This is a genomic window from Bacillus sp. C1 (assembly GCF_054570475.1).
On sequence record NZ_JBTMZT010000009.1, the window covers coordinates 1 to 57,671 of the forward strand.

Below are 57,671 nucleotides of genomic sequence, written 5' to 3' on the forward strand. Positions count from 1 at the left end.
TTGCATGTATTAGGCACGCCGCCAGCGTTCATCCTGAGCCAGGATCAAACTCTCCAATAAAGTTAGTTTGTCTAGCATCTAAAATAAAAATTGACGTTTCACGTTGTTTGTTTCGTTTAGTTTTCAAAGTTCAACATCGCGTTTCAGCGACTTTCATAATATATCATAGTATATTATTTTCGTCAACAAGTTTTTTTGATAACTTGTATCGCTCATTTGCTGACTCTGCCTATTATATAAGCTTTTCTATTACTATGCAAGTATTATTCTAAAAAAAATAAGAGAGGAAGACTTCCCCTCTCTTATTCTTCAGAAGAAGCCACTTCGCTTTCTTCATCTTCGTCATCTTTTTGTGCTTTTGCTACTGTCGCTACCTCTTGTTCATTTTCTAATCGAATTAGACGAACACCTTGTGTATTACGTCCCATTTGAGATATTTGATCAACCGGCATACGAATAATAACACCCGCTGCTGTAATTAACATAATGTCTTCTTCACCTGTTACAGACTTAACAGCTACTAACTTACCGTTTTTATCTGTAATGTTACATGTTTTCAGACCTTTACCTCCACGGCTTTGCAAGCGGTATTCATCAATTGGTGTACGCTTTCCGTAACCATTTTTCGTTACAATTAAAACATTTACATCCTCTTCGACAATTTCCATACCTACAACTTGATCTTCATCACCTAATGTAATAGCTTTTACACCCGCCGCATTACGTCCCATAGAACGTACATCTTGTTCATTGAATCGAATTAACATACCATTGCTCGTTCCGACGATAATATCCTTATCACCAGATGTTAAGCGTACAGAGATTACTTCGTCCTCTTCACGAAGAGAAATTGCAATTAAACCGTTCGTACGTATATTTGCAAACGATGAAAGAGGAGTTCTCTTAGAGATACCTTGTTTCGTTGTGAAGAATAAGAATTGATCGTCACCAAATTCACGAATTGGAATAATGGCGTTGATCCATTCACCTTTATCTACCCCTAATAGGTTAATAATCGGTATACCTTTTGCTGTACGACTATACTCTGGAATTTCGTATCCTTTCGTACGGTATACTTTACCCTTGTTTGTGAAGAATAAAATATGATCATGAGTAGACGTTGTTAATAAATGTTCAACAAAGTCATCATCATTCGTACCCATTCCTTGTACACCACGTCCCCCACGGTTCTGTGTTTTGTACGTAGAAGCTGGTAACCTTTTAATGTAACCATTATGAGTAAGTGTAATAGCGATATTTTGCTCTGGAATTAAATCCTCATCCTCAATAGATTCCATACCGCCAATTGTAATTTCTGTACGTCTCTTATCATTGAAACGTTCTTTTACTTCAGCTAGTTCTTCACGAATAATTTCAAGGACTTTTTCTTCGTCTGCTAAAATCGCTTTTAATTCCGCAATTAGCTTCATTAAGTCTTGATATTCCTGTTCGATTTTTTCACGTTCTAATCCGGTTAGACGTTGCAAACGCATATCTAAAATCGCTTGCGCTTGTTTCTCGCTTAAACCGAAACGTTCCATTAAGCCTTGTTTTGCAATATCAGCCGTTTTTGAACTACGAATTAAGGTAATAACTTCATCAAGATGATCTAAAGCAATGCGTAATCCTTCTAAAATATGAGCACGCGCTTCCGCCTTCTCTAATTCATAAGCGGTACGTCTACGAATTACTACCTTTTGATGTTCTAAATAATGATATAAATTTTGTTTTAAGTTTAGTACTTGTGGCTCTCCATTTACAAGAGACAACATATTAATACCGAAACTTGTTTGAAGTGCTGTATGTTTATATAGATTATTTAATAGTACATTGGCATTGGCATCACGACGTACTTCCATAACAATACGCATACCATTTCGATCCGATTCATCACGTAAATCTGTAATACCTTCAATTTTCTTATCACGAACTAATTCTGCAATTTTTTCAATTAATCGCGCCTTATTAACTTGATAAGGTAGTTCAGTTACAATAATAGATTGTTTACCATTAGCTCTCTCTTCAATTTCAACTTTAGCACGAAGTATAATAGAACCGCGTCCTGTTTCGTAAGCTCTTCGAATCCCACTTCGTCCCAAGATTAAACCTGCCGTTGGGAAGTCCGGTCCTGGAATACATTCCATTAATTCCGCAATAGTAATGTCAGGATTATGACTTAATGCCAATACACCATCAATTACTTCTCCAAGTTGATGTGGCGGAATGTTTGTTGCCATACCAACTGCAATACCCGTCGTACCGTTTACTAATAAATTAGGGAAACGCGCTGGTAATACAATTGGCTCCCTTTCAGAACCATCGTAGTTATCTTGATAATCAATTGTATTCTTTGTAATATCACGAATTAATTCCATAGAAATCTTAGACATTCTTGCTTCTGTATAACGCATTGCTGCCGCTGAATCCCCATCAACAGAACCGAAATTACCATGTCCGTCAACAAGCATGTAACGTTGACTAAAATCTTGCGCCATACGTACCATTGTTTCATAAACAGCTGAGTCACCATGCGGGTGATACTTACCAATTACTTCGCCGACAATACGCGCCGATTTCTTATATGCTTTATCAGCGGTAATTCCTAAATCATTCATTGCATATAAAACCCTGCGATGTACAGGTTTTAATCCATCACGAACATCTGGTAGTGCACGAGATACGATAACACTCATTGCGTAATCTAAAAATGAGGTACGCATTTCGTGACTAATATTAATCTCTCGAATTCGTGCTTGTTGTTGATTATCTGACATCAACGAGCACCTCCTCTTACATTTCCGTTACACATACATTGATTTATATGTAGAAGACAGGAACGCTCACATTCCTGTCATTACTTAAATATCAAGGTTTTTCACGTATTTTGCATTTTCTTGGATAAAATTACGACGTGGTTCTACTTTATCACCCATTAAAATTTCAAACGTTTCATCCGCTTCAATTGCATCTTGAAGGGAAACTTGAAGTAACGAACGTACTTCTGGGTCCATTGTTGTTTCCCATAGCTGAGTTGGATTCATTTCTCCAAGACCTTTATAACGCTGAATTCCTGGTTTCGGCTGAGCTGGTAGCTCCGCTAATATCTTTTCAAGCTCTTTATCGTTGTAAGCATATTGAATTTTTTTACCTTGTTGTATTTTAAACAACGGTGGCTGTGCAATATATATATAACCATACTCAATTATTTGACGCATATAACGATAGAAGAACGTCAATAATAGGGTACGAATATGCGCGCCATCAACATCAGCATCGGTCATAATAATAACTTTATGATAACGAGCTTTTTCAATATCAAAGTCTCCACCGATATTTGTCCCGATTGCTGTAATAATTGTACGAACCTCGTCATTAGATAAAATTTTATCTAATCGTGCTTTCTCGACGTTAATAATTTTACCTTTAAGCGGTAAAATTGCCTGAAAATGACGATCGCGCCCTTGTTTAGCCGAACCACCTGCAGAGTCACCCTCTACGATATAAATTTCGCTGATTGCTGGATCTTTTGAAGAACAATCCGCCAATTTACCTGGTAGACTCGAAACTTCTAACGCACTCTTTCTACGCGTCAATTCACGAGCCTTTTTAGCAGCTACACGTGCGCGTGCTGCCATCGTCCCTTTATCTACAATTTTACGTGCAACATTCGGATTTTCTAGCAAGAACTTTTCAAACGCCTCTGAGAATACAGACTCTGTAATCGTTCTCGCTTCACTATTTCCGAGTTTCGTCTTTGTTTGGCCTTCAAATTGTGGATTTGGATGTTTAATTGATACGATTGCTGTTAAACCTTCACGAACATCTTCACCGGTTAAATTACTATCCGCATCTTTTAAAATGTTATTTTTACGGCCATAATCGTTGATTACACGTGTTAGGGCAGTTTTAAACCCTACCTCATGCGTACCACCTTCATACGTATGAATATTATTTGTAAATGAGTAGATATGATTTGTATATCCTTCGTTATATTGAAGAGAAACTTCAACCTGAATTCCATCTTTTGAACCTTCAACATATACAGGCTCTTCATGGATTGGTTGTTTTGAACGATTTAAATGCTCAACATAAGATTTAATTCCACCTTCGTAATGGAACTCTTTCTTTTGCTTATGTTCACGCTTATCTTCAATTGTTAATTTAATATTACGATTTAAAAACGCCAACTCACGCATACGAGTTGCTAACGTATCAAATTCGTATTCTGTAGTCTCTTTAAAAATCTCTGGATCTGGCTTGAAGCGAGTTATCGTTCCTGTTTGATCTGTATCACCGATAACTTTTAAATCCGCGACTGGAATACCTCTTTCGTATTTTTGGTAATGGATTTTACCATCACGATGTACAAATACTTCTAGTTCTGTTGATAAGGCATTTACAACCGATGCCCCAACACCATGTAAACCACCAGAAACTTTATAACCGCCACCGCCAAATTTACCACCAGCGTGAAGGACAGTCATAATAACCTCTACCGCAGGACGTCCCATTTTTTCTTGTATACCAACTGGAATACCACGTCCATTATCCGTTACACGAATACTATTATCTTCTTCGATACTAACGTTAATTTCATCACAATATCCTGCTAACGCCTCATCGATACTATTATCGACAATTTCCCATACAAGGTGGTGAAGTCCTTTTCCACTCGTAGACCCGATGTACATACCCGGACGTTTTCGAACTGCCTCTAATCCTTCAAGGACCTGTATTTGACTTTCATCATATGAATTTTCCTGCATTTGCTTTTGTTCCATTGACACCAAGATCACCTACTTTTCCATTTAAACAGAATTATGTTCTGTCTATTTCACAATCTACCGTGCCGCTTTTCACATGAATTGTTTTCGCTTGCTTCAATGTTTCGTGTTCAATTCCGTCGACACTCGTCGTTGTCACAAATGTTTGCACTTTTCCTTGAATTGTATTTAACAGATGTGATTGACGATAATCATCTAACTCTGATAATACATCGTCTAATAAGAGGATTGGATATTCCTTCACCTCTGAATAAATCAATTCAATTTCAGCTAACTTTAGGGAAAGTGCGGTTGTTCGTTGTTGTCCTTGTGAACCAAAGACTTGAACATTTTTACCGTTAACGAAGAATTGTAAATCGTCACGATGAGGACCGATTAAAGTTGTACCACGGAAAATTTCACGTTGTCTCACAGATTGAAAACTTTCATAGTATACTTCTTTTATTTTCGACAAATCCATTGATTCTGATACATCTACGCTCGGTTTATAGACTATTTCTAACTCCTCTAATCCTCTACTAATACCACGATGGATTGGAGCAGCCCATTCTTGTAGTAAATTCAAAAACTCAAAACGCTTCTGCAATATTTTTGTACCGTGTTCAATGATTTGCATTGTAAATACATCCAGCATCGTGTCCTCATTTTTACTATTCCCTTGCATTTTTTTTAGCAAGTGATTTCGTTGTGTGAGCACTTTTTGATATTGACTTAGTTCATACAAATAAATAGGTGCTATTTGTCCGAGTTCCATATCCAAAAAGCGTCTTCGTACTTGAGGGCTTCCTTTTACAAGATTTAAATCTTCTGGGGCAAACATAACAACATTCATTTCACCAATGTATTGGCTTAACTTTTGTTGTTCTAGTTGATTTAATTTTGCCTTTTTACCTTTTTTAGAAATATTGAGTTCTAAAGACAAGGAACTGTTTCTTTTTTGTAATCTACCTTTTATTTTACCATACTCCTCATCCCACCGGATAAGTTCACGATCATTCGAAGTTCGATGAGATTTGGCCATCGCTAATACATAAATAGCTTCCATCAAATTCGTTTTTCCTTGAGCATTTTCACCAATAATTACATTTACTTTATCCTCAAAGGAAAGATCTAGATATTCATAATTGCGATAATTTTTTAATTGTAATTCTGTAATATACAAAGGGCTCCCCCTTTATGCTTGAACTTGAAATGTTCCGTTCCCCGGAATTTCAACAATATCATTTGCATATAACTTTCGGCCTCTTCTATTTTCAAGTTCTTGATTGACGTATACTTCATACTCTTGTAAGAACCATTTAACAGCACCGCCTGTATCAATTACATCAGCTAACTTCAAAAATTGTCCTAGTGTAATGTACTCTGTTGAAATCTTAATACGTTTCATAAAATCTCTCACTTTCTGAAAGTGTTCATTCTTTCATTGTACTAAATAAACCACCATTAGGAAAGTCATACCCTTAAAAGTACATGTTCAAAAAGGAAGATGAAGATGGTTAAGCAGTTCGAGGTGCGGAAATTAGAAGGATGTATGGTGTAGATGAAATTACATAAGGACCGAACTGGCAACGAAGGTTAAGAAATCCGATAGCTATTTCCACCTGACTTTTTAAACATCCTTCATAACCAAACAAGGGCCACTAGCATATTTAAACTAGCAGCCCTCACCCTCATCTAGTAAGTACGAACCGGTAAAATTAATTGGATAATAGAATTATCATTTACTGTACGAATTAAGAATGGTCTCATCGCTCCAGTAAAACTAATTTTAATTTCTGTACTATCTAACGCTTTTAATGCGTCCATCATATATTTTGCACTAAAGGAGATTTTTAATTCTTCCCCTTCTACCATTTCACATTGAACTTCCTCAACAACTTTCCCGATTTCTGGAGAATTCGAAGAAAGTTCTAACATTTTTTCTTCTAACGTCGATAATTTCACAACATTATTACGACCATCTCTGGCAAGCAACGAAGCACGATCAATCGCCTGTAAAAATTCTTTTGTATTTACAAATATATCTGTTTTACTCTCCGCTGGAATTAAACGTGTTGTATCTGGATAATTTCCTTCTAACAATCTTGAGAAGAATAATAAATGTTTCGTTCGGAATAATACTTGATATTCTGTAATAACGATATCTACCATTTCTTCAGACTCATCTAAAATTTTACTTAATTCATTCAAACTTTTCCCAGGGATAACAACATTCGCTTGGAATTCATCAGAAATTGTATGTCCTTCAATTTTTGCTTTGCGAAGTGCTAGTCTGTGACTATCTGTTGCAATACAAGTTAACTCGCTGTTATATACCTTCCAGTTTACACCTGTCAAGATCGGACGGGTTTCTGAAGTTGAAACAGCAAATACCGTTTGACGAATCATATGTTTTAATAAATCTGTTGGAAGCTTAAATACGTGATGTTCTTCAATTTGCGGTAATAATGGATATTCTGCAGAATCTAAACCGTTTAAATTAAACTCTGATTTTCCAGATTTTATTTTTGTCATAAAATGATTTTCTACAGAAATTTCTACTGTGTCTTTTGGTAATTTTTTAACGATTTCGCTAAAATATTTTGCTTGTAAAACAATACTTCCTGATTGTGCTATTTCAACAATTTCTTTTCCGTTTTCTTCAACTGGGATAAAGGATTCAATTGAAATATCAGCATCGCTTCCTGTTAACGTAACACCTTCTTCAGTTGCTACAACTTTAATTCCTGTAAGAATTGGAATTGTTGTACGAGAGGAAACTGCCTTCATTACATCTTGTACACTTCTTACAAGATAGTCTTTTTGAATTGTAAAACGCATAATGAAAACCTCCGGCAAATATAAGATTTTATTTATTAAATTAAGATAAAAAAATAGTAGTAATAGTAATAGGGCTTGTGGATATGTGGATAACTCAGTTTAGAGACGGAAAAACAGTCTATCTACATGTGGATAGACTGTGTGTAAAACAGGGAAAGTTATTCACACTATTCAGCTACTACTTTAAAATATCGTTGATTTCTTCAACTTGTTTTTGTAATTGTGTATCGGTTTTTAATAGCTTTGAAATTTTTTCATGAGCATGGATAACGGTTGTATGATCGCGTCCACCGAATTCTTCGCCGATTTTAGGTAAGGATGAATCTGTTAGCTCACGTGATAAATACATTGCAATTTGACGAGGAAATGCAACCGATTTTGTACGTTTTTTTGCTTTAAAGTCCTCTAATTTGACTTGAAAAACATCTCCTACCGCTTTTTGAATATCATAAATAGAAATAATTTTTGGCTTAGAATTTGGAATAATATCTTTAAGGGCTTCAGCAGCTAAATCGGCATTAATATCTTTATTAATTAAAGATGAATAAGCAACAACTCGAATAAGTGCGCCTTCTAATTCACGAATGTTTGAATCAATTTGATTTGCGATATAGAGCATAACTTCGTTTGGGATATCAAGGCCTTCTGCTTTCGCCTTTTTTCGTAAAATCGCAATTCGTGTCTCTAAATCTGGAGGTGTAATATCTGTAATAAGCCCCCATTCAAAACGGGAACGAAGACGATCTTCTAATGTCGGAATCTCCTTTGGCGGTCTGTCACTTGAGATTACAATTTGTTTACTCTCCTCGTGTAGTGCATTAAATGTGTGGAAGAACTCTTCTTGCGTCTGTTCTTTTCCAGCAAGGAATTGAATATCATCTATAAGTAAGACATCAACATTACGATATTTATTACGAAAATCGACTGCTTTATTATCACGAATTGAGTTAATGAATTCGTTTGTGAATTTTTCAGATGATAAATAAACGACTTTGGCATTCGGATTATGTTCAATGACATAATGGCCGATTGCATGCATTAAATGCGTTTTTCCAAGCCCAACTCCCCCGTAAATAAATAGAGGGTTATAGGCTTTTGCTGGTGCCTCAGCAACTGCTAATGAAGCTGCATGAGCAAAGCGATTCCCAGAGCCAATAACAAATGTATCAAATGTATATTTTGGATTTAACATGCTCTGTGGTAAGTGATTGGACTCATCGTTCATTCTTGCCTTTTTAACAGGAGGATAGTCAATCTCCTCTTCAGTTTGACTTTGGGGAATAATAAAACGAATGTCTAATTTTGCTCCTGTTAAATCATAAATTGTTTCTGAAATCAGCTCTGAATAATGAGATTCTAACCAGTCACGAGCAAATTCATTTGGAGCTGTAATCGTTAATATATTTTTTTTCAAAGCATGCGCTTTGGTGGACTTTAGCCATGTTTCATAACTTGGTTTACTAACCTTTTTTTCTAGTTCTTTCAAAGCGCTATTCCATAAATCAGAGATATTTTCCAAAGGTGTCCCTCCTTTACAAAGATGGTAAAAGAATAAGGTTGCGCAACGATTGTACAACCTCAAAATAAGAAAATGTATATTTATACGAAACGTATTTTAAAACTAAAAAACGTCGTTTGTATACGAGATAGAGTTTTCGACAAAAAATACAATTGTGGACAAGTACTTACGCACATGTGATTATAACTGTCCACATGTTATACACAATTTGTGGATAAATCAAAGTTGTGGAAAACTTATTCCAAGGTGAAAACACAACTATAATATCAAAAAAAGATAGCGATAGCAATGGAATTAGGAAAGTTATCCACAAAATCAATACCTTGTGGAATAAACTTGTCCACAATACGATATACTGTGTAAAAGTGAAAAAATAATTTGTGGATATAAAATTATAAAAAATACATTATCCACAAGGAGATAAAACAACTGTGAAAAAAGATGTGAATAGGTCCAAAATGAATATTTGATGAAAATTTGGAGAACCATTGACATTTTCCTAGTTGATTAACTATAATTTATAAGACTGTCTTTAACAGATATTCCTCAGGGAGGTGTCATATAATGAAAAGAACTTACCAACCAAATAAACGTAAGCGCAGCAAAGTACATGGTTTCCGCAGCCGTATGAGCACAGCGAACGGACGTAAAGTGCTAGCAGCTCGTCGTCGTAAAGGAAGAAAAGTATTATCTGCGTAGACCACTGATCGTTCAGTGGTCTTTTTTTCTAGTAATAATGAATTTCCACTGATGAAATACAGGAGTGTCAATTGATATGAAGAAAAAGAATCGCATAAAGAAAAATGATGAATTTCAGGCTGTTTTTCAAAATGGAAAATCAAATGCAAATCGTCAGTTTGTGATATATCAGCTTGAGAGAGCTGAGCAACCATACTTTCGTATTGGTCTTTCCGTTAGCAAAAAATTGGGCAATGCAGTAGTACGTAATCGAATTAAGCGTATGATTCGCCAATCGATTGCAGAATTAAAAGATGAGATAGATTCTGGAAAAGATTTTGTTATAATAGCAAGAAAGCCTTGCGCTGATATGACGTATGAAGAATTGAAGAAAAGCTTAATTCATGCTTTTAAACGCTCAGGTATAAAAATAACAAACAAGTAGCGTAGAAAAAGGTAAATGAATTACACTATATACATACCGAAACAAGGAGGAGCAGGCTGTGAAAAAGAAGATAGGCTTACTAGCCATGGTTATTGCTTTAATGGCGATCACTGCGGGTTGTAGTGAAACGAATCAGCCGATTACACCGAAAAGCACAGGTATTTGGAATGAATATTTCGTATACCCGCTTTCTCAGTTAATCACGTATTTTGCAAACTTATTTGGTAGTAATTATGGTTTAGCGATTGTTGTTACGACTCTTATTATTCGTTTTGCGCTATTACCATTAATGATTAAACAAACGAAGAGTACGAAAGCGATGCAAGCGTTACAACCAGAAATGGCCAAATTAAAAGAGAAATATGCTTCTAAGGATCAAGCGACGCAACAAAAACTGCAACAAGAAATGATGCAGTTATATCAAAAGAATGGTGTAAACCCACTAGCGGGCTGTTTACCTATATTTATTCAAATGCCAATCTTATTCGCATTTTACCATGCGATTATGAGAACAGCAGAGATTAAGCAACATAGCTTCTTATGGTTTGATTTAGGACATGCAGATCCGTACTATATCCTTCCAGTGGTTGCGGCAATCACAACATTTATTCAGCAAAAACTTGCAATGGCAGGTACTGCTGGACAAAATCCACAAATGGCAATGATGATTTGGCTTATGCCAATTATGATTTTAATCTTCGCGATTAACTTCCCAGCAGCATTATCACTATACTGGGTAGTTGGTAACATCTTTGGTATTGCTCAAATGTATATGATCAAAGGGCCTGATATTAAGGCTAGTAAGGCTGGAGGATCAAGCAAGTGAGTATAATTACTGCTAAAGGACAAACAGTCGAGCTGGCAGTACAGAATGCTTTAAGACAATTAAAAGTTTCAAAAGATCAAGTAGATGTGAATGTTGTTGATGAAGGTAAGAGAGGATTCCTTGGCTTTATAGGGAATCGTCCAGCTATCGTAGAAGTTGTAGTGAAGAAAGATCCGATCCAAGAAGCTGAGCAGTACTTAAAAAGTGTTGTTCAACAAATGGGTGTGGAAGTGATGATTGCGAAAAGTGTAAAAGGTCGAGAAATCAAATTTACACTTTCTGGGAAAGATGTAGGGATATTGATCGGTAAAAGAGGTTATACGTTAAATTCTTTACAATATTTAACAAAACTTGTTGCGAATCGTAGTACGAAACAATATATAGGTATCACAATTGATGCTGAAAACTATCGTAGTAAGAGAAAAGAAACGTTAGAATCACTTTCTTATCGATTAGCGAAGCAAGTAATGGTAACGAAAAAAAATGTTGTGCTAGAACCAATGCCTTCTTTTGAGAGAAAAATTATTCATCAAGCGTTATCCAATCATCCAAATGTAATTACAACTTCTGAAGGTAAAGAACCACACAGGCATGTTGTAATATCTTCCAAATAACCGGTTGCTCATTTGAGTACCGGTTTTTTTGTGGCTATACAGAAAGTGTGGATAACTAAAAACACTAAACTTATCCACTGTGAATAAGTTTAGTGTTTTTTATATGAGGACATAATAAAATGAGTTATTATTCTTTTGTAGATAGGTTCGTTATGGTATCCTAATAGTTTAGTGAGAGAAAAAAATCATGTTGAAATAGAGAGAAATAAGTAAGCGAGGTGAAGGGACATGGATTTTGATACAATTGCTGCGATTTCCACAGCACTTGGGGAAGGAGCAATTGCCATTGTTCGAGTAAGTGGAGACGATGCGATTGAAAAGGTCAATCGCATTTTTAAAGGGAAAGATTTAACGAAGACTTCTTCCCATACAATTCACTACGGTCATATTATTGATTTAGATACAAATCAGGTGATCGAAGAGGTAATGGTTTCAATTATGCGAGCGCCGAAGACATTTACGCGTGAAAATATTGTGGAAATCAATTGTCATGGTGGTCTCGTTTCTGTAAATAAAGTATTACAACTTATTTTGGCTCAAGGAGTACGTTTAGCAGAGCCAGGTGAATTTACAAAGCGTGCATTTTTAAATGGGCGTATTGATTTATCGCAAGCGGAAGCTGTAATGGATTTGATTCGTGCGAAAACAGATCGAGCGATGAATGTAGCAATTAATCAAATGGAAGGACGATTATCCAAATTAATCGGCCGCCTTCGTCAAGAAATTTTAGAAACATTAGCTCATGTAGAAGTGAATATAGATTATCCAGAATACGATGATGTAGAAGAAATGACACACAATATTTTAATTGAAAAAGCCACATATGTTCGCGGTGAAATAAAAAAAATATTGGAAACATCTAAGCAAGGGAAAATTTTACGAGAAGGAATTGCAACGGCAATTATCGGAAGACCTAATGTTGGGAAATCCTCGTTATTAAATAGTCTTGTTCAAGAAAAAAAGGCGATTGTGACCGATATAGCAGGAACAACGCGCGATGTAATTGAAGAGTATGTCAATGTACGTGGTGTACCACTTAAACTGATAGATACAGCAGGAATTCGTGAAACTGAAGATGTTGTTGAACGAATTGGTGTAGAGCGCTCAAAAGAAATGATGGGGCAGGCTGATTTAGTTTTAATTGTAGTAAACTTTAGTGAAGCATTAACGAATGAAGATGAAGAACTATTCCATGCCGTGCAAGGAAAAGACTTTATTGTTATTGTAAATAAAACTGACTTACCAAAGCAAATTGATATGGAACGTGTTACACAATTAGCAGGTGAAAATCGTATAATTACAACATCGTTAATTGAAGAAAAAGGTGTAGATGAGCTTGAAAAAGCAATAGCGGACCTATTCTTTGAAGGAACAATTGAGTCAGCAGATATGACGTATGTTTCTAATGCAAGACATATTGGTTTATTAACACAAGCAGAAAAGACAATTGGAGATGCTATTGAGGCAATAGAAAACGGTGTTCCAATAGATATGGTTCAAATTGATCTAACAAGAACATGGGAAATACTTGGCGAAATTACTGGTGATACTATCCATGAAAGTTTAATCGACCAATTGTTCTCTCAATTTTGTTTAGGAAAATAACATAAAGGTGTTTTAGCAGGATAGATGATCTTAGGAGGAATAAATAATGGGATACAATGCCGGTTCTTACGATGTCATAGTAATCGGTGCAGGTCATGCAGGATGTGAAGCTGGTCTTGCAGCAGCACGAATGGGCTCAAAAACATTGATGTTAACAATTAACTTAGATATGGTTGCTTTTATGCCATGTAACCCTTCTGTTGGTGGACCAGCAAAAGGGATTGTTGTACGTGAAATTGATGCATTAGGTGGTGAGATGGGGCGTAATATTGATAAAACTCATATCCAAATGCGCATGTTGAACACTGGGAAAGGTCCAGCTGTACGTGCTCTTCGTGCACAAGCGGATAAATTTTCATATCAGCATGAATTAAAGAAAACAATTGAAGAAACACCGAACTTAACATTATGTCAAGGAATGGTAGAGCGTCTAATTGTTGAAGATGATGTATGTAAAGGTGTAATTACACAATCAGGTGCTGAATATACAGCGAAAACGGTTGTAATTACAACGGGTACATTTTTACGCGGTGAGATTATCATGGGCGATTTAAAATATTCAAGTGGTCCAAATAATCAACAACCATCTATTACATTATCTGAGCATTTGGAGGAGCTTGGTTTGGATCTTGTTAGATTTAAAACAGGTACACCTCCTCGTGTGAATAGCAATACAATTGATTATAGTAAAACGGAAATTCAACCTGGTGATGAAAAACCACGTGCATTTTCATTTGAGACGACAAAATTTATTATGGATCAAATTCCATGTTGGTTAACATATACGAGTGAAGAAACACATCGTCTAATTGATAGGAATTTACATCGTTCAGCTATGTATTCTGGTATGATTAAAGGAACGGGTCCTCGTTATTGTCCATCAATTGAGGATAAGGTAGTACGATTCAATGATAAACCGCGTCATCAAATTTTCTTAGAACCAGAAGGGCGTAATACGCAGGAAGTGTACGTACAAGGTTTATCAACAAGCCTACCAGAAGACGTACAACGTGACATGCTTAAAACAATTCCAGGTTTAGAGAATGTTGAAATGATGCGCACAGGTTATGCAATTGAATATGATGCAATTGTGCCAACGCAGTTATGGCCAACACTTGAGACGAAAAAAATTAAAAATTTATATACAGCAGGTCAGATTAATGGTACGTCTGGTTATGAAGAAGCAGCTGGCCAAGGAATTATGGCAGGGATTAATGCAGCATGCCGTTCTTTAGGGAAAAAAGAAGTTATTTTAGGTCGTTCAGATGCGTATATCGGTGTTTTAATCGATGATCTTGTGACAAAGGGTACAAATGAACCGTATCGTTTATTAACTTCACGTGCTGAATATCGTCTATTATTACGTCATGATAATGCAGACCTTCGATTAACAGAGATCGGTCATGAGATCGGTTTAATTCCTGATGAACGATATGAACGTTTCACGGCGAAAAAAGGAAAAATCGAGCAAGAGAAGGCACGTTTAGAAGGTCTTATTATTAAACCGCGTCCAGAAGTGCAAGAATTGATTCGTAGTATTGGTGGTAGTGAATTAAAAGATGGAATACGAGCAAGCGATTTACTACGTCGTACAGAAGTGACATATGAACATATTCGTCTTCTCGTGCCAAGTGAGATTGAAATTAACGATGAAATCGCTGAACAAGTAGAAATTCAGATTAAGTATGAAGGATATATTGAAAAATCCTTACAACAAGTAGAACGTATGAAGAAAATGGAAAACAAAAAAATTCCGGTCAACATTGATTATGATGCAATTTCTGGAATCGCTTCTGAAGCGAGACAAAAATTAAAAGATGTTCGTCCTCTGTCTATGGGGCAAGCATCCCGTATTTCCGGGGTAAACCCAGCTGATATTTCCATTTTACTTGTGTATATTGAACAAGGAAAAATTGCGCGAGTATCGAACCAATAAATAAGTAAGGGGATATGGCAAGATGAACATAGAACAATTTCAATCTATGCTAGGAGAAAGAGGAATTACCCTTTCTCCTAGACAATTAGAGCAATTTAAAATCTACTTTGAAACATTAGTGGAATGGAATGAAAAAATGAATTTAACAGCTATTACGGAGAAAGAGGAAGTGTATTTAAAACACTTTTTTGACTCGATTACAGCTGCTTTTTATTGTGATTTTTCAAAACCATTTTCCATTTGTGATGTAGGAGCGGGCGCAGGATTCCCAAGTATTCCATTGAAAATTTGTTTCCCACATTTAAAAATCACAATCGTAGATTCTTTACAAAAGCGTATCAATTTTTTAAATCATTTAGCACAAAAGTTAGAGTTAAGTGATGTTGCGTTCTGCCACGATCGTGCTGAAACATTCGGGAAAAAAGAAGGTGTTCGTGAATCATTTGATATCGTAATGGCTCGTGCGGTAGCACGTCTTTCTGTACTGAGTGAGTTGTGTTTACCACTTGTAAAAGTAGGCGGGACGTTTATAGCAATGAAAGGTGCAGCTGCTAATGAAGAAATTGAAAAAGGCAAGTATGCTTTAGAGGCGCTTGGCGGTGAACTAAAGGAAATTTCTACTTTCCAATTGCCATTCGAAGAAAGTGAACGTAACATTTTATCCATTACGAAAAAACGAAAGACACCAAAGAAATATCCGCGTAAGCCAGGAACACCCAATAAATTACCTATTGAAAAATAAATCTTATTAGACGTAAGATTAAATTATATAAATAAAAACGTAAATGTTTCATAGGAAACATTTCTGTGTAGGACATTCAATAGGCCCAAAGGTGGTGGAATATGTATGAAAAATACGTTTTCTCGTTTATTTGGCTTTGGAGATAAAGAGAGCGAATTCGAATTACAAGACGAAAGCCATGACGAAATAGATAAAAAGATATATGAGGAAATACAAGAAATTCCGATAGTAAATATCATTCCTAATCGTTATCAACCACGTACAGTTTTTGATGATGCACGTATTGAGGAACTTGCTTTGACTATTCGTACACATGGACTCATCCAACCAATTGTTGTAAGGCAATACGAAGAAGATAAGTATGAAATTATTGCCGGGGAAAGACGTTTTCGTGCTGCAACGAAATTAGGATGGGAAAAGGTTCCTGCAATTATAAAAAACTTAAATGATACAGAAACAGCTTCTGTTGCCCTTATTGAGAACTTGCAACGTGAAGAGTTAACAGCAATTGAAGAGGCTGTCGCTTACCAAAAGCTAATTGAGTTACATAATTTAACACAAGAGGCATTGGCACAGAGGCTTGGTAAAGGGCAATCAACAATTGCAAATAAGTTGCGACTATTAAAGTTGCCTGAAGAAATTAAACGAGCATTGCTAGAAAAGAGTATTACAGAACGTCATGCTCGTGCTCTTATTCCTTTAAAGAATGAAGAATTACAGTTGAAAGTTTTACAAGAAATTGTAGAAAAACAATTGAATGTAAAACAGGCTGAGGAGCGCATTGCTAAGCTATTAGAAGAAGTAAAACCAAAGCGTAAGGCAAAGCAGAAAGCAGTAAGTCGCGATATGCGAATTGCGATGAATACAATTAGACAATCATTACAAATGGTTGCAAATAGTGGACTGAATGTAAATTCTGAAGAAGAAGAATTTGATGAGTACTATCAGATTACAATTAAGATTCCTAAGAAAAAATAATTCATATGTAATAGAGATCTCGCTCTTTTTTGAGGTCTCTTTTCTTATATTTTTCTTCTTAAATGAAGAAGGAGTTTTAGAATAAATTTTGAAGTTTAATAAGGATGCAAAAGAAAAATTTTTATTTCATGTTACAATAAACATAATTATTTTTAGAATAAGACAGAAAGGTTGAAAGTAGGTGACATCATGGGAAAAATCATTGCTATTGCTAATCAAAAAGGCGGTGTGGGAAAAACAACAACGTCTGTTAACTTAGGAGCTGGATTGGCACAGGTAGGAAAAAAAGTATTGCTTATTGACATTGATGCTCAGGGGAACGCAACGACAGGTGTAGGAATTGAAAAGTCGGAGTTGGATCAATGTATTTATAATGTTCTTGTCGAAGATGCAGAAGTTCAAGGGGTTATACAAAAAACCGCAACTGAAAACTTAGATGTGTTGCCTGCTACGATTCAATTGGCAGGCGCTGAAATTGAATTGGTACCAACCATTTCCCGGGAAGTTCGTTTACAGAGGGCTTTGCAACCAATTCGTGATGAATATGATTATATTATTATTGATTGTCCCCCATCTTTAGGCTTATTAACAATTAATGCACTAACGGCAGCAGATTCCGTGATTATTCCCGTTCAGTGTGAATACTATGCATTGGAAGGCTTGAGTCAATTACTGAATACGGTTCGACTTGTACAAAAACATTTAAATAAAAATTTAGCAATTCAAGGTGTACTATTAACGATGCTAGATGCACGTACAAACTTAGGAATTCAAGTTATAGATGAAGTGAAGAAGTATTTCCGAGATAAAGTATATCGTTCTATTATCCCACGCAATGTTCGGTTAAGCGAGGCACCCAGCCATGGGAAACCAATTATGCAATATGATGCTAAATCAAGGGGTGCGGAAGTATATATAGATTTAGCAGAGGAAGTGATTGCTGGTGGCTAAAGGATTAGGAAGAGGAATTAATGCGTTCTTTCCAGATTTAGATGTGAAAGAGGAAGAGAAAATTCAAGAAATTGCAGTAAATGAATTAAGGCCGAATCCATACCAACCGCGTAAAAATTTTCAAAAAGAGGCGATTCAAGAATTGGCAGCCTCGATTAAAGAACATGGTATTTTACAACCTTTGATTGTAAGGAAAAGCATTAAAGGTTACGAGATTGTTGCTGGTGAACGAAGGTATCGGGCTGCAAAAGAAGCACAACTTGAAAAGGTTCCGGCTGTTGTCCGGGAATTAAATGAGCAGCAAATGATGGAATTGGCTTTGTTGGAAAACTTACAGCGTGAAGATTTAAATCCGATGGAGGAAGCTGTAGCATATCAAATGCTAATGGATGAACTGAATGTGACTCAAGAGCAATTAGCAAAGCGTCTTGGAAAAAGCAGGCCATATATTGCTAACTATGTTCGATTACTTACACTCCCTTCATTTGTTCAGGAAATGATTGCGAATGGAAAACTATCAATGGCACATGGGCGGACACTACTTACAATAAAAGACGAAGAAAAACTAAAGTTATTATTAAACCGTATTGAAAAAGAAGGATTGAATGTTAGACAGCTAGAGCAAATTGTTCAACAAATACATCAGCGAGTTTCACGTGAAACAAAGAAAGTGAAGCGAGAACGAAATATATTCTTTGAAGAACGTGAAACATTGCTTAGAGAAAAATTTGGAACAGGTGTGAAAATTAAAGAAACAAAGAAAGAAAAAGGGAAAATTGAAATAGAATTTTTCGATAACGAAGATTTAAATCGTATTTTAGAATTATTATCTGGAGAAAATTGAAAAGCAAACCATCTTTTTATTTATAGATGGTTTGCTTTTTTTAATACGGATAATTTTTGATCTGTTTCTTTTATACTTTGAGCAATAACAGTTGCCATTTTCATAACGAGACTTAGTCTCGTATTTTGCAAGACAAAAAACTCCATGAAACCATTTAAATTTACAATGCCATGTATGTGCAGGTCACCAATTGCTGGTAACTTTTTATTCATCGCCGCACCAGGTTTACTAGGTCCTTCACCAACAGTTATGGAACCGATATTTTGAGATTTTCCAAGACAAGCATCAATGGCAATAATAAAAGAATCAGGGGCGAAATCTTGTATGTTTTGAATTTTTTCTTCGAGATTCAGGGCGTGAATAGGTTCATCAAGTGTGCCAAACACGTGTAAATTTTGAATGTTCATTTGTTCTAGTTTAGAACCAACTAATGGACCAAGTGCATCGCCAGTTGAACGATCTGTTCCAATGCACATGATGCTGAGAGGTATCATGTGATGAGTAGGTATATGTGAGAGAAGAAAATCACTGATTATTGTACAAGCCTCTAAATCATGATGCATAACATTTTGTGATTCTTTTTCAAAAAAAGGTAAGCGAAAACTTCCAATATTCACGAAGCATCCATCCTTTTAATAAATTTTACGATTCACTGTAAAGGTGTTAGATATAGAGTTTATTTCATAAATGTGGAAAATTATAAGATCTTTATTTTTGTAAGCTGTTTATAAAACCGGGAATAATAGTACTAGTATATATATATTCACTCTATTTTATACCTAGATCAAGAGAAAGAAACGCAAATAAGATAATAAAATTTTTTCAGAAATAGGGAAAACTTCTGATACAATAAAGGATAGAAAAATAGAATTTTTTGCTGGAGAGGTAGAGGTATATGGATTTATTAGAGAAATGGTTTCATGCCATAAATTGGGCTCATATTGGAATGGCAACGCTACAAATAATAATAATTTTAGTACTTGGTGCAATAATTGTTCGTGTTGCTAGGGCAATTGTTAGGAAGGCATTTCATATGGGAAGCCGCTCACCAATTCAAATTTCGGAGCGTCGTACAGTTACTGTAGCTAAATTACTTGAAAATATTGTAGCATATGTCGTTATGTTTATTATGTTAATTGCAATTTTGGGGGTATTTGGAATTAATGCAGCGGGTTTATTAGCCGGTGCTGGGGTCATTGGTTTAGCAATCGGTTTTGGTGCTCAAAGTTTAGTAAAAGATGTTATTACAGGATTATTTATTTTGCTAGAAGATCAATTTTCAGTAGGTGATTATGTTCGTATTGGTCAATTTGAAGGTGTTGTGTTAGAGATTGGTTTACGTACAACAAAGATGAAGAGCTGGACAGGAGAAATTCATATTTTACCTAATGGAAGTATTATACAAGTAACGAATTTTTCTATTAGTAATAGTGTGGCATTTGTCGATGTATCGATTTCCTATGATAGCGATATCGCACGTGCAGAGCAAATAATTGAAGAATTATTAGAAGAATTACCAGAAAAATATGAGCAAATGATAGCAACACCACAATTGTTAGGTGTTCAAACACTTGGTGCATCTGAAGTTGTACTCCGTGTAATTGCTGAAGTAGAACCGATGCAGCATGCACCTATTGCTAGAGCGCTCCGTAAAGAAATTAAAAATCGCCTTGATTTACATGGCATTGAGATTCCATATCCACATATGGTTTTATATAATCGTAAAGAGATGGTTACTGAAAAAGTAAATTAGTAGAGAGAGGTGGTTAGAGAGTGGAGCAAAAGCAATATAATCTGCATGATGTTGTGGAAATGAAGAAAGCTCATCCGTGTGGTACAAATCGTTGGAAAATCATTCGTATGGGAATGGATATCCGCATTAAATGCGAGGGGTGTGGTCATTCGGTAATGATTCCTCGAAGAGAGTTTGATCGCAAGGTGAAAAAAGTTCTTGTAAAGCATGAAGAATAAAGAAAAAGTAACAGCTGCTTCAAGTAGCTGTTACTTTTTTGAACTTTTAGGGAACTTGTCATTTTATTCGTTACTATCTATAATGATGGAAGATTGAGACATAGGAGTGAAGAATATGGGATTAACGGCTGGGATTGTTGGTTTACCAAACGTAGGGAAATCAACATTATTTAATGCAATTACACAAGCGGGAGCAGAATCGGCGAACTATCCATTCTGTACAATTGATCCGAACGTAGGGATTGTAGAAGTACCGGATGAGCGTTTAAATAAATTAACAGAACTAGTAGAACCGAAAAAAACTGTTCCAACTGTTTTCGAATTTACTGATATCGCAGGTATCGTAAAAGGTGCGAGTAAAGGTGAAGGGTTAGGAAACAAATTTTTATCTCACATTCGACAAGTGGATGCAATTTGCCAAGTTGTTCGTTGTTTTGAAGATGAAAATATTACACACGTTTCAGGAAAAGTAGATCCAATTGATGATATTGAAACAATCAATTTAGAGTTGATTTTAGCTGACTTAGAATCTGTTGATAAGCGTATTGAACGTGTGGCGAAATTAGCAAGACAAAAAGATAAAGAAGCGGTCTATGAACATGAGATTTTAGTACGTTTAAAAGAAGCTTTTGAAGAGGGGAAACCCGCTCGTACGGTTGAATTTACTGAAGAGCAAATGAAAATTGTTAAAGGTCTTCACTTATTAACAACGAAAGAAATGTTATATGTAGCAAATGTGAGTGAAGATGATATTATGGATCCATCTGAAAATAAATATGTGCAGATGGTAAAAGAATTTGCAGCAAATGAAAATTCACAAGTTATTGTTGTATGTGCAAAAATTGAATCAGAGATTGCTGAGTTAGACGAGGAAGAGAAAAAGGTATTTCTTGAAGAACTAGGTATTGAAGAATCAGGCTTAGATCAGTTAATTCGTGCTGCATATGATTTATTAGGTTTGGCTACTTATTTCACAGCTGGTGTACAAGAAGTACGTGCGTGGACATTTAAGCAAGGTATGAAAGCACCGCAATGCGCTGGGGTTATCCATACAGACTTTGAGCGTGGGTTTATTCGTGCCGAAACAGTTTCATACAACGATTTAATGGAGAACGGTTCTATGACAGCTGCTAAAGAAGCTGGAAAAGTGCGTTTAGAAGGAAAAGAATACATTGTAAAAGATGGCGATGTTATGCACTTCCGTTTTAATGTATAATTTTATCCCGCTATTTGCGGGCAGTAAGACTCCCCCTTTAAAGTTCAGCAAATGCAAAGAAGTTAGGTGGGAGATCAACTGCTCGTAAAAGCCCGATTGGTGAGGGCTAATAATCAGTGGGGGGAAGAACCCCCACTGATTAAAGTTTCACTTTATATTTCCTAGGAAAAATCGATATATAAGCTTGGTAGACATGTCATATGTTTGCCAAGTTTTTATTTATTGGTGAGTTGATTCATCTAACTTACTATGATATAATCTAAACTCGTGAGTAATTACTATATAATTAATTGCTCCTTGCCCATTATGGGCCGTTTAGACCAAAAGGAGGTGAAAGTGTAATGAAAAAGTACGAAATTATGTACATCATTCGTCCAGGCGTTGAAGAAGAAGCTCAAAAAGCTTTAGTTGAGCGTTTTGCAGGTGTTTTAACTAGCAATGGTGCAGAAATCATTAACACGAAAGAGTGGGGTAAGCGTCGTTTAGCTTACGAAATCAACGACTTACGTGACGGTTTCTACATGATCTTAAACGTGAATGCTAACGCAGAAGCGATTAACGAATTCGATCGTTTAGCTAAGATCAATGAAGATATCCTTCGTCACATCGTTGTTAAAGAAGAAGAAAAATAATTAAGATATATAGGGAGAGTGGTTCGATTGATGAATCGTGTTATCCTCGTTGGTCGTTTAACTAAGGACCCTGACTTACGTTACACGCCCAATGGTGTTGCAGTAGCTACTTTCACGTTAGCTGTGAATCGTGCATTTGCGAATCAACAAGGTGAGCGTGAAGCTGACTTTATTAATTGTGTAATATGGCGTAAACAAGCAGAAAACGTGGCAAATTATTTGAAAAAAGGTAGCTTAGCAGGCGTAGATGGTCGTCTTCAAACTCGTAATTATGAGGGACAAGATGGTAAACGTGTATATGTAACAGAAGTTCTTGCGGAGAGCGTACAATTTTTAGAGCCGCGTAATGGCGGTGGGGAGCAACGTGGTTCATTCAATCAGCAACCATCAGGAGCTGGTTACGGTAACCAAGGCTCTAACCCATTTGGTCAATCTAGTAATTCAGGTAATACTGGCAATGCAGGTAATTCTGGATTTACGAAGAGTGACGATCCATTTTCAAATGTGGGTCAACCGATCGATATTTCGGATGACGATTTACCATTTTAATGGTATAGATCGGTAATTTTAAAACAGAATGGAGGGAAATGAACATGGCAGGAGGACGCAAAGGTGGACGTGCGAAACGTCGTAAGGTGTGTTTCTTCACATCTAACGGTATCACTCGTATCGACTATAAAGATGTAGATTTACTAAAACGCTTTGTTTCTGAACGTGGTAAAATTTTACCTCGTCGTGTAACAGGAACTAGCGCGAAATATCAACGTAAACTAACAGTTGCGATTAAACGTGCTCGTCAAATGGCACTTTTACCATATGTTGGTGAATAATAGCGCATGGAATGCACAGTAGAGTGAGACTCTACTGTGCATTTTGCTATACTTTTCTTTTAGGAAAGAGAGGCGAAAAATGAAACGTACAAGGATTATTACAGAGGGCGCAGTTATGTTAGCCGTATACGCGGTATTACTGTTGCTATCTCTTTATGTTCCCTTATTAGGGATTTTTGCAATGTTTGCTTTACCCTTACCATTTCTATTATTTATGGTAAGATTCCCATTTTCTAGTACATGTATGCTGTTAGTAGCATCGCTTTTTGTTACCGTTATTGTTAGTTCTCCACTTAGTCTTGTGAATACATGTATGTCTGGCATAATAGGCATAGCTTTAGGATATATGTATAAGAAGGAAAAAAGACCAGTGGAAGTATTGCTAGTCGGTATGCTTGCATATTTATTTAGTTATGTTCTCATTTATGTTGTAAGTATAAAGTTTTTTAACATAGATTTTCTCAAGGAAATGCAAGGTATGTTTAAAGATGCAATAGAACAAAGTGAGAAGATAATGAAAGCGGCTGGTCAACCAATTAGTAAAGAACAAAAAGACTTATTTAAACAATTTGGTGATATGATTCGAGTGCTTCTGCCAAGCTTACTTGTAGTGGTTTCGATTATCTCTTCTTGGATTACAGTATTAGTGGCAGAAAATGTTTTAAGAAGATTGAAGTATACGGCAGTATCATGGCCTAAATTTCGAGATATAAGATTACCGAAAAGTATGGTTTGGTATTATGTTGTATTTATTTTGCTTTCCACATTTATAAAGGTGGAATCAGGTTCATATTTAGATATGGTGTTTTCTAATCTGTATGTTATTTTTTCTTTGTTACTCGCATTTCAAGGTTTTTCATGTATAGCATTTTGGACACATATAAAAGGTTATTCGAAGGCAATTCCTATTATTAGTTTTGTTTTAGTAATGATTATCCCTATCTTGTTTCCTCTTGTAACAATCTTAGGTATAATTGATTTAGGCTTCTCGTTACGTTCTAAAATACAATCAAAATAGGTAAACTAACCCTTTGTATTATGGGATCCGTAGTGAAAGTTTAACTTGTTTAATTAACCATTAGTAAGAATGAATGCATTTTGAACAAGGTTAGTTTTACTTTATAGGAGTTGGATACATGCCTGAATTTTATAAGAAACAGCGGTTTTTATATCCAGTTTACGTATTGGCATTCTTTATGTTTGTGCTTATTACCATTCTTGGTTATTTTCACTGGATGGTGGGAATGGCCGCTTTTTTTATTTTTTGTATTGTGCTCTTTTTCGTAATTCGATTTGAATTGGCCTTTCAGAGAAATTTAGAAAAGTATACGACGGAAATGATTACAAGAATAAAGAAAGTGAGCAATGAAGCGTTTAATCAAATGCCAATTGGTATTTTGTTATACAATAAGGAATATGGAATTGATTGGGCAAATCCTTATTTGTCTTCATGTTTGGGACAACATTCTTTAGCGGGCTGGCATTTGTACGATGTATCAGAAACGTTACTTCTCTTTATTAAAGGAGAAACAGCTGATGATATTGTTTCTTTAAATAATCGTAAGTTTCGTGTGTTTGTAAGAAAAGAAGAAAAGTTAATTTACTTCTTTGATGTAACAGAGCAAACAGAAATTGAAAAGATGTACGAGGATCAGCGTACAGTGCTGGCGATTATTTATTTGGACAACTATGACGAAGTTACGCAAGGATTAGATGATCAATTGCGTACGAACATCACGAGTTTAGTAACATCTCGTCTAAATGAATGGGCTCTTAAATATGGTGCGTATTTAAAAAGAGCTTCTTCGGAACGTTTCTTTGTTGTGTTAAATGAAAGTATTTTGACACAAATGGAAAAAGGGAAATTTGAAATTTTAGATCAAGTACGTGAAGAGACGTCAAAACGAAATATCCCACTTACATTAAGTATTGGTGTAGGATCGGGCGACTTATCTTTATCAGAGCTTGGGGCTATGGCTCAATCGGGTTTGGACCTTGCTTTAGGACGAGGTGGAGATCAAGTTGCGATTAAACAAGCAACAGGTAAAGTGAAATTTTATGGCGGTAAAACAAATCCAGTTGAAAAACGCACGCGTGTACGTGCAAGAGTTATCTCGCATGCGTTAAAAGATTTAGTATTAGAGAGCAGTAATGTTATTATAATGGGGCATCGGGCTCCTGATATGGATGCGATTGGAGCTGCTATTGGAATTTTAAAAGTCGCACAGTTAAATGAGCGCGAAGGGTACATTGTATTAGACGAGAATGATTCTGATAAGGGTATTAAGCGTTTAATGGATAAAGTGAAGCAAAATGAGGAATTATGGTCTCGCTTTATTACACCACAACAAGCAATGGAATTTGCAACGGATGATTCATTGCTTGTCGTTGTTGATACTCACAAACCTTCAATGGTGATGGAGGAAAAGCTTCTGCGTAAGATCGAAAACGTAGTTGTAATTGACCATCATCGCCGTGGTGAGGAATTTATTGAGGATCCTCTTCTTGTATATATGGAGCCATATGCGTCTTCGACAGCTGAGCTTGTAACAGAGCTTCTTGAATATCAACCAAAGCGTTTAAAAATGACAATGTTAGAAGCAACAGCATTACTTGCAGGGATTATAGTAGATACAAAAAGTTTTACATTTAGGACGGGTGCCCGTACATTTGATGCAGCTTCTTATCTGCGTTCGCATGGAGCGGATACCGTTCTTGTACAAGAATTATTAAAAGAAGATATGAAGCAGTATTTACGAGTTGCAAAAGTGATTCAAAATGCTTACATTTATAAAAATGGAATTGCGATTGCAAAAGTAGATGGTGATGAATATTATGATCAAATATTAATCGCACAATCAGCTGATACGTTGCTAACAATGACAGGAGTAATTGCTTCTTTTGTCATTGCGAAACGTGGGGAAAATTTCATTGGAATTAGTGGGCGTTCATTAGGTGAATTGAATGTGCAACTAATTATGGAAAACCTAGGTGGTGGTGGGCATTTAACAAATGCTGCTACACAAATGCAAAATATAAAAATCGATGACGCGGAAGAAAAACTTCGAAGTGTTATTGATGATTATTTACAGGGAGGAACACAATCATGAAAGTAATTTTTCTAAAAGATGTAAAAGGTAAAGGGAAAAAAGGAGAAGTAAAAAACGTACCGGACGGTTACGCAAATAACTTCTTATTAAAACAAGGATTAGCTGCAGAAGCGACAAATGGTAGCATGAAAACATTAGAGGCACAAAAACGTAAAGAAGAAAAAGATGCAGCAAATGAGCTAGAAAATGCGAAAAAGCTAAAAGAAACTTTAGAAAAGTTAACTGTAGACTTAAAGGCTAAATCAGGTGAAGGTGGTCGTTTATTTGGTTCTATTACAAGTAAACAAATTGTAGATGCAATGCAAAAAGCACACAATATTAAGCTTGATAAACGTAAGTTTGAAATGGACGACGCAATTCGTACATTAGGTTATACAAATGTAACTGTGAAATTACACCCGCAAGTAACAGCAACAGTAAAAGTTCATGTTAGTGAACAATAAAAATAAGTTAGGCAAGGAGGATTGCGTATGAGTGACGTACTTGCTGATCGTACCCCTCCGCATAATATAGAGGCTGAGCAAGCGGTTTTAGGGGCTATATTTCTTGATCAAGATGCTTTAACTTCAGCCTCAGAATTGCTACTACCCGAGTCTTTCTATCGGACAGCACACCAGAAGATTTTTGGAGCTATGCTCGAGTTATCTGATAAAGGCGAACCGATTGATTTAGTTACTGCAACAGCAGCACTTTCTGATCAAGGGTTGTTAGAAGAAGTTGGTGGTGTTTCTTATCTAGCTGAATTAGCAGAAGCTGTTCCAACAGCTGCTAATGTAGAGTATTATGCACGTATTATTGCAGAGAAAGCACTTTTGCGTCGTTTAATTCGAACTGCAACTCACATTGTATCAGATGGTTATGAACGTGAAGACGACGTAGAAGGCTTGCTAAATGAAGCGGAGAAAAAAATATTAGAAGTATCGCATCAGACGAATGCAAAAGCATTCCAAAATATTAAGGATGTTCTCGTAGATGCTTACGACAAAATTGAACTTTTGCATAATCAAAAAGGTGAAGTTACGGGAATACCGACTGGATTTACTGAATTAGATAAGATGACGGCTGGGTTTCAGCGTAACGATTTAATTATTGTGGCAGCCCGTCCTTCAGTGGGAAAAACAGCATTTTCACTAAATATCGCGCAAAACGTAGCAACGAAAACAGATGAAAATGTGGCGATTTTTAGTTTAGAGATGGGTGCCGATCAGCTTGTTATGCGTATGCTTTGTGCAGAAGGAAATATTGACGCACAAAGGCTTCGTACTGGTTCATTAACTTCGGATGATTGGGCAAAATTAACAATGGCAATGGGAAGTCTTTCGAATGCTGGAATATATATTGATGATACGCCAGGGATTCGAGTTAGTGAGATTCGGGCGAAATGCCGCAGGCTAAAGCAAGAGCAAGGGCTTGGAATGATTCTCATTGATTACTTACAACTGATTCAAGGTAGTGGGAAATCTGGGGAAAACCGTCAACAGGAAGTCTCTGAAATTTCTCGTACATTAAAAGGAATTGCACGTGAACTGCAAGTACCCGTTATTGCCTTATCACAGTTATCTCGTGGTGTTGAATCTCGTCAGGATAAACGTCCGATGATGTCTGATATTCGTGAATCAGGTAGTATTGAGCAGGATGCTGACATTGTAGCATTCTTGTATCGTGAAGATTACTACGACCGTGAAACAGAAAATAAAAATACGATTGAAATTATTATCGCAAAGCAACGTAATGGTCCGGTAGGTTCCGTAGAACTCGCATTTGTGAAGGAATTTAACAAATTCGTAAACCTAGAGCGACGTTTTGACGACGGACATGCACCGCCGGCTTAATAGAAGCATAAAAAAGAAACACATTTCTTATAATAAGATGTGTTTCTTTTTTTATATGCAAAAGATAGGGCTTTCATAGTATGAATGGATAATTCTTACGAACGAAATAGATAAAAGGTAAAAAAATGTTCGTTTTTAAATTGACTTCTCTTTTCATTTTGGTACAATTATATTGTTTGAAAAGTTCGTTTGAAAATTGCGGAGGTGCTTGAATAATGTCTTCAGTAGTAGTTGTAGGAACACAGTGGGGCGATGAAGGAAAAGGTAAAATTACTGATTTTCTTTCTGAACATGCGGAAGTAGTTGCAAGATATCAAGGTGGAAACAACGCAGGACATACAATTGTTTTCGGCGGTGTTAAGTATAAACTACACTTAATTCCATCTGGTATTTTCTATAAAGAAAAAGTTTGTGTTATTGGAAACGGTATGGTAGTAGATCCAAAAGCGTTACTTGTTGAATTAAAATATTTACACGATCGTGGGGTAAGTACTGATAATTTACGCATTAGTAACCGTGCGCACGTTATTTTGCCTTATCACTTAAAACAAGATGAGTTAGAAGAAGAATATAAAGGTGATAACAAAATTGGTACAACGAAAAAAGGTATCGGTCCAGCATACATGGATAAAGCTGCTCGTATTGGTATTCGTATGGCTGACCTTTTAGATCGTGAAGCATTTAAAGAAAAGCTTGAACGCAGTTTAGCAGAGAAAAATCGTTTATTTGAAAAAATGTACGATACAGAAGGTTTCAGTGTAGAAGAAATCTTTGAAGAGTACTTCGAATATGGACAACAAATTGCACAGTATGTATGTGATACATCTGTCGTACTAAATGATGCGTTAGATGACAATCGTCGTGTATTATTTGAAGGTGCACAAGGTGTTATGCTTGATATTGACCACGGTACGTACCCGTTCGTTACATCTTCTAACCCAGTTGCTGGTGGTGTAACAATCGGTTCTGGTGTTGGTCCTTCAAAGGTGAATCGTGTAGTAGGTGTATGTAAAGCATATACAAGCCGTGTTGGTGACGGTCCATTCCCTACTGAACTTCATGATGAAATTGGTCATCAAATTCGTGAAGTTGGTCGTGAATATGGAACGACAACTGGTCGTCCACGCCGCGTAGGTTGGTTTGATAGCGTTGTTGTAAGACATGCACGTCGTGTTAGTGGTTTAACAGATCTATCGTTAAATTCTATCGACGTTTTAACAGGTATTCCAACTGTTAAAATTTGTGTTGCTTACAAATATAACGGAGAAGTTTTAGATGAAGTTCCGGCAAACTTAAACATTTTAGCGAAATGTGAGCCTGTATACGAAGAGCTTCCAGGTTGGACAGAAGATATTACTGGTGTAAGATCATTGGATGAGCTTCCTGAAAATGCAAGAAAATACGTGGAGCGTGTTTCTGAGTTAACAGGTATCCAACTATCTATGTTCTCTGTTGGCCCAGATCGTAATCAAACAAATATCGTTCGTAATGTATACGGTGGTTAATTAAAGTAAAGTTGATTTATTTAAGAAAAAACTCATGTAATCATGAGTTTTTTCTTATCTTTTATAAAAAAATATAAAAAAGGTATTGCAAATATAAAAGTTACTGTGGTAAGATAACTCTTGTCGTCACGAAAATATGACGTTGGTGAGTATGAGCCATTAGCTCAGTTGGTAGAGCATCTGACTTTTAATCAGAGGGTCGAAGGTTCGAATCCTTCATGGCTCACCATTTTATTTTTCGTGGCCCGTTGGTCAAGTGGTTAAGACACCGCCCTTTCACGGCGGTAACACGGGTTCGAATCCCGTACGGGTCATGTTTATATATATTTTTTGGTCCCGTGGTGTAGTGGTTAACATGCCTGCCTGTCACGCAGGAGATCGCCGGTTCGACCCCGGTCGGGACCGCCACTTTTGTTTATACCACCATTAGTGGTTTTATATATATGTTTTGGCTCGGTAGCTCAGTCGGTAGAGCAGAGGACTGAAAATCCTCGTGTCGGCGGTTCGATTCCGTCCCGAGCCACTCTCAGGATATTAAGTGGGCCCACTTAATATCCTTTTTATATTGTTCAATTTTACAAATGAGGGTAGTTATTTTACAATAGAATGAGAAGCCTCTAGCAGTTGAAGCTAGAGGTTTTTCTGTAGATTATATCGTGTTCCATGTATAAGTGGAGCACAAAGGATTCTATGAGAATAGAGGATAAGACACTCAAACAAAGGATAAAGTTGTATAGATATATGTGATGTAAAAGACTATGTATGTTTGAGGATGAATAATGATATTTTTATTAGGAGGAACGAAACAATGATGGGAAAAAAAATCTTGGTCGTTGATGATGAGAAGCCGATTGCGGATATTTTAAAATTTAACTTAGAAAAAGAAGGTTTTGAAATTGTGATGGCACATGATGGTGATGAAGCCATTGAAAAGGCAAACGAAGAACAACCAGATATGGTTTTATTGGATATTATGTTACCAGGGAAAGATGGGCTAGAAGTTTGTCGTGAAATACGAAAAAGTTCCGAAATGCCAATCATTATGCTAACTGCAAAAGACTCTGAAATCGATAAAGTGTTAGGATTAGAACTTGGTGCAGATGATTACGTAACAAAACCATTTAGTACGCGTGAATTGTTGGCACGTGTCAAAGCAAACTTACGTCGTCATCAACAAGGCGGTTCAGCTGAAAAAGAAGAGAATACAGAAATGGTTATCGGACCAATTGTAATTAATCCAAATGCGTATAGTGTAACAAAAAGAGATGAAAGCATAGAACTTACGCATCGTGAATTTGAATTACTTCATTATTTAGCGAAGCATTTAGGACAAGTTATGACACGTGAACATTTACTACAAACAGTTTGGGGATACGATTATTTTGGAGATGTACGTACAGTAGATGTGACAGTACGTCGTTTACGTGAAAAAATTGAAGATAACCCAAGTCACCCAACTTTAATTGTAACAAGACGTGGAGTAGGGTATTACTTGCGTGATCCAGAGCAGGAATAGTATATGAAGAAAGTTGGTTTTTTTCAATCGATTCATTTAAAATTTGTGCTCATATACATGTTATTAATTTTGATAGCAATGCAGGTTATTGGTGTATATTTTGTTCGTGAATTGGAGAAAAGTCTTGTACAAAGTTTTAAGGATTCATTAACGCAGCAAACCAATTTATTGTCTTATAATTTGAAGCAAGAGTTTGCAAAGGAGCGTGAGAAAGGGGATCCAACTTTAGAGGATGCACTTAAAACATCAATCACTGAATTTGCCTCAGACCGTAAAACGAATATTCAAGAAGTAAAGGTTATTGACCCAAACAGGCGTCTATTAGCAATATCTAATCAATCTAAGCAAGGTATGATAGGTAAAACGATAACAGACATAACAGTACAAAGAGCTCTTGTACAAAAAAAGGCTGAAGGAAAGATTGAGAAAGAGGGAAGTACGGGTCATCGTGTTCAAGTTATGGCTACTCCAATCGAAGGCGAGAAGGGGAAAATAATTGGTGTCATTCATATTGTTGCTTCCATGGAAGATGTTTATAAGCAGATGAAGGACATCAATCAAATCTTTGCGACCGGAACAGTGATAGCCTTATTAGTAACGGCAGTTTTAGGGATTTTGTTAGCTCAAACAATTACAAGGCCGATTTCTGATATGCGAAAACAAGCAATTGAAATGGCGAAGGGGAATTATTCCCGTAAAGTAAAAGTAAATAGCCATGATGAAATTGGTCAATTAGCACTAGCGTTTAATAATTTATCTAAAAAATTACAACAAGCGCGTTCTTCAACTGAAAGTGAGAGACGTAAACTTTCATCTGTTTTATCTCATATGACAGATGGTGTAATAGCCACTGATCGAAAAGGAGATATTATTTTATTAAATGATCCTGCAGAAAAGATGTTAAACGTTTCACGTGAAACGGCGTTAGATCAGTCTGTTTTAGATGTATTAGGCATTCAAGAGGAATTTACACTCGATCATTTATATGAAGAGCCGGATTCTGTTTTATTAGATTTCAGTACGCGAAATGAACCGTACATCTTGCGAGCAAGTTTTTCTGTTATTCAAAAAGAGACAGGAAAAGCAAATGGTTTAATCGCTGTATTATACGATGTGACGGAACAAGAGCGTATTGATCGTGAGCGCCGTGAGTTTGTAGCCAACGTATCACACGAACTGCGGACACCATTAACAACGATGCGCAGCTATTTAGAGGCACTTAGTGATGGTGCATGGCAAGATCCGAATATTGCACCACAATTTTTAACGGTGACACAAGAAGAAACAGAAAGAATGATTCGACTTGTGAATGCGTTGTTACAGCTATCTAAATTAGATAGTACAGAACATCGTTTAATGAAAGAATGGGTAGACTTTACGGAGTTCTTTAATAATGTTATTGATCGTTTTGAAATGTCGAAAGAACAAAATGTAATCTTTAAACGTTCGTTCTCTAAGAGATCTCGATTTATTGATATGGATGCTGATAAAATTACACAAGTGTTATATAACATTATTTCGAATGCTTTAAAATATTCTCCTGAAGGTGGAACAGTAACATATCGCCTGCGTGATCGAGAAGATATGTTAGAAATTAGTGTAAGTGACCAAGGGATGGGGATTCCAAAAGAAAATGTCGATAAGGTTTTTGAACGTTTTTATCGTGTCGATAAGGCACGTTCAAGACAGATGGGTGGAACAGGATTAGGTTTAGCGATCGCTAAGGAAATGATTGAGGCCCATGGTGGCTCTATTTGGGCAAAAAGTGAAGAAGGGAAAGGGACAACCATTTACTTCACTCTTCCGATGGCGAAGGAAGATGAGGATGATTGGGAATGAACATGGAAAACTTTAAAACCATTGTTCTCATTAATTTAGTTGTCATCAGTCTGTTTCTTACTTTTAATTTATGGACATATGTACCAGATTCCAATTCGATGCAAAGTCCTAAAATTGTTCAAGGGAATGCAGATGCGCTAAAACAAGATGTTTCAAATATAATCGTCCCATCCTCAATGATTATTCATAAGGATAAGAAGCATTTGGTAAGTGAAAAGCAAGATAATATTAACTTGTTATATACAATAATCCAAAGAGGGGAATTACATGATTTTAAGGATATCACGAACACTATTTCTAAAAGTGATTTCCTCTCTTATGTGCATGGGGAAGGTAAGATTGAAATTGTGTTCCCAACAGAGATTCCATTAGATGCGATTAGAGGCGTATTAACAATTAAAGATAAGAAATTAGATATGCTGAATTTTGATCGTATCATTATCGATCCTTCTAAAAGTCGTGATCAAAATATTGATGTGAATTTTGTTTCTTATAATAGTCGCAAAGTATATAAAATGACATTAACGGGTGTGAATTTAAAGGATATTGTAAATGCCCAAAATCAATTTTTAGCTTTAGCAAGACCGTATTTTTCGTATTCGGTAAATGATACGAAAACAATATTTTTACCAGATGGACCAACAGAAATGCAAAATTTATTATATATTACGACGGAATTGGCCGTAGAATCATTCAAGAATGCGCTATTTAGTGATCCACGTTATGTGCAACCGATTTCTAATGAAACAGAAGAGACGTATACGGATGGAATTCGTCTTATGCAAATAAACAAACAGAATCGAATGTTAGAGTATACGAATTCATCTGTAGCCGGTGGTGCACGTATGTATGGATCTCTTCTTATGCAGCGGAGCTTTGAATTTGTTAATAGTCATAGTGGATTAACTGATGCGTATCGATTTGATTATATAAATTCTAAGGGTACTACTAAATTTCGATTGTATGAAGAAGATTTACCAGTATTTAATCAGGGCGGAATGACTGAATTGAAGCAAGTATGGGGATCAGAAGAATTAATTAGTTATAGACGTCCATTATTTAGATTGTTAATTGGTAAAGCTGAGGGAGAAAAAACAGTGCTTCCACCTGGATGGACAGTGATTACATCATTAGAAAAAAATCCAAATGTAGATAGAAAGTTGATTCAACATATTGGAATCGGTTATAAATTAGTACCAGAAATTGGGTCAGATTCATCGAACGGACAAGTTACAAATGGAAACTTAAAGCCGATTTGGTATGTAATGTATGGTGAAGATGGTCAAGTATATGAGTGGAATGGAGAGAAGGAGGGAGAGTTGGTTGGACTGGAATCGGATTAAAACGATATTTATTATTACCTTTTTTATTTTAGACCTCTTTCTCGTATTTCAATTCATTCAAAAACAAGATAGTAACCAATTAGAGCTTATGACAGAAACAAAAGTTGAACAGCAGTTAAAGGATGATAAAATTACCATTGGTGATTTACCAAAAGAACCAAAGAAATATTCCTTTATTACAGCGAAAAATAAGACGTTTAAGGAAGAGGATATTCGTTCCTTAAAAAACCAAACAGCTATATTACAAGATTCAAATACAATTGTAGGTAAATTAAAAGAACCATTGTTAAACACAAAGACGCTTTCTAAAGATAAATATAGTGAGTTTTTGAAAAATTATGTGCTAGATGGTCAGAAATATGAGTTTGGTAAAGCAGATGCAACGAAAATTTATTTCTTCCAAAAATATAAGGATCAGCCTATTTTTTATAATGATCATGGGATGATTGTTGTGGATGTGAATGAGAAAGGTGAGTTTGTTTCGTATAAACAAACAATGTTAACCGATTTAAAAGAGATGGGCGAGAATGAAAAAGCAAAAGAGCAAGAAATTATTACAGCTCAAACAGCTTTAGAAAATTTATACTTTAAAAATGAAATAAAACAAAATACGCATTTTAAAGAAGCGCAAATTGGATATGCAACTCTTGTTGCATCGTCTGCCTCTAATATACAAGTGCTTGCTCCGACATGGAATTTAAAAACAGATCGAAAAGTAGATTATTTTGTAAATGCTATTGAAGGACAAGTTATGAAATTAGGGGAAGAAAAGGAAAATGAAAAAATAATGGAGTGAGCAGAAATGAGTTTGCATTTTAGTGTACTTGCAAGCGGCAGTACAGGAAATGCGCTATATGTAGGGACTGAGAAACAAAAATTGCTCGTTGATGCCGGCTTGAGCGGAAAAGCGACAGAAGCTTTATTTAAGCAAGCTGAATTAAATATTCAAGATATATCAGGTATTCTTGTTACACACGAGCATAGTGATCATATTAAAGGTCTCGGCGTTTTAGCACGTAAATATCAATTACCCGTGTACGCAAATGAAAAAACGTGGAGCGCTATGGAGCATTTAATTGGTAACATTCCAACTGACCAAAAATTTGTTTTCTCAATTGGTGATGTGAAAACATTTGGAGATATTGAAGTGGAGTCATTTGGGGTTTCTCATGACGCAGCAGAGCCAATGTTTTATGCATTTCATCATGATAATAGGAAACTGGCTCTCATTACAGATACAGGTTATGTGAGTGATCGGATGAAAGGTATCATTAAAGGAGCAAATGCATTTGTGTTTGAAAGTAACCATGATGTGGAAATGCTTCGTATGGGACGCTATCCGTGGAGTATAAAACGGCGTATTTTAAGTGATGTGGGTCACGTTTCCAATGAAGATGCCGCACTTGCGATGACAGATGTTATCACAGATGAGACGAAACACATTTATTTAGCGCATTTGAGTTTAGATAATAATATGAAAGAACTAGCACGTATGTCTGTTTCACAGGTGCTAGAAGAAAAGGGTTTAGCGGTTGGAGAAGCTTTTGAGATACATGATACTGATCCGAAGGCACCAACGAAAATTCAATACGTATAATTCTTGATTTTAGTAAACAATAAAGGAGAATATAGTTGTTTTCGGAAGGATTGGTGAACAAATATGTCCTTTATTGATGAAGAAGAATTTCGTATGAAGCGAACAAATAAAAAGAAGCACAAAGGTATTGTCATTTCTAGTATAGCGGGAACAATTGTAGGGGCTTCATTATTTGCATTTGGAGCCCCTTTATTTTCTGAATCTGAGACGAGTTCCTTACAGCAGGCTGAGGCAAGTGGAGAAAATGTGGTAGTAAAGCAATCACAAATAGCGCCTCATTCTGGTTTTGTAGATGCTGTTGATCGTGCATCGGAGGCTGTTGTTGGTGTGATTAATATTCAACGTGATAATTTTTCAGAAGCAGATGCGGAAGCCGGAACAGGATCAGGTGTTATTTATAAGAAAACAAACGGTCATGCTTACATTGTAACAAATCATCATGTTGTTGCAGGGGCGAATCGTATTGAAGTGAGCTTAAGCGATGGTAAAAAAGTTTCTGGTAAAGTATTAGGTAGTGATGTCGTTACAGACTTAGCTGTTTTAGAAATAGACAGTAAACTTGTAAAGAAAGTCATTGAGATAGGTGATTCTAATACAGTCCGCCGCGGAGAAGCAGTAATTGCAATTGGAAATCCACTTGGATTACAGTTTTCTGGAACGGTAACACAAGGGATTATTTCCGCAAATGAGAGAATTGTTCCTGTAGACTTAGACCAAGATGGGCATTATGATTGGCAAGTAGAAGTTTTGCAAACTGATGCAGCCATTAACCCAGGGAATAGTGGCGGCGCACTTGTAAATGCAGCCGGTAAACTAATTGGCATCAACTCAATGAAAATTGCTGCGAAAGAGGTAGAGGGAATTGGACTTGCTATCCCGGTTACAAGGGCGGTTCCTGTGATGAATGAGCTTGAAAAATACGGGAAAGTAAGGCGGCCTTATGTAGGAGTTGAACTTAGGTCTTTAAATGAAATTCCGAATTATTACTGGTCTGAAACGTTGCATTTACCAGGTAGTGTAGCAAATGGTGTTTGTATCTTAGATGTAAAGAGCCCATCACCGGGTGCAGATGCAGGACTTAGGGAACATGACGTAATTGTGGATATTGATGGAAAGCCAATACATGATATTATCGAATTCCGAACGGTATTATATAATAAAAAGATTGATGATAAAATGACTTTGACGTTTTATCGTGGTACAAAACGAGCAACAACAACGGTGAAATTAGGCAGTCAAAATTATTGAGAAAACAGGAGGGCGGTCCTCCTGTTTTCTATTGTGGAATAGTGAGGTGAAAAAATATGGAACTACCTTGTTGTTTAGAACATGTAGAATTAGCATTGGATATTATTGTGGATGAATGTGAAGTGGCGCCGGTTATCAACAGTGTGGATAACTTAGAAAACGAACAAAAAACATGTGAATTTTGTCAAAACAAGGCGACATATGTTGTATCGAACACAGATTCCCACACAATATGTGGGTAATGCATGTGGATATGTGGATAAGTTTTGTGGATAACATGTTTGTAAGGTGGGGAGTACGTGTGAATATCTCGATTATTTCAATCGGAAAATTAAAAGAAAAATATTTAAAACAAGGTATTGCAGAATACTTAAAACGACTTTCTGCGTATGCAAAAGTAGAAGTAATTGAATTGCCAGATGAAAAAGCACCGGAAAACTTAAGTGAAGCAGAAATGTTAATTGTAAAGGAAAAAGAAGGAGTGCGTATACTGGATAAAATTTCAGATGATACGCACGTTATTGCATTAGCAATTGAAGGAAAGCAAAAGTCATCAGAAGAATTTGCTGAGGGATTGGATCGTCTTGCTACGTATGGAAAAAGTAAAATAGCATTTGTTATTGGGGGATCACTAGGGCTTAGTTCGGAAGTGATGAAGCGCTCTAACGAATCACTTTCATTCTCGAAAATGACATTGCCGCATCAGTTGATGAGATTAGTACTTTTAGAGCAAATTTATCGTGCTTTTCGGATTAATCGTGGTGAACCGTATCATAAATAAAGCGAATCTTTAAGGTGAAATACCATATGAGATGGAATACCTTGTAAGTTGATCGTAACAATTACAGGGATTTAATATAGGGAAGAATCACCTTGATTAAAAAGCTTATATAATTATTTATTACCATTAAGAAGACCATTGGGCAACTATCCGATGGTCTTCTTAATAGCGCATAATAAGTGGAGAAACCATTGGTGAAAATGAAATAAGATATAAAACCGTATTCTTCCAAATGAAGAAAATAGTAAAATTAGTTTTCTTGAATAAGGATGTTTCTATTTATAAAAAATTATATTGTACTATCGATAGAACAATATTTCATTTTGTTCTAAGTAGTCAAAGAAGTGGGGAATTAAGATTGAAAAAGTTTAAGAAGTTTTACTTAGAGGTTACGAGTGTATGTAATCTTGCATGTAGTTTTTGTCCACCAACAGAACGACAGAAGCAATTTCTTTCTGTAGAGGAATTTTCTAAGAGATTGGATCAAATTAAACCTCACACAGACTACATTTATTTACATGTAAAAGGTGAACCATTACTTCATCCTAAAATAGATCAATTACTAGACTTAAGTCATGAAAAGGGGTTTAAAGTTAACATTACGACCAATGGAACTTTAATTAATAAAAAGAGGGAAAAATTATTAAATAAACCTGCGCTAAGACAGATGAACTTTTCCCTGCATAGTTTTGATGGTCACCCAGGATCTGAAGATAGAGAAGGATATGTAAGAAGCATACTTTCTTTCATTAAAGAAGCAACGAGCCAATCCGAATTAATTGTTTCACTACGACTATGGAATCTTACACAAGATAATAAAACAAACGTAGAAATACAACGAAACAGGCAGTTATTAGAGATTATTGAGAAAGAATTTGATTTACCATACAAAATTGAAGAGCAGGTTACACCAGGAAGTGGCGTGAAAATTGCGGAGCGTATCTTCATCAATCAAGATTACGAATTTCAATGGCCAGCGTTACATGAAGAAGAGGATGATGGGAAAGGATTCTGCTATGGTTTGCGAAATCAAGCTGGTATTTTAGCAAATGGAACTGTTATCCCTTGTTGCTTAGATGGTGAGGGCATTATTGATCTTGGAAATATTAATGATGCTTCATTTTCTGAAATTATCGAAGGCGAAAGAGCCGAAAATCTTGTAGATGGATTTTCACGAAGAGTAGCTGTTGAGGAATTATGTAGAAAATGTGGGTATCGTAAAAGATTTGGGAAATAAGAAATGAGACCTCATAGTAAGAATGGTACATACATTCTCATGGGGTCTCATTTTTGTTATATTAATGCATGTTTCTTTCATATAAAGGGTAAATCAATCTTAGTATACTTTATCACCATTAAAGATTGAATTTTTTACGACAACATAATCTACAGTACGAATGGCATCTAATTTCGTTCCACCAGCATAAGAAATAGAGGACTGAAGATCTTGTTCCATTTCGATTAATGTATCTTCTAAAGATCCTTTATGCTCGACAAACATTTTTTTGCCTTCTACATTTTTCTTTTCACCTTTTTGGAATTCAGAAGCTGAACCAAAGTATTCTTTGTAAAGCTTGCCATCTCTTTCGGTTGTTTCACCTGGAGACTCCTCATGGCCGGCAAATAATGAACCAATCATAACCATAGTCGCGCCAAATCGAATCGACTTAGCTACATCACCATGAGTACGAATACCGCCATCAGCAATAATTGGTTTGCTAGCAGCTTTCGCGCACCAACGTAGTGCAGCTAATTGCCAGCCGCCAGTTCCGAAACCTGTTTTTATTTTTGTAATACATACTTTACCAGGCCCGATACCTACTTTTGTTGCATCAGCACCAGCGTTTTCTAATTCTCTAACTGCTTCTGGAGTTCCCACGTTCCCTGCAATAACAAAGCTTTCAGGTAAATGTTGCTTTATGTGTTGAATCATTTTGATCACTGCGTTGGAATGACCATGTGCGATATCTATCGTAATATATTCAGGAGAAAGTTGTTCAGTAGCTAATTGTTGCACAAATTCATATTCTTCTTCTTTTACACCAACACTAATAGAGGCGATTAATCCACGGGAATGCATATCTTTAATGAAAGAGATACGTTTTTCTGGTTCAAAGCGATGCATGATATAGAAATAATTATTTTCTGCTAAATATACAGCAATTTTCTCATCGATAATTGTTTGCATATTTGCAGGTACGACAGGTAATTTAAATATATGTTTTCCTAAAGTTACACTTGTATTACACTCAGAACGACTATTTACTATACATTTTGCAGGAATTAATTGAATATCTTCATAGTCAAATACATTTTCCATTACTTACACCCCTAAATACGAATGATTTAAAAATTTTATATAAATTTGTTCGTCCAATTGGTAATGTACATCATTTTTTTTAATAAGTCAAAGATTTTAATACATATTTATCGAAAATTGGTGTGAGAATCGATTTTTATTGCTTTAATGACGAATTTTACATGTATTATTTCGGAGAATATTCGTTTTTTTGAGTGTTAGTTATAAATGTTCAACTAGTAATTTTAAAATAATATGTCACTATATAATTTAGAAAGGAAAATCTTAATGATATGACTGCTTTTTTATTTGGAATTAATCCCGATTTAGAGGTAGGTTCCAGTATAATAAAATATGGTGAAATAAACTTATACGATGGTAAAAATAAAGTGATATCGCTCATTAGCGAAGAATTATTAAAATTGTTAATGCGGGATAAATAAAAGAATATATAACAAAATGAGGTTAGTACATGAGTGAAAAAAGTTTTAAAAATTATGCATTAAGTAAGGAAATCGTAAGAGCACTTACTAGCTTGCAATATGAAAAGCCAACAGAAGTACAAGAGAGAGTTATTCCAGTCGCACTAAAAAAGAAAGATCTTGTTGTGAAATCACAAACAGGAAGCGGAAAGACAGCTTCTTTTGGTATCCCGCTTTGTGAAATGGTTGAATGGGAAGAAAATAAGCCACAAGCATTAATCCTTACACCAACTAGGGAACTTGCTGCGCAGGTAAAAGAGGATATTACGAATATAGGAAGGTTTAAACGTATTAAAGCGACTGCGGTTTACGGGAAATCCCCATTTGCGCGTCAAAAATTAGAATTAAAACAAAAAACGCATATCGTTGTCGGAACTCCGGGACGTGTGCTAGATCATATTGAAAAAGGGACTCTTTCTTTAGAGTGTTTGAAGTATTTAGTGATTGATGAAGCAGATGAAATGTTAAATATGGGATTTATTGATCAAGTAGAAGCGATTATTGATGAGCTACCTACAAATCGAATGACGATGCTATTTTCTGCGACATTACCAGAGGATGTTGAAAATTTGTCTCGCACATATATGAAATCCCCAATTAACATCGAGATTAAAGCATCGGGCATTACGACAGATAAAATTGAGCATAATTTGCTAGAAGTAAGAGAAGAAGAGAAATTTTCGCTTCTTAAAGATATTACAACTGTTGAAAATCCGGATAGCTGTATTATTTTTTGCCGTACACAAGAAAATGTAGACCATGTATTTAGGCAGCTAAAAAGATCTGGCTACCCTTGTGACAAACTTCATGGCGGTATGGTGCAAGAAGATCGTTTTGCAGTGATGAATGACTTTAAAAGAGGGGAATTTCGCTACTTAGTCGCGACGGATGTAGCGGCAAGAGGAATTGATATTGAGAATATTACCCACGTTATCAATTACGATATTCCATTAGAAAAAGAAAGCTATGTACACCGGACTGGGAGAACGGGACGTGCTGGTAATAGCGGAAAAGCAATTACATTTGTAACACCGTATGAAGATAGATTCTTAGCAGAGATTGAAGAATATATTGGTTTTACAATTCCACAAATGGAAGCTCCGTCAAAAGAGGATGTAGCAAATGATAAGGTAGCATTTCAGGAAAAAATAAATGCGAAACCAATTATAAAGAAAGACAAAAGTGCGGGATTAAATAAGGGAATTATGAAGTTGTACTTTAATGGTGGGAAGAAAAAGAAAATCAGAGCGGTAGATTTTGTTGGTACAATTGCCAAAATTCCGGGTGTCACAGCAGATGATATAGGGATTATCACAATACAAGATAACGTTTCTTATGTTGATATATTAAATGGAAAAGGTCCACTTGTTTTAAAAGTAATGAAAAATACGACGATCAAAGGTAAGCAGCTAAAGGTTCACGAAGCGATTAAATAAAAAAACGATCCACTCTAACGGGTGGATCGTTTTTTTATTTGAAAAATAAGGGAATTATGTAAGAATAAATTTGTTGTATTCGTATATATAAGTGAAGGGGGAGAAGACATGAATGATAGGGAATTAGTAGCTGAAATAAAAAAACAAAATACGGAAGCACTGGATCAATTGATTCTTCAATATAGTAAATTGATTTATGGAGTAATCGGAAGTGTACTTGGGGAGAATCATGAAAGAGCAGAAATTGAAGAATGCTATAACGATGTTCTTCTCATACTTTGGTATAAAATAGATAGTTTTCAAATTGAAAAAGGACAACTGAAGAATTGGATTATTTCTATTGCGAAGTTTAAGGCACTCGATTATAAAAGAAAGCTGAAGAGAAAAAGAATGGAACAAACAATAGAACAACTTATTCTACAAGATGATGAAGATATAGAAAAGAGATTACTCCAAGAAGAGGAAAAAAGGATTGTTTTACAAGCAATTCATCAGCTAGATGGTGTAGAGCATAGTATTTTTTATCGAAGGTATATTGTGGATGAAAGTATAGATGATATTTCAAGAGGATTACATATAAGTACAGGTGCAGTGTATACAAGATTATCGAGAGGAAGGCAAAAATTAAAAAAGATAATGGAGGGATATTATGAATTATGAAGGCTATACTATAGATCAAATTGTTTTCGAGCAGTGGGATGAACAAGAAATATCCCGATTTGAAGCAATAGGAGAGCGTCTTGTTGGGAGCCTGGAGAATAAGAAAAAAGATATCAGAAAGCGAATTGCTAGAGAAAATTTTCAAGAGATAGAAGTAAAGGCAAATAATGAGTTAGAAGAAAATGAATTTATTGAATTACAATTTCAAGCAAGAGCTACAGGTGGCTACTATTTAGGGGCCATTATGTGTTCAGCAGACTATGCCGTAATGCCATTAGCGCTTATGGATGTGGGTAATCGCTTTGTTGTTTTTGGGACAAGACATAAAGTTATGATTTATGAAGTAAAGGAGCTTTATCAAATTCAAAGAGCATATATTATAGATTATGATGATATTTTTAAATACTATTACAAAATAAAAAAGAACAGTACGGTATTATGTTTTAAAGCCGAGAAGGATAAGTATAGCCAGTTAAGAGAATGTTCCAATTGGATGTTGTACGGGTATTTACAGGGGAGAATTAATATGATTATTAATAGCTCAGATAGAGAAATTATAGCTAAGTACTTTGATAGAGAGATAAATTTGAAAAGAGGAGTGAACTAAATAATTTTTTAGTTTGTTGGAAAACAGGAGCTAAGAGGCTCCTATTTTTTGTCGTTTTTTGTTGGTTAGTCGATATCCTTTGTCGAATCGCTGATATATTGTGGGAAACGGTTGATATATTTGAAAAATCGCTGATAAAATTTCATTCATCACCTTATACGAACAAACTTCGTCAGATCACCATGTTTTTTTAATCATTTTGTAGCATTTCTCTTTCTTCATAGCCTGAAAAACCACCTAAAACTAGGTGGTTTTATTATATGTTTAAGATTCTTTCAAATCATCTACTAATTTTTCCGCTAAACGTCTATACATATTGCTCATCGTTACAAATGAGGTCAACAATAAAAATTTCTCTAGTTCTTGATCTTCAAATGAAGTAGTAGCTTTTACTTCAGAAACTCGGTTATCTACGTCCTTTTTAAAAGTTTCAACATTTGCTTCTGTAAGGTTGAGATAATTTCTGTAGAGAGTGTCCAATTCAAAAGTATCTTCGTTTATTAGCTTTTCATTAAGAGGTGTTAAAGAGCTTTTAATATCATTAATGGAGAGAGCCCCTTTTAATTGATAAATTAAACTAATTAAAATCATATGCTCTTTTGAGTATTTTTTATTTTTGATAGGAATGAATAATTTCCCTTTTGCGTAATTATTGATCATTGTTTTTGTTAATACTTTTTCATCATCTGTTCTTGTTGTGTCACTATAGTTATTTTCAAATAATTGAACTACTTGATCTACGTATAAATCCACATTAGGAATATCTTCAAGCGTGATGTTTTTCTCTAAATGTAATGTTTCTAGTAAGTTCTGTATGTTTTCCATATAAACCCTCACCTTTGTAGGAATAATGTACACTGTATCTTTAAATATGGTATTACGAAACAAATGAATTGTAAATGTTGACCTCACAAATGATTGTGTATATAATTACATGTAGTTATATAAACTACGTGTAATTATATGAGGGGTGTTAAATGTGAATGTTTATGTAAGAGAACCTGTTAATGCTTTTACCCATTTAGGCGGTGCTATTTTATCATTTGTTGCACTTTTAGCTATGCTTGTAAAAGTCTCGATAAAAATGCCTTCTATTTCTACAATTTCAGCAGTTATTCTATTTGGAATAGGAATGATGATTCTGTATACGGCTTCGGCCATGTATCATAGTGTTGTAGCAAGTGAGCGTGTTATATATTTCTTTAGAAAACTGGATCATTCTATGATTTTCCTCTTAATCGCAGGTACATATGCACCTTTTTGTTTAATTACATTAGAAACTGCAAATGGTTTGCTATTATTCGTTTTAGTTTATGTAACCGCTATGTGTGGCATTGTTTTTAAAATGTTTTGGTTCAATTGTCCAAGGTGGTTATCGACAGCAATTTATCTTATGATGGGGTGGTTAATCGTGTTCTTCTTTGGACCACTATCAAAAAATCTAAGTATAGAAGGTCTGTTATTTTTAGTGCTCGGTGGCGTTTTTTATACAATTGGTGGATTTATTTATGGAGCAAAACCAAGATGGTTAGAGTTTAAATATATGGGGCATCATGAAATTTTTCATGTTTTTGTGTTACTAGGTAGCCTGGCTCACTTTGTATGTGTATATTGTTATGTGATTTAGGAAAAATAAATACATTCTATGTATATAATGGCTACATATCATGAGGTATGTAGTCTTTCTTATGAGAATGATATAATTCGAGCAGACGTGGTACAAAGGATCTATGCCACTCATTTCTCAAAGAAATACATTTCGAATTGTATTCTAGCCTCTTAGCATTTCTTTTTTTTTGTAATGCTGGTATGATAATGTTATCGTTTTCAGGATCAGTGTATAGTAAAGAAATTCTGTTTTTTTGGGAATGAGCTATATTGAAAGCGTTTAACTAATAAAGTGTTTAATGTGTGTTGTTTTAATTTTAAAGGTAGGAAGTCCTACCTATTATCTATGAAAAAATATCGTTATCAAATATTGATATATGAATGCAATTTGATTTTCTAACAGATACATTATGGTTATGAAGAACAAACAGAGACCTTCACTCATTTGCTCCTTCTGTTTTCACATGGAATGGGGCTAAAAAAGGAACTGGCCGCTCCTATCCATGGCCGGATCCTCTCATCCATCTGAAAAGGATGGTTTGATGTTAGTTTTTTAATTTGGATTTATATATTATTTTGTTTTGTATGTATTCCATTTTAACTAGGAAGAAGAATACTACTAGTATAATTTTATGATATGGGGAGGATAGGTTGTGAAAAGGAATGACTTTTCACATACATATATATGGGTTACGTTGGGTTATTACTTTCAGGAGCAGCTTTATTTTTAAATAGTCTAGTTATATTAGGAAAAGCAGAAGAAAAAAGTGTAGGTGTTTTTAACTTATTTGTAGGGGTGCTACAAATTGTAATACCGTTTTATCTCATTATGATTTCCGATCAGAGTAATTGGACTGTGTATTCATATGCAGCTACTTTTTTATTTGGTTTAACTTATTTGTATGTAGGGATCACATTTATTACAGGTATGAGTGGTAATGGGCTAGGGTGGTTTTGTTTATGGGTAGCAATTGTTTCCTTATTCTATATGGTTGTATCGTTTATTCAATTTCAAGACATTGTTAATGCGCTGACTTGGTTTATGTGGGCACTTCTTTGGTACTTATTCTTTGTATTAAATGTACAAAAAAAGAATATAAATCAATACCTTGGAAGGATAGCATTTGTACAATCATGGGTAACACTTACACTCCCCTCACTTCTATATTTTATGGGAGTATGGGGAACTAAAGCGGTATATCAGATGTTAGTCTATGTCTCGGTGTTTTCAATTTTATATTTTTGCTACTGTATTTTTAAATATCGAGTACGGTAACGGCTGGAGTTAGAGAAGCAGGGAATCTATATGAAGATTCCCTGCTTTTTACATATGTTAACAAGTATAATAAGAGGGAGGGCGAGTACCCCATTTTGTATAAGAAACTCAAATAATTAGGGGATGGTACAAATGAAAAAAGTATTAGTATTAGGGGGAACAAGATTTTTTGGGAAAAGGTTAGTTGAAAGTCTTTTAGAGGCCGGTCACGAGGTGACAATTGCAACGAGAGGGCTTACAGGAGATTCATTTGGTCCTACCGTGAAAAGGCTTGTGGTAGATCGTGAAGATGAAATTTCACTTCAGGAAACATTATCTGAGGAAAGTTATGATGTTGTGTATGATAATCTTTGTTATAGCTCTAATGCAGCAAAAATAATGTGTAATGTACTACATAATAAAGTGAAAAAATATATTATGACATCCTCGATGGCTGTGTATGATTCAGCTTTGTCTTTAATAGAAGAAGATTTTAATCCATATCAGTATCCGATTAGTTATGGAGACAGACAAGATTTTTCTTATAGTGAAGGGAAAAGATTAGCAGAGGCTGTGTTATTTCAACATGCCACATTTTCTGTTACAGCAATTCGTTTTCCAGTTGTTATTGGTGAAAATGATTATACAAAGAGATTGCAGTTTTATGTTGAAAATATAGTAAGGAATAAATCCTTCGTAGTAGAAGATATGGAAGGAAAACTATCTTTTATCCATGAAAAAGAGGCAGGGGAGTTTCTAGCTTGGCTTAGCATGATAGAAGAAAGCGGTCCAATAAATGCATGCAGTAATGGTGTTATTACCACAGGTGATATTGTTCGATTTGTAGAAGATAATACAAGGATGAAAGCTTGTATTGAGGAAAAAGGGGAAAATATAAGCCCATATAATGGCATGACAAATTGCACGATGAATAATAAGAAAGCAAAGGGATTAGGTTTTCAGTTTAACAATTTAGAGACTGATATAAATAAAGTATTAAAATATTATATTAAATTGATTTAAAGTGCATTCATAAGTCCCCCGTTGGCAATCCGGGGGACTTTGGAGGATTTCGATAATACTGTTTCTACATTACCAAATTTACCTTATACGCATAACTAATGTTTTTGTGATTGAATTGCTTGTAAATACTTTTCATTTACTCGATCCCAGTTGACTGTATTCCACCAGTTTGTAATAAATTCTGGGCGACGGTTTTGATATTTTAAATAATAGGCGTGTTCCCATACATCGATTACGAGTAGTGGGATTTTTCCTTCTTCTAGTGGTGTATCTTGATTTGGTGTACTCATAATTGCGAGTTCGGTACCATCAAGAACAAGCCATCCATACCCGCTCCCGAATTGGCTAATGGCTGCTTTTGAAAGCTGGTCTTTGAAGTTGTCAAATGTATTGAAATAGTAATCAATTACTTTTGCAACGTCTCCATTCGGTTCGCCCCCGCCTTTTGGACTCATTACTTCCCAAAAAAGGCTATGGCAGAAATGGCCCCCACCGTTATTTCTTACAGCTGTAACAATTTCTGGTGGAAGAGTGTTTATAATGCATAATAACTCTTCTAAAGGTTTTTTTTGCAATTCTTCATGGCCTTCCAAAGCTGTATTTAAATTCTTCACATATGTTGCGTGATGTTTTCCGTGATGAAGGGCTAACGTATCAGCGTCAATATAGGGTTCTAATTCATCATAGTCATATGAAAGTTCGGGCAAATGAAATGAAGACATATAATCACCTCCTGTTCTGTGTAAAAGTTGCATTAGGTAAAAATAATTTACCTAACACAAAAATACACTTGTTTTTTTAATAAGTCAACAATAAAACGTGAAATCTCATTAATTTTCTGAAAAAATAAACAAAAAATTATAAATGCACGTTGATTGTTTAATAGATAAGTTGTTGTCGAGGAGAAAAGAGTAACTTGTACTAATGCTTTCTCGCTGTGTTAATTTGGTTTGTTACCACAATCCTTTTTGCTATACTGTAAAGTAATAGTGTCTTGGTGAAGTAGAAGGAGATTGCTTATGAATAAAATGAAAGAATTAATGGATGAAGCCAGAAAGTTTATTACGATTTGTTATGAAGAGTTAGGGAAGGAACAGCAAATAGAAGAACGTCTCACTCAAATTGTATCTGAAATAGAAGCGGCAGGAACGTATGAACATACTTTTGAGGAACTTGTCCATGGTGCGCGTATGGCATGGAGAAATAGTAATCGCTGCATCGGAAGATTATTTTGGAATAAAATGCACATATTGGATGCCAGGGAAGTGAATGACGAAGAAGGGGTATATAATGCATTACTTCATCATATTCGATATGCAACGAATAACGGAAAGATTAAACCGACAATTACAATATTTAAGCAGTATAATGGTGAACAAAATCATATTCAAATTTATAACCATCAGTTGATTCGCTATGCAGGCTATGAAACTGAAATGGGATTGATTGGTGATTCTCATTCTAATTTGTTTACAGCATTTTGTCAGGAGCTTGGCTGGAATGGAGAAGGTACAAGTTTTGATGTATTGCCACTCGTATTTTCCGTTGATGGACGAGAACCTGTATATAAGGAAATTCCTAAAGACGAGGTAAAAGAAGTTGAGATTGAGCATCCAGAATATCCATTTGCATCATTAGGGGCAAAATGGTATGGCGTACCAATGATTGCAGATATGCGTTTAGAGATTGGGGGGCTTTCTTATACGGCTGCTCCCTTTAATGGTTGGTATATGGGAACAGAAATTGGGGCTCGAAATTTGGCGGATCATGATCGCTATAATTTGCTTCCAGCTGTTGCGGAAATTATGAACTTAGATACTTCAAGAAATAGTACATTATGGAAAGATAAGGCGCTAGTTGAATTAAACGTAGCTGTTTTACATTCTTTTAAAAAACAAGGAGTAAGCATTGTAGATCATCATACAGCTGCGCAGCAGTTTGGACAATTTGAGAAACAAGAAGCAGCCTGTGGTCGTGTTGTGACTGGAAATTGGGTCTGGCTCATTCCTCCGTTATCACCGGCTACAACGCATATTTATCACAAACCGTATCCGAATAATATTATGACTCCAAATTTCTTTCATAAATAATAAAAAAAGCATTGAAATAATAGATTTCAATGCTTTTTCTTTTGATTAAGCTGAGTCGAGCACTTTTCCTTTTGTTTCTGGAACACACACTAGCATTGTAATAAGACCAATTGGGTAAATGATAAAGATAAGTGATAATGCCCCAAGTAAATTGCCACCTGTAGCGAGTAACCCGATGATTACCGGCCCAAATCCCGCTAATCCACGTCCTGTGCCAAAAATAAAATTTTCAGCTGTCGAGCGTGCTTCTGCTGGATAATTTTCTGCTAAGATTCCCCCAAAACCGCCCATCATACCGTTAGCGAAGAAGCCGAGTAAGGCGCTTCCCCATAGTAATAATGTTGCATCTGTGAATAGGAAGAAATAAATTAGACAATATATCGTGCCACCAATGTAATAGATGGTAAATGTTTTACGACGCCCAATTTTATCAGCTAAAATTCCAAATGTTGCAATGCCAATTAACATACCAATTGTAGTCGCGAGTGTCAGGTTTCCGCCCTCCACTGGCGTTAAGTGAAATTCTTTCAAAATATAAACGAGTACGAAAGATAAAAGCAGCATATCCAACCCTTCTGCTGCATAGCCAAGTGCAGAACCGAGCAATGTTTTATATCGCTTTGCCTTCGGTTCTTCTGTTATTTATTGTGCATTCCTTGTTACGTTCATCATTATTCCCCCTTGTTTGTTATACAGTCACTATAGAAGAATAATAAAAGGCCTTCTCACCTAGTATTGTGAGAAGGCCAAAAAAGCATACATATATCTATAAAAAGACATACGTACCTATATTCCGACTTCCTTCTCAACCTCACGGGGTTGTGTTAAAGGACTGTAATTATTTTATTTTTAGCACCATTCTATGCCCCTGTCAAATTTATATGAATGAAGAAGTAAAATGCAATTCATGTTTACTGTGCATAAACAATGGGCAAGACCTTCGAATAGTATGTAAAATAATAAGGCATTTTTTAGGACGGATGATGAATGAATCCAAAAAGTCTAGAAGTTACGGGAGCGTGGTTTCAAGCTGGTGGAAATATTATATCAGCCATTGGAAATACAAGAGGTTTTATAGGAGAAGAAAATATAGAGGACCCGCTTGTTATTGTTGGGGAATCATTGCAAGCTCTTGGAAATGTGCTACAAGCAGTGGCACCGGAAAATGCAGTAGATAAAAAGGAAACTGAACAGCTAAATGAATTAACTCATGACAAAGAGAATGAAATGATGAAAAATAAACAAACAGATGATGAAAAAGAGCAAGAAGAAAATAATGTAAAATCGATGGAGGAACGAGGAAAGTCACTTGAAAAAACAGGCGCTGAAGTGCAAGCTTTAGGGAATATTTCTGATATTATTGGGACAGTCTTGAATATGGAGAAGGAAGAAAAAGAGAATGATTATTTAATTATTGCGGGAAATAGTTTGCAATCATTAGGGGCTTTTTTAGAAGTTGTTGATGAACTTCGAGATGTTCCAGATATTCAATGGCTAGAGGTTATAGGAAACTCTATACAAACAGTAGGGGCGGGGCTACAAGCATTTCAAGGACTATATAATGTAACTAAAGAAGAAAAGATGGGGAAAGAAAATAATGGCCAGAAGAATGAATGGGAAGAGAAGGAAGCCAAAGTAGATGAGCAATTACTTGGGCTTATTGGTAACTGGGTACAGGCCATTGGAGCGGTCATTGAAGCAATTGGAGAAACAATAGAGCCACAAAGTTGATAAAGGGATGTTTTCACAATAAAGAAAACATTCTATTTTTATATAATTTCACTTTCGTGGATTTCTTCATCCTTGACTCTTACTCTATTATTTTCCGATAATAAAACTAACTAAACAAACAGAGGATGAATTACAGATGCTAGATTTAGTGCTTATGATGATTGAGCGTGTTGGATTAATTGTGATACTAGGTTTTTTACTTTCGCATATTAAAACATTTCGGCGCCTCCTTCATAAACAAGATGGATACAGGGATAAGCTCATGCTTATTTGTATTTTTTCGTTATTTACAATTGTGAGCAATTACACAGGGATTGAAATAGCAGGAAATACGATTATGAATGAAAATTGGCTACAAGGTGTTTCTTCATCGAGTACGATTGCCAATACGCGTATTATGGGCGTTGGGATTAGTGGATTATTGGGGGGGCCAATTGTTGGGATTGGCGTTGGTTTTATTGCTGGTCTTCATCGTTATATGCTTGGAGGGACAACAGCCCTTAGCTGTGCAATTTCCTCTATTTTAGCAGGGATTATTACTGGTTATATTGGCCATGTTTTTCAAAAGCACAATCGCGCCGTTACACCTAAGTTTTCCGCTATTTTAAGTATTGTGATTGTATCTTTAGAAATGGTAATGATTCTATGTATTGTAGAAGATGGGGTTAGCGTTGTGAAAACAATCGCAATACCGATGATTCTTGTGAATAGTTTCGGTAGTTTTATTTTACTTTCTATGGTACAAGCCATTTTGCGCCAAGAAGAAAATGCGAAGGCTTTACAAACTCATAAAGTACTTCGAATTGCTGACAAGACATTGCCTTACTTTCGCCGAGGTTTAACAGAGGAATCTTGTAAACATGTGGCACAAATTATCTATCGTTTTACAGGTACGGATGCAGTATCCTTAACAGATACAGAAAAAATATTAGCGCATGTTGGATTAGCATCAGATCACCATATTCCTTCACATAGTTTAATTACAGGATTGTCAAAAGAAGTATTAAACACAGGAGAAATAATGAAAGCGAAATCACGAGAAGTGATTAATTGTAAACACGAAGGGTGTCCATTGCAAGCTGCAATTGTTATTCCGCTAACATCACATGGAAATACAATTGGGACACTGAAGCTTTACTTTAAAAATCCAAACCAACTAAGTCGTGTAGAAGAAGAATTAGCAGAGGGATTAGCGAAGATTTTTTCGACACAGCTTGAGCTAGGGGAGGCAGAACTACAAAGTAAACTGCTTCAAGACGCAGAGATAAAAGCATTACAAGCACAAATTAATCCACATTTTCTATTTAATGCGATTAATACAGTATCAGCTTTATGCCGTACAGATGTAGAAAAAGCAAGAAAGCTCTTATTACAACTTAGCGTTTATTTTCGTTGTAATTTACAAGGGGCACGGCAGTTACTTATTCCATTAGAGCAAGAATTGAATCATGTACATGCATATTTATCATTAGAACAGGCGAGATTTCCAAATAAATATGAAGTGAAAACATATATTGGAGAAGGGTTACAGACGATGTTACTTCCACCATTTGTACTACAATTGTTAGTGGAAAATGCACTCAGACATGCTTTTCCAAAGAAACAACCCATTTGTCGAGTAGAAGTTCATGTGTATGCCAAAGAAGATATAATTCATTTTAAAGTGAAGGATAATGGTCAAGGCATTGAACAAGAGCGCTTAGAACAATTAGGAAAGACAGTCGTTCTGTCGAAGAAAGGAACAGGAACTGCTTTATATAATATTAATCAACGGTTAATAGGACTGTTTGGAAAAGATACGACACTGCATATTGAGAGTGAATTAGAAAAAGGAACAGAAATTTTATTTGCAATACCGATTCAAAGCATAAGGGAGGAAGAAAGCGGTGTTAAAGGTATTAGTAGTTGATGATGAAATGTTAGCACGGGATGAATTGAAATATTTATTACAGCGAACGAAAGAAGTTGATGTAATTGATGAAGCTGATTGCGTGGAAGATGCACTAGAAAAGCTAATGGGGAATAAACCTGATCTTGTCTTTTTAGATATTCAGCTTTCAGATGATAATGGGTTTGAGATCGCAAATATATTAAAAAAAATGAAGAACCCGCCGGCTATTGTTTTTGCGACAGCATACGATCAATATGCGCTACAAGCATTTGAGGTGGATGCATTAGATTATATTTTAAAGCCATTTGATGAAGAACGAATTTTACAGACGTTGAAAAAATATAAGAAGCGAAAGCAAAGCGAAACAGAGAAAAAGCAAGATGTAAAGGTGCCAGACGTAACTGCTGAGATGCATAAGCTTGCGCTATCAATAGAAGAGTCCATTGTACTTGTAAATATTGAAGACATTGTTTATGTAGGGCTTGTGGACGGGAAAGTAACTGTAAAGACAATCATGGAAACATATGTAACCCATGATACACTCGCTATTTTAGAAAAAAAATTGTTACAAACAAACTTTATGCGTGTTCATCGGAGTTTTATTGCAAATATCAATCATATTTCAGAAATACAACCTTGGTTTAACTCTACATATAATTTAATTATGAAAGAGGGGGCTAAGGTGCCTGTAAGTCGTACATATGCAAAGGATCTTAAAAAGCTGCTTCGTATTTAAGAAGCAGCTTTTTGCATTTCACCTCGTTATTTTTGTAACTGATTCCATATATTTGACGTTCCGATATGTAAACGCTTACTCAGTTGCTTACATCATATACAATGAAGGTACCAAATCGAAAGAGGTGGCTAAAATGAATACAAAAAAAGTATACAGTTTCTTATCACAAGCATTTGTTTTTTCAGCTATTATGTTAGTTTCTCATATGATTGCAACTCATCTACCAATCCCAATGCCTTCATCAGTAATAGGATTAGTGATTTTGTTTAGTCTACTATGTTTAAAAGTTATTAAATTGGAACAGGTTGAATCACTTGGAACAGCGTTAACAGGTATTATCGGATTTCTTTTCGTACCATCTGGTATTTCTGTTATTAACTCTCTTGGAGTAATGGGTCAATACTTTGTACAAATCATAACTGTAATCGTTGTTGCAACAATTATTTTATTAGCAGTAACTGGTTTATTTGCACAATTTATTCTAGGTAAAGATGAAAACGAAACAACAGATACAAAACAATTAGATGTTACACATAAAGGACGCAAACACGGAAAAGTTGCGTAACTATTAGACCATAAGTGATTAGGAGGTAATGAACATGGCAAGTACAATGACTCCATATTTCGGAATCGTCGTTTCATTAATCGCATACGGAATCGGAACACTTTTATTTAAACATTCAAAAGGATTTTTCTTATTCACACCACTATTTGTAGCGATGGTATTAGGAATTGTCTTTTTAAAGGCTGGAAATTTCACATTTGAAGAATATAATACTGGCGGAAAAATGATTAGTTTCTTCTTAGAGCCAGCAACAATTGCCTTTGCAATTCCGTTATATAAACAAGTTGATAAGTTAAAAAAATACTGGTGGCAAATTTTATCAGCTATCATTGTTGGATCTGTTTGTTCAGTGATTGTCGTGTTCATTGTCGCAAAAGCAATTGGTTTAGACACATCTGTAATGAACTCTATGCTACCACAAGCAGCAACAACAGCAATTGCATTGCCAATATCTGAAAGCATTGGTGGTATTCCAGCAATTACATCTTTTGCAGTTATTTTTAATGCAGTTATTGTATACGCACTTGGGGCTTTATTCCTAAAAACATTTAGAGTGAAAAATCCAATTGCAAAAGGTTTAGCACTTGGAACTGCGGGACATGCGCTTGGCGTTGCAGTTGGAATTGAAATGGGAGAAGTAGAGGCAGCGATGGCAAGTATTGCAGTAACAGTAGTTGGGGTTGTAACAGTAGTTGTTATTCCAATGTTCATGCCATTTCTTGGATAACGGTATGTGTTTTGTAAAAAAACATAAAAGCAAGCTATTCGTAGAACAGATTTCTACTGATAGCTTGCTTTTTATGTTACAGTAATGGTAAGACCTATTCTAATATAAAAGGAGAAGAGATTTTCCTTAAATCTTCATTAATACTTTATAGAATGCGTTCTGAAAAGGACGATTGTATTGTAAAATGGAAAGTAACAGGAGTTATTACAAATTAAATAGGAAATAAAGAGTTTAGATAGAGAATAAGTCGCTTGTATAAGCTCGATTTATGAGGAATGATAGTAAGGGAAAGATAGAGAAACCCATTTTTTAAGTTTCACTTTATAGGACAGGAGAGATCACTCGTCAATTATGCAAATGAAAAACCTGTTTCAAAGCAAAGGATTTCAGAGGTTACTTGTATTAATTTTGTTAGCCCTTATGTTATATGGGTTACAAAGTATGTTTAATTTAATTTTAATTACGTTTATTCTTACGTATTTAATGGATCGATTTCAAAAGTTTATTTCTCGAAAATTGAATCATTTTATGCCGATTAATAGGAAAATTATTATAGCATTCTTATATGTAATGTTAGTTGGTGGGATTTCCGTTACGTTATTTAAATATCTACCAGTATTGACAGTGCAAATCTCACAATTGATATACCAATTTAATGTGTTTCTTAAAAATCCACCAGATAACGAAATTATAAAGGCATCCATTAATGCAATTAACCACATGGAACTTTCTAAATATGTGGGGCAAGGTGTGGATATTCTTTATAAATATATTGCAAATGTCGGTAAGTTCGGTATGCAATTTGTATTTTCTTTAATTTTAAGTTTATTCTTCTTACTTGAAAAAGCTCGTATTGTAGCCTTTACTGCGAAATTTAAAGAGAGTAGACTTGCAGTTTTTTATAATGAGATTGAATATTTCGGAAAGAAATTTGCTCGTTCGTTTGGAAAAGTAATTGAAGCGCAGTTTCTAATTGCCATTGTTAATTGTATTTTATCAGTAATTGCACTATGGATTTTAGGATTTCCGCAATTACTAGGTTTAGCTTTAATGATTTTCTTATTAGGTTTAATTCCGGTAGCTGGTGTAATTATTTCACTCGTTCCGCTTTGCATGATTGCTTATAATATCGGTAGCATTACGTATGTAATCTATATTTTAATTATTGTTACTGTTATTCATGCGCTTGAAAGTTATGTATTAAATCCTAAATTTATGTCAGAAAAAACAAATTTACCGATTTTCTATACGTTTATGGTATTAATTTTCTCAGAACACTTTTTAGGTGTATGGGGGCTTATTATTGGTATTCCAATCTTTATGTTTTTATTAGATGTGCTAGATGTCACGAGTGATGAGTTAGGAAAAGACACTGGTGAAAAATAGAGAGAAGAAAAAGCATCCGATGTTGGTGCTTTTTCTTTTATATGCCATACTGTAAGAAGAATAAATAATTGGGGTGAAGTAAATGACTATGAATGAAAAGGTAGAGCTTGCTACGTTTGCTGGAGGATGTTTCTGGTGCATGGTTTCACCATTTGAAGAGATGGAAGGTATAATTAAGATTGTTTCAGGTTATACAGGTGGGCACAAAGAGGAACCAACTTATAAAGAAGTTTGTTCTGAAACAACAGGGCATTATGAGGCGGTACAGATTACATTTGATGTAAGTAAAATGCCGTATGAAAAGTTATTGGATATTTATTGGAGACAGATCGATCCAACAGATATCGGGGGCCAATTTCATGATCGTGGACAATCTTATGAAACGGTAATTTTCTATCATAACGAAGAGCAACGTAAACAAGCAGAAGCTTCAAAAAGAGTACTTGCTGAGAGTGGACGTTTTTCGAAGCCAATTGTTACAAAAATTCTTCCTGCTACTACGTTCTTTCTAGCTGAAGATTATCATCAAGGTTATCATAAGAAGAACACTTTCCGTTACGAACTATATCGCCAAGGATCGGGAAGAGATGCTTTCATTAAAAAACATTGGCCAACAGATAATGCGCATTTAAAAGAACGATTAACAGATATGCAGTTTTATGTAACACAAGAAAATGGTACAGAACCACCTTTTCAAAATGAATATTGGAATCATAAAGAAGAAGGTATTTATGTAGATCTCGTTTCTGGTGAACCGCTGTTTACCTCTTTAGATAAATTTGATAGTGGATGTGGGTGGCCAAGTTTTACAAAGCCAGTTATGTCAGGTAGTGTGAAAGAAAAAATGGATGTTAGCCATAATATGACGCGTACGGAAGTAAGAAGTAAAGAAGGAGATTCACATCTTGGTCACGTATTTCCGGATGGACCTGGGCCGAATGGTCTACGCTATTGCATTAATTCAGCAGCACTTCGTTTTATTTCGAAAGAGGAATTAGAGAAAGAAGGTTATG

The 57,671-nt window shown here is 35.5% G+C and carries 55 protein-coding genes, 4 tRNA genes and 1 rRNA gene (1 of these 60 running past the window's edge); 48 read left to right on the forward strand and 12 right to left on the reverse strand.

Annotated elements, in window-relative coordinates; all coding sequences use genetic code 11:
• The 7 genes from ACX5JI_RS19880 to dnaA all read right to left on the reverse strand — a co-directional run.
• Nucleotides 1-60 (reverse strand): 16S ribosomal RNA (locus tag ACX5JI_RS19880); the annotation flags it as partial.
• Between the two features lie 242 nt (nt 61-302).
• Entirely contained in the window at nt 303-2,774 is a 2,472-nt protein-coding gene (gyrA, locus tag ACX5JI_RS19885) for a DNA gyrase subunit A (RefSeq protein WP_459502769.1), read from the reverse strand.
• A gap of 84 nt (nt 2,775-2,858) precedes the next feature.
• A complete protein-coding gene (gene gyrB, locus ACX5JI_RS19890; RefSeq protein ID WP_459502770.1) occupies nt 2,859-4,781 on the reverse strand; it encodes a DNA topoisomerase (ATP-hydrolyzing) subunit B in 1,923 nt (640 codons plus the stop codon).
• A gap of 37 nt (nt 4,782-4,818) precedes the next feature.
• A complete protein-coding gene (gene recF / locus ACX5JI_RS19895; protein WP_459502771.1) occupies nt 4,819-5,946 on the reverse strand; it encodes a DNA replication/repair protein RecF in 1,128 nt (375 codons plus the stop codon).
• Nucleotides 5,947-5,958: 12 nt separating this feature from the next.
• Complete coding sequence (gene rlbA / locus ACX5JI_RS19900; protein ID WP_003194149.1) at nt 5,959-6,171, reverse strand: ribosome maturation protein RlbA; 213 nt, start codon at nt 6,169-6,171, stop codon at nt 5,959-5,961.
• A 287-nt stretch (nt 6,172-6,458) separates the two neighbouring features.
• Nucleotides 6,459-7,604, reverse strand: a complete 1,146-nt coding sequence (gene dnaN / locus ACX5JI_RS19905) for a DNA polymerase III subunit beta (RefSeq protein ID WP_459502772.1) — start codon at nt 7,602-7,604, stop codon at nt 6,459-6,461.
• 178 nt (nt 7,605-7,782) lie between these two features.
• Nucleotides 7,783-9,123, reverse strand: coding sequence for a chromosomal replication initiator protein DnaA (gene dnaA, locus ACX5JI_RS19910; protein ID WP_459502773.1), 1,341 nt, complete (start codon nt 9,121-9,123; stop codon nt 7,783-7,785).
• 564 nt (nt 9,124-9,687) lie between these two features.
• Here dnaA and rpmH point away from each other — a divergent pair.
• The 10 genes from rpmH to ACX5JI_RS19960 all read left to right on the forward strand — a co-directional run bounded on the left by rpmH (nt 9,688) and on the right by ACX5JI_RS19960 (nt 18,742).
• On the forward strand, nt 9,688-9,822 hold the full coding sequence (rpmH, locus tag ACX5JI_RS19915; protein ID WP_000831901.1) for a 50S ribosomal protein L34: 135 nt from the start codon (nt 9,688-9,690) through the stop codon (nt 9,820-9,822).
• Nucleotides 9,823-9,898: 76 nt separating this feature from the next.
• Nucleotides 9,899-10,246, forward strand: a complete 348-nt coding sequence (gene rnpA, locus ACX5JI_RS19920; protein ID WP_459502774.1) for a ribonuclease P protein component — start codon at nt 9,899-9,901, stop codon at nt 10,244-10,246.
• A gap of 58 nt (nt 10,247-10,304) precedes the next feature.
• Nucleotides 10,305-11,072: a YidC family membrane integrase SpoIIIJ gene (spoIIIJ, locus tag ACX5JI_RS19925; RefSeq protein ID WP_459502775.1), complete on the forward strand. Its 768-nt coding sequence runs from the start codon at nt 10,305-10,307 to the stop codon at nt 11,070-11,072.
• Complete coding sequence (gene jag, locus ACX5JI_RS19930; protein ID WP_459502776.1) at nt 11,069-11,686, forward strand: RNA-binding cell elongation regulator Jag/EloR; 618 nt, start codon at nt 11,069-11,071, stop codon at nt 11,684-11,686. Before spoIIIJ ends, jag begins: the two co-directional genes overlap by 4 nt.
• Nucleotides 11,687-11,914: 228 nt before the next feature.
• Nucleotides 11,915-13,291 (forward strand): tRNA uridine-5-carboxymethylaminomethyl(34) synthesis GTPase MnmE, encoded by a 1,377-nt coding sequence (gene mnmE, locus ACX5JI_RS19935; protein WP_459502777.1) that lies wholly within the window; start codon nt 11,915-11,917, stop codon nt 13,289-13,291.
• Nucleotides 13,292-13,337: 46 nt separating this feature from the next.
• On the forward strand, nt 13,338-15,227 hold the full coding sequence (mnmG, locus tag ACX5JI_RS19940; protein ID WP_459502778.1) for a tRNA uridine-5-carboxymethylaminomethyl(34) synthesis enzyme MnmG: 1,890 nt from the start codon (nt 13,338-13,340) through the stop codon (nt 15,225-15,227).
• 22 nt (nt 15,228-15,249) lie between these two features.
• Nucleotides 15,250-15,969, forward strand: coding sequence for a 16S rRNA (guanine(527)-N(7))-methyltransferase RsmG (gene rsmG, locus ACX5JI_RS19945; protein ID WP_459502779.1), 720 nt, complete (start codon nt 15,250-15,252; stop codon nt 15,967-15,969).
• A 105-nt stretch (nt 15,970-16,074) separates the two neighbouring features.
• Nucleotides 16,075-16,947, forward strand: coding sequence for a nucleoid occlusion protein (noc, locus tag ACX5JI_RS19950; RefSeq protein WP_459502780.1), 873 nt, complete (start codon nt 16,075-16,077; stop codon nt 16,945-16,947).
• A gap of 189 nt (nt 16,948-17,136) precedes the next feature.
• A complete protein-coding gene (gene soj, locus ACX5JI_RS19955) occupies nt 17,137-17,898 on the forward strand; it encodes a sporulation initiation inhibitor protein Soj (protein WP_459502781.1) in 762 nt (253 codons plus the stop codon).
• On the forward strand, nt 17,891-18,742 hold the full coding sequence (locus tag ACX5JI_RS19960) for a ParB/RepB/Spo0J family partition protein (protein WP_459502782.1): 852 nt from the start codon (nt 17,891-17,893) through the stop codon (nt 18,740-18,742). Before soj ends, ACX5JI_RS19960 begins: the two co-directional genes overlap by 8 nt.
• Nucleotides 18,743-18,762: 20 nt before the next feature.
• Here the strand turns inward: ACX5JI_RS19960 and yyaC are convergent, their stop codons facing one another.
• Nucleotides 18,763-19,359 (reverse strand): spore protease YyaC, encoded by a 597-nt coding sequence (gene yyaC, locus ACX5JI_RS19965; protein WP_459502783.1) that lies wholly within the window; start codon nt 19,357-19,359, stop codon nt 18,763-18,765.
• Between the two features lie 278 nt (nt 19,360-19,637).
• On the opposite strand from yyaC, the gene ACX5JI_RS19970 reads away from it, so the two are divergent.
• The 24 genes from ACX5JI_RS19970 (at nt 19,638) to ACX5JI_RS20085 (ending at nt 39,399) form a co-directional block, all read left to right on the forward strand.
• On the forward strand, nt 19,638-20,495 hold the full coding sequence (locus tag ACX5JI_RS19970) for a mechanosensitive ion channel family protein (protein ID WP_459502784.1): 858 nt from the start codon (nt 19,638-19,640) through the stop codon (nt 20,493-20,495).
• Nucleotides 20,496-20,515: 20 nt separating this feature from the next.
• Nucleotides 20,516-20,713, forward strand: coding sequence for a DUF951 domain-containing protein (locus ACX5JI_RS19975; protein ID WP_459502785.1), 198 nt, complete (start codon nt 20,516-20,518; stop codon nt 20,711-20,713).
• 115 nt (nt 20,714-20,828) lie between these two features.
• Nucleotides 20,829-21,929, forward strand: coding sequence for a redox-regulated ATPase YchF (gene ychF / locus ACX5JI_RS19980; RefSeq protein WP_459502786.1), 1,101 nt, complete (start codon nt 20,829-20,831; stop codon nt 21,927-21,929).
• A gap of 341 nt (nt 21,930-22,270) precedes the next feature.
• The gene (rpsF, locus tag ACX5JI_RS19985) at nt 22,271-22,561 is read left to right on the forward strand and encodes a 30S ribosomal protein S6 (protein ID WP_459502787.1); all 291 of its coding nucleotides are present in this window, start codon (nt 22,271-22,273) and stop codon (nt 22,559-22,561) included.
• 27 nt (nt 22,562-22,588) lie between these two features.
• Nucleotides 22,589-23,110, forward strand: coding sequence for a single-stranded DNA-binding protein (gene ssb, locus ACX5JI_RS19990; RefSeq protein ID WP_459502788.1), 522 nt, complete (start codon nt 22,589-22,591; stop codon nt 23,108-23,110).
• 44 nt (nt 23,111-23,154) lie between these two features.
• Nucleotides 23,155-23,391: a 30S ribosomal protein S18 gene (gene rpsR / locus ACX5JI_RS19995; RefSeq protein ID WP_020059677.1), complete on the forward strand. Its 237-nt coding sequence runs from the start codon at nt 23,155-23,157 to the stop codon at nt 23,389-23,391.
• 79 nt (nt 23,392-23,470) lie between these two features.
• Complete coding sequence (locus ACX5JI_RS20000) at nt 23,471-24,409, forward strand: YybS family protein (protein ID WP_459502789.1); 939 nt, start codon at nt 23,471-23,473, stop codon at nt 24,407-24,409.
• A gap of 118 nt (nt 24,410-24,527) precedes the next feature.
• Nucleotides 24,528-26,501: a DHH family phosphoesterase gene (locus ACX5JI_RS20005; RefSeq protein WP_459502790.1), complete on the forward strand. Its 1,974-nt coding sequence runs from the start codon at nt 24,528-24,530 to the stop codon at nt 26,499-26,501.
• Nucleotides 26,498-26,944 carry a 50S ribosomal protein L9 gene (gene rplI, locus ACX5JI_RS20010; RefSeq protein WP_459502791.1) on the forward strand — a complete coding sequence of 149 codons (447 nt, stop codon included), beginning with the start codon at nt 26,498-26,500 and terminating at the stop codon, nt 26,942-26,944. The genes ACX5JI_RS20005 and rplI overlap by 4 nt, the downstream gene beginning before the upstream one ends.
• A gap of 27 nt (nt 26,945-26,971) precedes the next feature.
• Nucleotides 26,972-28,333, forward strand: coding sequence for a replicative DNA helicase (gene dnaB, locus ACX5JI_RS20015; RefSeq protein ID WP_459502792.1), 1,362 nt, complete (start codon nt 26,972-26,974; stop codon nt 28,331-28,333).
• Between the two features lie 215 nt (nt 28,334-28,548).
• Entirely contained in the window at nt 28,549-29,838 is a 1,290-nt protein-coding gene (locus tag ACX5JI_RS20020) for an adenylosuccinate synthase (protein ID WP_459502793.1), read from the forward strand.
• A gap of 153 nt (nt 29,839-29,991) precedes the next feature.
• Nucleotides 29,992-30,067, forward strand: a tRNA-Lys gene (locus ACX5JI_RS20025).
• Between the two features lie 13 nt (nt 30,068-30,080).
• Nucleotides 30,081-30,152, forward strand: a tRNA-Glu gene (locus ACX5JI_RS20030).
• 18 nt (nt 30,153-30,170) lie between these two features.
• Nucleotides 30,171-30,246: transfer RNA gene (locus ACX5JI_RS20035), tRNA-Asp, on the forward strand.
• A 42-nt stretch (nt 30,247-30,288) separates the two neighbouring features.
• Nucleotides 30,289-30,361 (forward strand) — tRNA-Phe (locus ACX5JI_RS20040).
• A 285-nt stretch (nt 30,362-30,646) separates the two neighbouring features.
• A complete protein-coding gene (gene walR / locus ACX5JI_RS20045; RefSeq protein ID WP_459502794.1) occupies nt 30,647-31,354 on the forward strand; it encodes a cell wall metabolism DNA-binding response regulator WalR in 708 nt (235 codons plus the stop codon).
• Between the two features lie 3 nt (nt 31,355-31,357).
• Nucleotides 31,358-33,193 carry a cell wall metabolism sensor histidine kinase WalK gene (gene walK / locus ACX5JI_RS20050; protein ID WP_459502795.1) on the forward strand — a complete coding sequence of 612 codons (1,836 nt, stop codon included), beginning with the start codon at nt 31,358-31,360 and terminating at the stop codon, nt 33,191-33,193.
• On the forward strand, nt 33,190-34,536 hold the full coding sequence (locus ACX5JI_RS20055; protein ID WP_459502796.1) for a YycH family regulatory protein: 1,347 nt from the start codon (nt 33,190-33,192) through the stop codon (nt 34,534-34,536). Before walK ends, ACX5JI_RS20055 begins: the two co-directional genes overlap by 4 nt.
• Nucleotides 34,517-35,332 (forward strand): two-component system regulatory protein YycI, encoded by an 816-nt coding sequence (locus tag ACX5JI_RS20060; RefSeq protein ID WP_459502797.1) that lies wholly within the window; start codon nt 34,517-34,519, stop codon nt 35,330-35,332. Before ACX5JI_RS20055 ends, ACX5JI_RS20060 begins: the two co-directional genes overlap by 20 nt.
• A gap of 6 nt (nt 35,333-35,338) precedes the next feature.
• Nucleotides 35,339-36,133, forward strand: coding sequence for an exodeoxyribonuclease YycJ (gene yycJ / locus ACX5JI_RS20065; protein ID WP_459502798.1), 795 nt, complete (start codon nt 35,339-35,341; stop codon nt 36,131-36,133).
• Nucleotides 36,134-36,196: 63 nt separating this feature from the next.
• Entirely contained in the window at nt 36,197-37,381 is a 1,185-nt protein-coding gene (locus ACX5JI_RS20070; protein WP_459502799.1) for a S1C family serine protease, read from the forward strand.
• A 56-nt stretch (nt 37,382-37,437) separates the two neighbouring features.
• Nucleotides 37,438-37,623 carry a CxxH/CxxC protein gene (locus ACX5JI_RS20075; RefSeq protein WP_459502800.1) on the forward strand — a complete coding sequence of 62 codons (186 nt, stop codon included), beginning with the start codon at nt 37,438-37,440 and terminating at the stop codon, nt 37,621-37,623.
• A gap of 59 nt (nt 37,624-37,682) precedes the next feature.
• A complete protein-coding gene (rlmH, locus tag ACX5JI_RS20080) occupies nt 37,683-38,162 on the forward strand; it encodes a 23S rRNA (pseudouridine(1915)-N(3))-methyltransferase RlmH (RefSeq protein ID WP_459502801.1) in 480 nt (159 codons plus the stop codon).
• A 358-nt stretch (nt 38,163-38,520) separates the two neighbouring features.
• On the forward strand, nt 38,521-39,399 hold the full coding sequence (locus tag ACX5JI_RS20085) for a radical SAM/SPASM domain-containing protein (RefSeq protein WP_459502802.1): 879 nt from the start codon (nt 38,521-38,523) through the stop codon (nt 39,397-39,399).
• Between the two features lie 99 nt (nt 39,400-39,498).
• On the opposite strand, the gene guaC is transcribed toward ACX5JI_RS20085, so the two are convergent.
• On the reverse strand, nt 39,499-40,482 hold the full coding sequence (gene guaC / locus ACX5JI_RS20090; protein WP_459502803.1) for a GMP reductase: 984 nt from the start codon (nt 40,480-40,482) through the stop codon (nt 39,499-39,501).
• Between the two features lie 451 nt (nt 40,483-40,933).
• Here guaC and ACX5JI_RS20095 point away from each other — a divergent pair, with 451 nt between their 5' ends.
• The 3 genes from ACX5JI_RS20095 to ACX5JI_RS20105 all read left to right on the forward strand — a co-directional run bounded on the left by ACX5JI_RS20095 (nt 40,934) and on the right by ACX5JI_RS20105 (nt 43,646).
• Nucleotides 40,934-42,379 (forward strand): DEAD/DEAH box helicase, encoded by a 1,446-nt coding sequence (locus tag ACX5JI_RS20095; RefSeq protein WP_459502804.1) that lies wholly within the window; start codon nt 40,934-40,936, stop codon nt 42,377-42,379.
• 108 nt (nt 42,380-42,487) lie between these two features.
• The gene (locus ACX5JI_RS20100) at nt 42,488-43,039 is read left to right on the forward strand and encodes a sigma-70 family RNA polymerase sigma factor (protein ID WP_459502805.1); all 552 of its coding nucleotides are present in this window, start codon (nt 42,488-42,490) and stop codon (nt 43,037-43,039) included.
• On the forward strand, nt 43,029-43,646 hold the full coding sequence (locus ACX5JI_RS20105; RefSeq protein ID WP_459502806.1) for a hypothetical protein: 618 nt from the start codon (nt 43,029-43,031) through the stop codon (nt 43,644-43,646). Before ACX5JI_RS20100 ends, ACX5JI_RS20105 begins: the two co-directional genes overlap by 11 nt.
• 264 nt (nt 43,647-43,910) lie before the next feature.
• Here the strand turns inward: ACX5JI_RS20105 and ACX5JI_RS20110 are convergent, their stop codons facing one another.
• The gene (locus ACX5JI_RS20110; protein WP_459502807.1) at nt 43,911-44,471 is read right to left on the reverse strand and encodes a DUF1836 domain-containing protein; all 561 of its coding nucleotides are present in this window, start codon (nt 44,469-44,471) and stop codon (nt 43,911-43,913) included.
• Between the two features lie 154 nt (nt 44,472-44,625).
• Here ACX5JI_RS20110 and trhA point away from each other — a divergent pair, with 154 nt between their 5' ends.
• The 3 genes from trhA to ACX5JI_RS20125 all read left to right on the forward strand — a co-directional run bounded on the left by trhA (nt 44,626) and on the right by ACX5JI_RS20125 (nt 47,532).
• Nucleotides 44,626-45,273: a PAQR family membrane homeostasis protein TrhA gene (trhA, locus tag ACX5JI_RS20115; protein WP_459502808.1), complete on the forward strand. Its 648-nt coding sequence runs from the start codon at nt 44,626-44,628 to the stop codon at nt 45,271-45,273.
• Nucleotides 45,274-45,939: 666 nt separating this feature from the next.
• The gene (locus tag ACX5JI_RS20120) at nt 45,940-46,530 is read left to right on the forward strand and encodes an AmiS/UreI family transporter (RefSeq protein WP_459502809.1); all 591 of its coding nucleotides are present in this window, start codon (nt 45,940-45,942) and stop codon (nt 46,528-46,530) included.
• 132 nt (nt 46,531-46,662) lie between these two features.
• Entirely contained in the window at nt 46,663-47,532 is an 870-nt protein-coding gene (locus ACX5JI_RS20125; protein WP_459502810.1) for an NAD-dependent epimerase/dehydratase family protein, read from the forward strand.
• Between the two features lie 95 nt (nt 47,533-47,627).
• Here the strand turns inward: ACX5JI_RS20125 and sodA are convergent, their stop codons facing one another.
• Nucleotides 47,628-48,254: a superoxide dismutase [Mn] gene (gene sodA / locus ACX5JI_RS20130; RefSeq protein WP_459502811.1), complete on the reverse strand. Its 627-nt coding sequence runs from the start codon at nt 48,252-48,254 to the stop codon at nt 47,628-47,630.
• Between the two features lie 297 nt (nt 48,255-48,551).
• Here sodA and ACX5JI_RS20135 point away from each other — a divergent pair, with 297 nt between their 5' ends.
• Nucleotides 48,552-49,622, forward strand: a complete 1,071-nt coding sequence (locus tag ACX5JI_RS20135; RefSeq protein ID WP_459502812.1) for a nitric oxide synthase oxygenase — start codon at nt 48,552-48,554, stop codon at nt 49,620-49,622.
• Nucleotides 49,623-49,667: 45 nt separating this feature from the next.
• On the opposite strand, the gene ACX5JI_RS20140 is transcribed toward ACX5JI_RS20135, so the two are convergent.
• A complete protein-coding gene (locus ACX5JI_RS20140) occupies nt 49,668-50,264 on the reverse strand; it encodes an MFS transporter (RefSeq protein WP_459502883.1) in 597 nt (198 codons plus the stop codon).
• A gap of 345 nt (nt 50,265-50,609) precedes the next feature.
• On the opposite strand from ACX5JI_RS20140, the gene ACX5JI_RS20145 reads away from it, so the two are divergent.
• The 7 genes from ACX5JI_RS20145 to msrB form a co-directional block, all read left to right on the forward strand.
• Entirely contained in the window at nt 50,610-51,353 is a 744-nt protein-coding gene (locus tag ACX5JI_RS20145) for a DUF6944 family repetitive protein (protein WP_459502813.1), read from the forward strand.
• Between the two features lie 136 nt (nt 51,354-51,489).
• Entirely contained in the window at nt 51,490-53,262 is a 1,773-nt protein-coding gene (locus ACX5JI_RS20150) for a LytS/YhcK type 5TM receptor domain-containing protein (RefSeq protein WP_459502814.1), read from the forward strand.
• Nucleotides 53,240-53,980 (forward strand): LytR/AlgR family response regulator transcription factor, encoded by a 741-nt coding sequence (locus tag ACX5JI_RS20155; protein ID WP_459502815.1) that lies wholly within the window; start codon nt 53,240-53,242, stop codon nt 53,978-53,980. The genes ACX5JI_RS20150 and ACX5JI_RS20155 overlap by 23 nt, the downstream gene beginning before the upstream one ends.
• Before the next feature lie 133 nt (nt 53,981-54,113).
• Entirely contained in the window at nt 54,114-54,545 is a 432-nt protein-coding gene (gene lrgA, locus ACX5JI_RS20160) for an antiholin-like murein hydrolase modulator LrgA (RefSeq protein ID WP_459502816.1), read from the forward strand.
• A 34-nt stretch (nt 54,546-54,579) separates the two neighbouring features.
• Nucleotides 54,580-55,272, forward strand: a complete 693-nt coding sequence (gene lrgB / locus ACX5JI_RS20165) for an antiholin-like protein LrgB (protein WP_459502817.1) — start codon at nt 54,580-54,582, stop codon at nt 55,270-55,272.
• Between the two features lie 351 nt (nt 55,273-55,623).
• On the forward strand, nt 55,624-56,658 hold the full coding sequence (locus ACX5JI_RS20170) for an AI-2E family transporter (protein WP_459502818.1): 1,035 nt from the start codon (nt 55,624-55,626) through the stop codon (nt 56,656-56,658).
• An 82-nt stretch (nt 56,659-56,740) separates the two neighbouring features.
• Nucleotides 56,741-57,671, forward strand: the 5' portion of a protein-coding gene (gene msrB / locus ACX5JI_RS20175) for a peptide-methionine (R)-S-oxide reductase MsrB (protein ID WP_459502819.1). It continues 35 nt past the right edge of the window; only the first 931 of its 966 coding nucleotides appear in the window; its start codon is at nt 56,741-56,743; the stop codon falls past the right edge of the window.

Coding starts and splice junctions, on each gene's coding strand:
- ACX5JI_RS20145 (WP_459502813.1), top strand. CDS start 50,610: ATGAATCCAAAAAGTCTAGAAGTTACGGGAGCGTGGTTTCAAGCTGGT.
- rpsF (WP_459502787.1), top strand. CDS start 22,271: ATGAAAAAGTACGAAATTATGTACATCATTCGTCCAGGCGTTGAAGAA.
- mnmE (WP_459502777.1), top strand. CDS start 11,915: ATGGATTTTGATACAATTGCTGCGATTTCCACAGCACTTGGGGAAGGA.
- dnaB (WP_459502792.1), top strand. CDS start 26,972: ATGAGTGACGTACTTGCTGATCGTACCCCTCCGCATAATATAGAGGCT.
- guaC (WP_459502803.1), bottom strand. CDS start 40,482: ATGGAAAATGTATTTGACTATGAAGATATTCAATTAATTCCTGCAAAA.
- soj (WP_459502781.1), top strand. CDS start 17,137: ATGGGAAAAATCATTGCTATTGCTAATCAAAAAGGCGGTGTGGGAAAA.
- ACX5JI_RS20120 (WP_459502809.1), top strand. CDS start 45,940: ATGGGTTACGTTGGGTTATTACTTTCAGGAGCAGCTTTATTTTTAAAT.
- ACX5JI_RS20000 (WP_459502789.1), top strand. CDS start 23,471: ATGAAACGTACAAGGATTATTACAGAGGGCGCAGTTATGTTAGCCGTA.
- walK (WP_459502795.1), top strand. CDS start 31,358: ATGAAGAAAGTTGGTTTTTTTCAATCGATTCATTTAAAATTTGTGCTC.
- dnaN (WP_459502772.1), bottom strand. CDS start 7,604: ATGCGTTTTACAATTCAAAAAGACTATCTTGTAAGAAGTGTACAAGAT.
- walR (WP_459502794.1), top strand. CDS start 30,647: ATGATGGGAAAAAAAATCTTGGTCGTTGATGATGAGAAGCCGATTGCG.
- ACX5JI_RS19970 (WP_459502784.1), top strand. CDS start 19,638: ATGGATTTATTAGAGAAATGGTTTCATGCCATAAATTGGGCTCATATT.
- noc (WP_459502780.1), top strand. CDS start 16,075: ATGAAAAATACGTTTTCTCGTTTATTTGGCTTTGGAGATAAAGAGAGC.
- mnmG (WP_459502778.1), top strand. CDS start 13,338: ATGGGATACAATGCCGGTTCTTACGATGTCATAGTAATCGGTGCAGGT.
- gyrA (WP_459502769.1), bottom strand. CDS start 2,774: ATGTCAGATAATCAACAACAAGCACGAATTCGAGAGATTAATATTAGT.
- ACX5JI_RS20005 (WP_459502790.1), top strand. CDS start 24,528: ATGCCTGAATTTTATAAGAAACAGCGGTTTTTATATCCAGTTTACGTA.
- ACX5JI_RS20125 (WP_459502810.1), top strand. CDS start 46,663: ATGAAAAAAGTATTAGTATTAGGGGGAACAAGATTTTTTGGGAAAAGG.
- ACX5JI_RS20150 (WP_459502814.1), top strand. CDS start 51,490: ATGCTAGATTTAGTGCTTATGATGATTGAGCGTGTTGGATTAATTGTG.
- ychF (WP_459502786.1), top strand. CDS start 20,829: ATGGGATTAACGGCTGGGATTGTTGGTTTACCAAACGTAGGGAAATCA.
- ACX5JI_RS20070 (WP_459502799.1), top strand. CDS start 36,197: ATGTCCTTTATTGATGAAGAAGAATTTCGTATGAAGCGAACAAATAAA.
- rlbA (WP_003194149.1), bottom strand. CDS start 6,171: ATGAAACGTATTAAGATTTCAACAGAGTACATTACACTAGGACAATTT.
- ACX5JI_RS20020 (WP_459502793.1), top strand. CDS start 28,549: ATGTCTTCAGTAGTAGTTGTAGGAACACAGTGGGGCGATGAAGGAAAA.
- rpmH (WP_000831901.1), top strand. CDS start 9,688: ATGAAAAGAACTTACCAACCAAATAAACGTAAGCGCAGCAAAGTACAT.
- ACX5JI_RS20055 (WP_459502796.1), top strand. CDS start 33,190: ATGAACATGGAAAACTTTAAAACCATTGTTCTCATTAATTTAGTTGTC.
- ACX5JI_RS20135 (WP_459502812.1), top strand. CDS start 48,552: ATGAATAAAATGAAAGAATTAATGGATGAAGCCAGAAAGTTTATTACG.
- ACX5JI_RS20100 (WP_459502805.1), top strand. CDS start 42,488: ATGAATGATAGGGAATTAGTAGCTGAAATAAAAAAACAAAATACGGAA.
- ACX5JI_RS20170 (WP_459502818.1), top strand. CDS start 55,624: ATGCAAATGAAAAACCTGTTTCAAAGCAAAGGATTTCAGAGGTTACTT.
- rplI (WP_459502791.1), top strand. CDS start 26,498: ATGAAAGTAATTTTTCTAAAAGATGTAAAAGGTAAAGGGAAAAAAGGA.
- rsmG (WP_459502779.1), top strand. CDS start 15,250: ATGAACATAGAACAATTTCAATCTATGCTAGGAGAAAGAGGAATTACC.
- rnpA (WP_459502774.1), top strand. CDS start 9,899: ATGAAGAAAAAGAATCGCATAAAGAAAAATGATGAATTTCAGGCTGTT.
- lrgA (WP_459502816.1), top strand. CDS start 54,114: ATGAATACAAAAAAAGTATACAGTTTCTTATCACAAGCATTTGTTTTT.
- ACX5JI_RS20095 (WP_459502804.1), top strand. CDS start 40,934: ATGAGTGAAAAAAGTTTTAAAAATTATGCATTAAGTAAGGAAATCGTA.
- sodA (WP_459502811.1), bottom strand. CDS start 48,254: ATGTCTTCATTTCATTTGCCCGAACTTTCATATGACTATGATGAATTA.
- ACX5JI_RS20105 (WP_459502806.1), top strand. CDS start 43,029: ATGAATTATGAAGGCTATACTATAGATCAAATTGTTTTCGAGCAGTGG.
- rpsR (WP_020059677.1), top strand. CDS start 23,155: ATGGCAGGAGGACGCAAAGGTGGACGTGCGAAACGTCGTAAGGTGTGT.
- gyrB (WP_459502770.1), bottom strand. CDS start 4,781: ATGGAACAAAAGCAAATGCAGGAAAATTCATATGATGAAAGTCAAATA.
- ACX5JI_RS20110 (WP_459502807.1), bottom strand. CDS start 44,471: ATGGAAAACATACAGAACTTACTAGAAACATTACATTTAGAGAAAAAC.
- lrgB (WP_459502817.1), top strand. CDS start 54,580: ATGGCAAGTACAATGACTCCATATTTCGGAATCGTCGTTTCATTAATC.
- ACX5JI_RS20075 (WP_459502800.1), top strand. CDS start 37,438: ATGGAACTACCTTGTTGTTTAGAACATGTAGAATTAGCATTGGATATT.
- yycJ (WP_459502798.1), top strand. CDS start 35,339: ATGAGTTTGCATTTTAGTGTACTTGCAAGCGGCAGTACAGGAAATGCG.